This is a genomic window from Cryobacterium algoricola (genome assembly GCF_004402485.1).
Lineage (GTDB): Bacteria > Actinomycetota > Actinomycetes > Actinomycetales > Microbacteriaceae > Cryobacterium > Cryobacterium algoricola.
Window position 1 is genome coordinate 1 of record NZ_SOFG01000012.1, and the last position, 57,671, is coordinate 57,671.

Below are 57,671 nucleotides of genomic sequence, written 5' to 3' on the forward strand. Positions count from 1 at the left end.
AGCCCGCGCCCACCGTGCAGCCGGGCCCGCGGCGCCGCCCGCCGGGTGCTGTGCGCCGTGCGGCCGCCGGAGAGCAGCGCCCGCACCGGCGCGAAGGTGTCGTTGCCGACGAGGCCGGCCCAGACCAGGTCCCAGAGGGCGTCGGCGAGGAGCACGTCGTCCTGGCTGCCGACCGCGTCGGCGAGCTGGCGGAAGAAGAATCCGCCCCCGCCGCCGAGGGTCGCGAGCACCTCGCGCTGCAGCTCCGTCGTTTCGACGGGGGCCGGCGGCGGCAGGGTGAGCGCGGCGGTCTCGGCGAGGTACAGGCTGATCCAGCCGTCGTTGCCCGCGAGGGTGCCGGCCCCCGCCCAGAGCACCTCGCCCGCGTTGGTGAGTTCGTCGAGCATCGCCGGCCGGTAGTCGCTCACCCGGGCGGGCAACACGAGCGACTCCCAGGCCGACGCCGGGATGCGCGCGCCCTCGAGCTGTTCGATGACGGATGCGACGCCATCGACGCCGCGGAGCCTCCCGCCGACGTGTTGCCAGGCCGGCAGGAACCGGCCGACGGTGACCTGGTCGACGGGTTCGACCTCGTGGCGGAGCGCCGCGAGGGACCGCCTGCGCAGGCGCCGCAGCACCTCGGCGTCGCACCATTCGCTGCCGGTCCCGTGCGGCCTGTACTCGCCCTCCATGACCCGGCGGTCGCCGGCGAGGCGGCGCAGCGCTCCGAGGGCGACGACCGTTCCGAGACCGAAGCGAGCGGCGACATCCGCCGCGGTGAACGGGCCGTGGGTGCGCGCGTACCGGCTGACCAAGTCGCCGAGCGGGTCGGGCACCGCCTCGGTGAAGGCGGCGGGCACGCCGAGCGGCACCGGAACGCCGAGGGCGTCGCGGAGTCGGCTGGCGTCTTCGATCACGGCCCACCACTGGCGGTCAGCGAAGCCGGCCCGCAGCACCCGGCGCGCGGCGACGAGCTCGAGCAGGCCGGTTTCGGCGTCGGGGCCGCCCTGCGTGTCGAGCCGGGCGGCGACCTCCTCGGTGGTGAGGGGGCCGAGCTGGCGGAGGAGGTCGGCGATGCCCTCGACACCCCGCGCGTGCCGGTCGGCGGGCAGGCGCTGGAGTTCGGCATCCGTCTGTTCGATCACGGCGGGATCGAGGAGTTCCCGCAGTTCGACCCGGCCGAGCAGTTCGGCGAGGAGGCTCGAGTCGAGGGACAGCGCCGTCGCGCGGCGTTCGGCGAGCGGAGAGTCGCCCTCGTACATGAACGCGGCGACATAGCCGAAGAGCAGGGTGCTCGCGAACGGGCTCGGCGTTTCGGTGCGGGTCTCGACGAGCCGGATCGTGCGGCTGTTGATTTTGCGGGTGAGGTCGAGCAGGGCGGGCAGGTCGTAGACGTCCTGCAGGCACTCCCGCACGGTCTCGAGGATGATCGGGAAGGTCGGGTAGGTGCGGGCGACCTCGAGCAGCTGGGCGGCCTTCTGCCGCTGCTGCCAGAGCGGCGACCGGGTGCCGGGGTTGTACTTGGGGAGCAGCAGGGCGCGCGCGGCGCACTCGCGGAACCGGGCCGCGAAGAGGGCGGACCCGCCGACCTCGTCGGTCACGAGCTGCTCGATCTCCTCGGCCTCGAAGATAAAGAGCTCGGCGCCGGGCGGCTCGGCGTCGGTGTCCGGGATGCGCGCGACGATGCCGTCGTCGCTCGCGACGCATCCGCCGTCGAGTCCGTAGCGTTCCCGCACCCGGGCGGCGACCGCGAGCGCCCACGGCGCGTGCACCTGCATGCCGTATGCGGAATGCAGGATCACCCGCCAGTCGCCGAGTTCGTCGCGGAACCGTTCGACGACGAGGGTGCGGTCGGTCGGGAGCTGCCCGGTGGCCGCGCGCTGGTCGCCGAGGAAGGTGAGCAGGTTGTTGGCGGCGCGCTCGTCGAGCCCGCCGGTCGCGCAGCGGGCCCGCGCGGCGGCCTCGGGCAGGGCGGAGACCTCGCGGACGAAGGCGCCGACGGCCTCCCCGAGTTCCGCGGGCCGGCCCAGGCCGTCACCCTTCCAGAACGGCAGCCGCCCCGGCTCGCCGAAGGCCGGGAGCACGAGCACCCGGTCGTGGGTGATTTCCTGGATCCGCCAGCTCGTGGTGCCGAGGGCGAAGACGTCGCCGACCCGGGATTCGTAGACCATCTCCTCGTCGAGTTCACCGACCCGACGGCCCGTCGCCTGGTCGCCGCCGACCATGAAGACGCCGAAGAGCCCGCGGTCGGGGATGGTGCCGCCGCTCGTGACGGCGAGGCGTTGCGCGCCGGGGCGCCCGGTGAGCAGGCCGGTGTCGCGGTCCCAGACGATCCGGGGGCGCAGCTCGGCGAACTGGTCCGAGGGGTATCGCCCGGCGAGGAGGTCGAGGGTGGCCTCGTACGCCGAGCGGGGCAGACCCTGGAACGGGGCGCTGCGACGCACGATGTCAAACCAGTCCTCGGCCTGGATCGGCTCGAGTGCGACCGCGGCGACGGTCTGCTGGGCGAGGATGTCGAGCGGGTTGGAGGGCACCGCGATCGATTCGATCAGCCCGGCGACCATCCGCTCGGCGGCGACGGCGGCGTGGATGAGGTCGGCACGATGCTTGGGGTAGATCACGCCGCGGGAGATCTCGCCGACCTGGTGCCCGGCGCGGCCGACTCGCTGCAGCCCGCTCGCGACGGAGGGCGGAGACTCGACCTGCACGACGAGGTCGACCGCGCCCATGTCGATGCCGAGTTCGAGGCTCGAGGTCGCGACGACGCAGCGCAGGCGGCCGGCCTTGAGGTCCTCCTCGATCATCGACCGCTGTTCCTTGCTCACCGAGCCGTGGTGCGCGCGGGCCAGGAGGGGCTCGGCCCCCGCGCTCTGGCCGCTCGCGCCCATCAGGTCGGCGGGCGGGCGTGCCGGCGTCGGGTTCGGGTTCGCCCCGTTCCCCGCGGCGCGGCCGTGGTCGCCGAGCGCGGCGGGGCTCCCGGCGGCGTACCCGTCGTTCCCTGCAGCGGATGCGGAGACCCGCGTCGCCCCGACCGGCGCGAGCTCGCCCTCGGCCCGGTCCGCGGCATCCGCCAGACGACCGGAGTAGATCTCGTTGAAGCGCGCGGTCAGGCGTTCGGCGAGGCGGCGCGAGTTCGCGAAGACGATGGACGAGGAATGCGCGAGCACCTCGTCGACGATGGCCTCTTCGACATGCGGCCAGATCGAACCGGCCTGCGGTGCTGCCGCCGCGGTCGACCCCTCGCGTTCGGGAACGGGGCCGAGCTGGGTCATGTCGTCGACGGGGACCACGACGCGGAGGTCGAAGCGTTTGCCCGCTGCGGGATTGACGATCTGCACCGGGGCGGCGCCGCCGAGGAACCGGGCGACCTCCGCCGCCGGGCGGACCGTCGCCGAGAGGCCGATCCGCTGCGCGGGGCGCGCCAGGAGTTCGTCGAGGCGTTCGAGGGAGACGGCGAGGTGGGCGCCGCGCTTGCTCGCGGCGACGGCGTGCACCTCGTCGATGATGACGGTGTCGACGCCGCGCAGAGAGTCGCGGGCCGCGGAGGTGAGCATCAGGAAGAGTGACTCCGGCGTCGTGATCAGGATGTCGGGGGGCGTCTTCACGAGGGTGCGCCGGTCGGCGGCCGGGGTGTCCCCCGAGCGAACGCCGACGGTCACCGTGACCGGGGGGAAGCCGAGCCGGGCCGCGGCCTGCGTGATGCCGACGAGCGGGGCGCGGAGGTTCCGTTCGACGTCGACGCCGAGCGCCTTGAGCGGGGAGATGTAGAGCACCCGGGTGCGCGGGAGCGAGACACCGACGGGCCCGGCGGCACTGGCAGCGGCCCCCGGTGCGTTCGCGGCGGCATCCGTGGACGGGACGGGTGGCACAGACGGCGCCGGTGTCGCCAGCCGGTCGATGGCCCACAGGAAGGCTGCGAGGGTCTTGCCCGAGCCGGTCGGGGCGACGACGAGCGCGTGCGAGCCCCGGGAGATGGCGTCCCAGGCGCCGAGTTGGGCCTCGGTCGGCGCGGCGAAGGCCTGGGCGAACCAGGCCCGGGTGGCGGGCGAGAATCTCTGGAGGACCTCGGTCATCTCCCCATTCTCCCCGTCACCCCTGACAGTGTGCGCCGCGGACTCCTGATCAGTGCGACGCGGCGAGCTGTACCCGCAGGGAATCGACCTGGGTGGCGATCGTGTCACTCGCCGACCAGCGGGCGGCGAGCCGGGCGAGCGTCGCATCGAGTTCCACGCGGGTGAGGCCGTCGACGAGTTCGAGGCGCACCACGAGCTCGGGCCCGGCGAGCCGGCCGAACGGGTCGCCCGCGGAGAGGGCGACGCCGAGCACGCTCAGTTCGCTCGCGATCGACGCCGCGAAGGCATCCGCGACGGTACGGCTCGCGTAGCTCGGCGTCCACGGCTGGCCCTGCGCGATGGCCCAGAGGGCCGGCCGACGCACAACGTATTCGGTCGGTGCGGTCGGGTCGAGCACGACGAGGTCGGTGTTCTCCTGCGCCGCGGCGAGGGCGATCCGGATGCCGTCGGCCGGCACCGGCCGTGCCGCCCTGTTCCACGCGTTCATGGCTTCGGCCGAGGTGAACACCGGCAGAACGTTCCGCCCGTCCGGGCCGGCGACGGTGATGATCGAGAGTTCCTGGGTCTTGTCGACGAGGAGGCCGGCCTCGGTGTGGCCGACATCGCCGAGCGCCGTCACGAGCGGGATCAGCAGCCGGGACGTGCGGATCGCCTCGACGACGGCCTCCTCCCCCGACTCCCGGTCCCGGTAGCGGGCGAGGGCGGCGAGCAGTTCGACCGGGGCCGATCCGTCATCGTCGGCGTGGTCGTTGGCCTCGAAGGCCCGGCCGGCCCAGGGCTGCCCGGCGGAGTCGGCGGGCACGCCGGGGCCGCCCGGTCCCTCCGGGCCCCGGGGCAGGCCGGTCGATCCGAGATTAACGGCCGGCGACATCCAGGGCCTCACCGAGGGTGAAGGCGCCGGCGTAGAGCGCCTTGCCCACGATCGCTCCCTCGAGTCCGAGCGGGACCAGTTCGCGCAGGGCGACGAGATCGGCCAGGCTCGAGATGCCGCCGGAGGCGACGACGGGCCGGTCGGTGTGCTCGAGCACCTGACGGAGCAGGTCGAGGTTCGGACCCTGCAGGGTGCCGTCCTTGGTGACGTCGGTCACCACGTAGCGGGAGCAGCCGGCCTCTTCGAGGCGGGCGAGCACCTCCCAGAGATCGCCGCCCTCCTTCGTCCAGCCGCGGGCGGCGAGGGTCGTGCCGCGCACGTCGAGGCCGACGGCGACCTGGTCACCGTGCTCGGAGATCACGCGGGCGGCCCAGTCCGGGTTCTCCAGGGCTGCGGTGCCGAGGTTGATCCGGCTGACACCCGCGCCGAGCGCCGCCTGCAGGGAGGCATCGTCACGGATGCCGCCGGACAGTTCGATCTTGACTCCGGTGACCTCGCGGATGACCCGGCTGATCACCTCGGTGTTGGTGCCGCGCCCGAAGGCGGCGTCGAGGTCGACGAGGTGGAGCCACTCGGCGCCCTGGCGTGCCCAGTCGAGGGCGGCGTCGACGGGGTCTCCGTAGTTGGTCTCGGTGCCGGCCTCACCCTGGGTGAGACGCACGGCCTTGCCGTCTGCGACGTCGACGGCCGGGAGCAGGACGAGGCGGGTGGTGGTTTCAGTCACGGTAGTCCTCAGATCAGTGATGGTGGTGCGGCCGGGCCGCCGAACAGAAGCGAACGGGGACGGTCAGTCCCGCAGGGTGCCGATCCAGTTCTTCAGCAGGCGGATGCCGGCCTCACCGGATTTCTCCGGGTGGAACTGGGTCGCGGACAGCGGTCCGTTCTCGACAGCGGCGAGGAACGGTCCGCCGTGTTCCGCCCAGGTCAGCCGGGGGCGTGGGAACGGCGGCGTGACCTCGAGCGTCCACTCCTGGGCGGCGAAGGAGTGCACGAAGTAGAACCGCTCGTCCTCGATGCCGGCGAAGAGGCGCGAGTCCGGGTCGGGGGTGACGGTGTTCCAGCCCATGTGCGGCAGGATCTTCGCGGGCAGCTGGGTGACGGTGCCCGGCCATTCGCCGAGTCCCTCGGTGTCGGAGCCGCGTTCGACGCCGTGCTCGAACAGCACCTGCATGCCCACGCAGATGCCGAGCACCGGGCGTCCCCCGGCGATGCGGCGGTCGACGATCTCGTCGCCGCGCACGGCGGTGAGGGCGCCCATCACGGCGCTGAAGGCCCCGACGCCGGGTACGACGAGGCCGGACGCCTCGAGGGCGGTGCGGCGGTCGCTCGTCAGGGTGACGTCGGCCCCGGCGAGTTCGAGCGCCTTGACGGCCGAGTGCACGTTGCCCGTGCCGTAGTCGAACACGACGACGCTCGTCACAGGGCGCCCTTGGTCGACGGCACGCCGGAGACGAGCGGGTCGTAGGCCTTGGCCTGGCGGAACGCGCGGGCGAAGGCCTTGAACTCGGCCTCGGCGATGTGGTGCGGGTCGCGGCCTCCGAGCACGGTGACGTGCACGGTGAGGGCGGCGTTGAACGCGATCGCCTCGAAGACGTGGCGCACCATCGAGCCGGTGAAGTGACCGCCGATCAGGTGGAACTCGAAGCCGGCCGGCTCCCCGGTGTGCACGAGGTACGGGCGTCCCGAGATGTCGACGACGGCCTGGGCGAGGGCCTCGTCGAGCGGCACGAGGGCGTCGCCGTAGCGGGAGATGCCGGACTTGTCTCCGAGCGCCTGCCGGATGGCGAGGCCGAGCACGATGCCGACGTCTTCGACGGTGTGGTGCACATCGATCTCGATGTCTCCCGAGGCCCGCACGGTGAGGTCGGTCAGGGAGTGCTTGGCGAACGCGGTGAGCAGGTGGTCGTAGAACGGCACCGAGGTGTGGATGTCGGACACGCCGGTGCCGTCGAGGTTGATCGTCAGGTCGATGCTCGACTCGCTGGTCTCCCGCCGCAGGTGTGCGATGCGGGCCTGTGCGGTCGATGACTGTGCGGCCGGTGACTGTGAGCTCATGCGGCTAGTTTATTGGCCCGGACGGCTACGCGTGGCCCAGTGCCTCGAGGGCGTCGAGGAAGACAGTCGTCTCGCGCTCGGTGCCGGCGGTGACCCGCAGGTGGCCGGGGATCCCGACGTCGCGCACGAGGATGCCCTCGGCAAGTAGCGCCTCGAACGTGCCGCGCGGGTCGGAGACACCGCCGAAGAGCACGAAGTTGCTGCCGCTGCGGAGGGGCTGGTATCCGAGCCGGCGCAGTTCGGTGACGAGACGGTCGCGCTGGCCGCGGATGTCGTCGACCATGCGCAGCATTTCGGGCGTGTGCGCGAATGCGGCAACGGCCGCCGCCTGGGTCAGCGCGGAGAGGTGGTACGGCAGGCGCACGAGCCGGAGCGCATCCGTCACGGCAGGGTCGGCCGCGAGGTAGCCCACCCGGGCGCCGGCGAACGCGAAGGCCTTGCTCATCGTGCGGGAGACCAGCAGGCGCTCCCGCCCGGGCAGCAGGGTGAGAGCGGATGCCGTCCCCACCGGGGCGAATTCGGCGTAGGCCTCGTCGACGACCACGATGCCGTCGCAGGCGTCATAGACGGCGGCGATCACATCGAGCGAGAGCGGGGTGCCTGTCGGGTTGTTCGGGGAGCACAGGAAGACGAGGTCGGGATTGACGCGATTGACCCACTCGACGGCGCGCTTCGGGGTGAGTTCGAAGTCGGCGTCGCGGTCACCGGCGATCCAGCGCGTCCCGGTGCCCGAGGCGAGCAGCGGGTACATCGAATACGTGGGGGCGAAACCAAGCAGGGTGCGTCCCGGACCGCCGAAGGCCTGGAGCACCTGCTGGAGAACCTCATTGGAGCCGTTGGCGGCCCAGATGTTCTGGCGGGTGAGACCGTGTCCCAGGTAGCGGGCCATCGCCTCGCGCAGTTCGGTGAATTCCCGGTCCGGGTACCGGTTGATCCCCCGGATCGCGGCGGCCAGTGCGGCGGCGATGTCGACGGCCACGTCCTCGGGGATGCCGTGGGTGTTCTCATTCACGTTGAGAGCGACCGGCACGTGCAGCTGGGGCGCCCCGTAGGGAGTGAGCCCGCGCAGGTTGTCGCGGAGGGGCAGGTCGTTGAGACTGGTCACTCCCCCCATAATACCGGTGGGCATGTTGACGATGGTTCAGTATTCAGCCGGCCCCGTGCTCGGCTCGCCCTGTATTCAGCCCGCTCAGTAATCAGCCGACTCGGCGTTGAGCCTGCTCGGTATACAGCCGGCTCGGTGTTCAGTCAGCTCAATATTCGGCGGGAAGGGCCAGGCGCTGGCCGGGCTGCACGCTCTCGGAGGGCAGCTGGTTCAGGTTGACGATGTCGGCGATGACCTCGCGTGGGTCGGCGGAGGGCGCGATGTGCTCGGCGAGCTGCCACAAGGACTGGCCCGACTGGATCGTGACGTAGTCGAACGTCGTTGCGCTGTCGCTCGCGCCGCTGCCGCTCAGTGTGCTGCCGTCTGCGGCGGCGAGGCCGCCGTTGAGTGCGAGGGCGAGGGCGCCCACGACGAGGGGGACGGCGGCGGCGGCGGTCAGCACGGCACGACCGCGCCGCGTGATGCGCAGCCGGGTGTGCGCCCCCGGGACCAGCTCGATTGTTGTGCTCATGTCTGCCTCCTGTGTATTCGTATCCGGCTCTCGGCCGGGAGAGCCGGATACGAAGCTATGTTCCGAATATATATTCGATTGTTCGAACAATCAAGACTTTCTCCGGTTATTATTGGGGTGAAGTACACGACACACTCGAATGAATGTCTCTATTTCGCCCCACGCTGGTTACAGTTTCGATTGACTGGTGTGAACTCAACCAGCGACCACTGACATTCGGATACGGTCGCCTCACGGCATCCGCCGCGGCGACCGACCATCACCCGCCCACCGCCACCGACAGGAGCGACATCGTGACCCAGGACAGCGTGACCCCGGACAGCGTGACCCAGTTCAGCGGCGGATCCCCTGAACGAGGCGGCACGCGACGGAGGAAGAGCCTCAGCGACAAGCAGCGCGCGATCATGGACGTGATCCAGCGCTCCGTCGGGCAGAGGGGCTATCCGCCGAGCATGCGCGAGATCGGTGACGCCGTCGGCCTGTCGTCGCTGTCGAGTGTCACCCACCAGCTCAACCAGCTCCAGCTGAGCGGTTACCTGCGCCGGGACCCGAACCGGCCACGGGCGCTCGAGGTCCTGATCGAGTTGCCGCAGTCGCCGGAGGACACCGCGGCGGGAGCCGCGGAGAACTTCCAGCAGGGCACCCCGGTTGGCGATGCGGCGATGGTGCCGCTCGTCGGACGGATCGCCGCCGGTGTGCCGATCATGGCCGACCAGCAGGTCGACGAGATCTTCCCGCTCCCGCGCCAGCTCGTGGGCAAGGGCGAACTGTTCATGCTCAAGGTCGTCGGCGAGTCCATGATCGACGCCGCGATCATGGACGGCGACTGGGTCGTCGTCCGCCAGCAGAAGACCGCGGAGAACGGCGAGATCGTCGCCGCGATGCTCGACGGCGAGGCGACGGTGAAGGTGTTCCGGCAGCGTGACGGCCACACCTGGCTGCTGCCGAGGAACACCAACTTCGAGCCGATCCTCGGCGACCACGCCGAGATCCTCGGCAAGATCGTCGCCGTTCTGCGTTCCCTCTAGCTACCGCCCTCGCTGTAGAGCTTCTGGGGACGACGCTCAGGCGAGCGCGGGACGTGCGCCGGTGCGCGGGTGGTCCACCACCCGCGCACCGGCGCAACACCCGCGCTCGATCCAGGAGCCGGTCAGGCGCGGGCGGGAACCGCGGCGGCGAGGCGCGCACGCACGATCCGGGTCGCCTCGATCATGTTGGTCAGGGACTCGACCGTCTCGGCGTAACCGCGGGTCTTGAGCCCGCAGTCCGGGTTCACCCAGACCTGTCCGACCGGGATGGCCGCAACGGCACGGTCGAGCAGCTCCGTGAGTTCGGCGACGCTCGGCACCCGCGGTGAGTGGATGTCGTAAACGCCCGGCCCGATGCCGTGGTCGAAACCATTGGCCTGGATGTCCGCGACGACCTCCATCCGGGAGCGGGCCGCCTCGATGCTCGTCACGTCGGCGTCGAGGTTGCGGATGGCGTCGATCACGACCCCGAACTCGGAGTAGCAGAGGTGGGTGTGGATCTGGGTGGCATCCAGCACCCCCGCAGTCGCGAGCCGGAACGAACCGACCGACCAGTCCAGGTAGTCGGCGTGCCCGGCCTTCTTGAGCGGGAGCAGTTCGCGCAGGGCGGGTTCGTCGACCTGGACGATGCCGATTCCGGCGGCCTCGAGGTCGGCGATCTCGTCGCGGAGGGCGAGGGCGACCTGACGAGCGGTCTCGCCGAGGGGCTGGTCGTCCCGCACGAAGGACCATGCGAGGATGGTGACCGGTCCGGTCAGCATGCCCTTGACCGGCTTCGCGGTGAGGCCCTGCGTGTAGGTCGACCACTCGACGGTGATCGGCTTCGGGCGGGAGACATCGCCCCACAGGATGGACGGTCGCGTGCACCGGCTGCCGTAGGACTGGACCCAGCCGTTCTCGGTCACCGCGAAGCCGTCGAGGTTCTCGGCGAAGTACTGCACCATGTCGTTGCGCTCGGGTTCCCCGTGCACGAGCACGTCGAGGCCGATCTCCTCCTGGAGGTCGACGACCCGGACGATCTCCGCGCGCATCAGGTCGCGGTACTCGTCTGCGTCGAGCACTCCCGTGAGGAAACGGGCGCGGGCGCGGCGGATCTCCCCGGTCTGCGGGAAGGAGCCGATCGTCGTCGTCGGCAGGAAGGGCAGCGCGAGGGCGGTCTCCTGGGCGGCGAGGCGGTCGGCGTACTCCCCGCGGGTGAAGTCGTCGGCGGTGAGCGCTGCGGCGCGGGCCCTGACGGCACCGTCGCGCACTCCGGGGGCGATGCGGCGGGCGGCGAGGGCTCTGGTCGCGGCGTCGAGCTCGGCGTCGATGGCCTCCCGGCCGTCGGCCAGGCCGCGGGCCAGGGTCGCGACCTGGTCGACCTTCTCGTCGGCGAAGGCGAGCCAGCTCACGAGGTCTGCTCCGAGCGCGGACTCGTCGGTGACGGTGTGCGGGACGTGCTGCAGGCTCGTCGAGGTCGAGACGGCGACCCGCGGCGACAGGACGCTGACCTCGTCGAGGTGGGCGAAGGCATCCGCCAGGTCGCCGCGCCAGATGTTGTGCCCGTCGATGACACCGGCGACGAGCGTCTTCCCTTCGAGGCCGGGGACGGCCGCGGGCAGGGCGCCGCGGACGAGGTCGAGGCCGATGGCTTCGATCGGTGCGGCGGCGAGCACGGGCAGGGCGTCGTCGAGGCTGCCGTAGGGAGCGGCGACGAAGATCGCCGGGCGCTGGGCGAGCTGGCCGAGGGTCCCGTACGCCCACTGCACGGCGGTGAGAGTCTCGGCGCGGGGCACGGGAACGCTCTCGCTGACGAGGCCCGGTTCGTCGAGCTGCACCCAGTCGGCGCCGGCGTCCGCGAGGCGCTGCAGCAGCGTCGCGTAGACCGGAATGAGGTCGTCGAGCCGGTCGAGGGGCTCGAAGCCCGCCGGGGCTTCGTCGCTCGGCTTGCTGAGCAGCAGGAACGTCACCGGGCCGACGATGACGGGTCGGGTCAGGAAGCCGGCCGCGCGCGCTTCCTCGAATTCGCGCACGATCCGGTCGCTCGACAGGGAGAACTCCGTTTCCGGTCCGATCTCCGGCACGAGGTAGTGGTAGTTCGAGTCGAACCACTTGGTCATCTCGAGCGGGAGGCTCTCCCCTTCGCCGCGAGCGAGGGTGAAGTATCCGGCGAGGTCGATGCGTCCGTCGGCGTCGAGGAGCCCGGCGAAGCGGGCCGGTACGGCGCCGACCGTGCAGAGCGCGTCGAGCATCTGGTCGTAGAAGGAGAACGACTCGGGGATGGCCGAGTCTGTGCGGCCGAGGCCGAGGGCGGCAAGGCGGTCGCGGGTGGCCTGACGCAGTCCGGCCGCGGTGGCTTCGAGCTCTGCGGCGGTCGTGGTGCCGGCCCAGAACGATTCGACGGCCTTCTTGAGCTCACGGCGCGGGCCGATGCGCGGGTAGCCGAGGATCGTGCCTGCGGGGAACGGGGAGGTGCTGATCATGGCGTTTCCTTTGCGGTGAGGGTGCTGTGCGGTTCGGATGGGCGGATCATCGGATGATCGGGGCTTGAGGGGGGGTAGGGGCTTGGGGTCGGGCGGTGGTGCGTCGGCCCGATTTCGGGCGCGACGGAAACCCGTGGCGCAGGCGCTGCGTTCTGGTGGACGGGAGAGCTGCGGTGGCAGGGAAGGACCATCCGCCGTCGCTCTACACGATCGTGGGCAGTGCCGTCGGGGCCGGAGCCTGAGGCTGAGCAGGAGTGTCCCGAACCGGCGCCGTCGCGCCGAGCAGGCCGCAGCCGTCGAGCACCTCGAGAACGGTCTCGTGCTGGTTGAAGGCGTAGAGGTGCAGACCGGGCGCTCCCCCGGCGATCACCTGGGTGGCGAGGTCGACGGCGTGGCGGATGCCGATCTCGCGCTGGCCTTCCCTGGTCGGTTCGATCTCGAGCCGGATGGACAGGTCTGCCGGCATCTGTTCGCCGGACAGCTCGATGATCCGCCGCAGTCTGGCCGGGCTCGTCACCGGCATGATGCCGGGCAGGATCGGGAAGAGCACCCCGGCCTCCCTGGCCCGCTGGACGAAGCTCAGGAAGTGGTCGGCGTGGAAGAAGAGCTGGGTGATGCCGAGGTTCGCACCGGCCGCCTGCTTGGCAAGCAGGGTGTCGATGTCCTGCGCCGAGGAGCGTGAGCGGGGGTGGCCGTTCGGGAACGCCGCGACGGCGATCCGCACCTTCTCGTGGCCGGGCTTCACGGCGCGAGCGGCCGGGATGCCGGGGATGATCGTCTCGCGGTACGGCGACTTCTCGGCCTGGACGCGGTGGATGAGCTGCACGAGTTCGGCGGCGCTGCCGAAGTCGCCGAGGAACGCCTCGCCCTCCTTCGTTCCGGCAGGGGGGTCGCCGCGGAGGGCGAGGAAGCTGCGCACTCCCGCGTCGAGGAATTCGCGGATCAGCCGGTTCGCCTCCTCGTGGGTGGAGCCGACGCAGGTGAGGTGGGCCATCGCCTCGACGTTCGTCGTGCGCAGGATGCGGCTGAGCACGTCGAGCGAGGAGCGGCGCGAGGATCCGTTGGCTCCGTAGGTGACCGAGAGGAAGTCGGGGCCTGCCGCGGCAAGATGGTCGATCGTCGTCGCGAGGGCCGCAGCGGCGGCATCCGTTTTGGGCGGATACAGCTCGAAGGAGAACGGGATGCGCCGGGTGCGGGCGGAGTCCGATGGAGTGGACATGCATTCCTCATTCGACAGGAGCCAGTGCGTGCACTGAAATGGCCGGGCGGCCGCGGACCGCCAGGGAGCCCTGGCGGGTGTTCGCGGGCGGGTGCCGGGCTCGGCTGTCGCTCCATGCCGACGGAGGAAATCCGTCGGCAACGATTGAAGAAAACACTAGCAATCCCCGAACTGGATTGCACGAGTGTGACCGTTCGTTACCGGGGTCAGCTCGCGACGGCGGGCGCGGTGCCTGACGGTGCGAGGAGGAACGGTGCGAACAGGGACTGGATCTCGGTCGTGACGAGGGCGCGTACCCGCGTCCCGGTCTCGGCGTAGTCGGTACTCAGGATCGTGCCCTGCGCGTGCAGGATCGCGATCAGGTCGCCGCGCTCGTAGGGGATGAGCAGGTCGAGCTCGATCGAGGGGCGCGGGAGCAGGTCTGCGACCGCGGCAAGCACCTCGTCGATGCCTTCGCCGGTGCGCGCGGAGACGAAGATGCCCTTCGGCCAGAGGCCGCGCAGCACCAGGCGATCGTCGTCGCTGACCAGGTCGCTCTTGTTGAAGACGACGAGTTCGGGGATCTCCCGGGCGCCGACCTCGCTGATGACCTCGCGGACCGTCGCGAGCTGGCTCGCCGGGTCGGGGTGGGAGGCGTCGACGACGTGCACGATGACATCGGCGTCCGCGACCTCCTCGAGGGTCGACCGGAAGGCCTCGACGAGTTGGTGCGGGAGGTTGCGAACGAAGCCGACGGTGTCGGTCAGCGTGTACAGCCGGCCATCGCTCGTCGTGGACTTGCGCACGGTCGCGTCGAGCGTGGCGAAGAGCGAGTTCTCGACGAGCACGCCGGCGCGGGTAATCCGGTTGAGCAGGCTCGACTTGCCGGCGTTGGTGTAGCCGACAATGGCGACGGAGGGCACGGCGTTGCGCTTGCGGTTGGCGCGCTTGGCCTCGCGGGCGGGCTTCATGGCCAGGATCTGCTTGCGCAGGCGGGACATCCGGGTGTGGATGCGACGACGGTCGAGTTCGATCTTCGTCTCGCCGGGGCCGCGGGAACCCATTCCGGCGCCGGTGCCGCCGACCTGGCCACCGGCCTGGCGGGACATCGAATCACCCCAGCCGCGGAGGCGGGGCAGCAGGTATTCGAGCTGGGCGAGCTCGACCTGGGCCTTGCCCTCCCGGCTCTTGGCGTGCTGGCTGAAGATGTCGAGGATCGTGGCGGTGCGGTCGATGACCTTGACCTTGACGACGTCCTCGAGGGCGCGCCGCTGGCTGGGCGCGAGTTCGGTGTCGGCGATGACGGTGTCCGCGCCGAGGGCCTTGACGATGCCGGCGAGTTCCTGCGCCTTGCCCTTGCCGAGGTAGGTGCTCGTGTCCGGGGTGGCACGGCGTTGCATGAGGCCGTCGAGCACCGTAGCGCCCGCGGTCTCGGCGAGGGCGGCGAGTTCGCGCATGGAGTTCTCGGCGTCCGCGACGGTGCCCTGGGTGTACAGGCCGATCAGGATGACGTTCTCGAGGCGCAGCTGCCGGTATTCGACCTCGGTGACGTCCTCGAGCTCGGTGGAGAGGCTCGGAACGCGGCGGAGAGCGTTGCGGTCTTCGCGATCGAGCTGCGCGCCGTCGTGGCCGTCATCGTGCTCGTCGGAGCGGGGCTCCGCGTCGAGGGCCTGGGCGCTCCCGCTGCGAAACAGGGAGTAGCCGGCGGCCTTGGAATCGGCACTGGCAAGTACCCGTGCCACAACATCGTCGTCCGGGGTTTCAACTGGTTCAATCATTCCTTTAACCTTACTTCCTCGAAGAGCGGTAGGTTCCCTCTATGCCTTCCGACCATTACTTCACCCCTGCCCCCGACAGCAAGCTCAGGCTGCAGCAGGTGACCGTGCACCTGGGAGGTCAGGAGCGGGAGGTCACGACCGCCAACTCCGTGTTCAGCCCCGACCACATCGACACGGGCACCAAGGTGCTTCTGGAGAACACTCCGGCACCGCCGCCCGGGGGCGACTTCCTCGATCTCGGCTGCGGCTGGGGTCCGATCAGCTTCCATCTGGCGCTCGCTGCGCCGCGCGCCACGATCTGGGCCGTCGACGTCAACGAGCGTGCCCTCGACCTCGTGCGGCTGAACGCCGAGAAACTCGGGCTCACCAACATCACGGCCGTCACGCCGGACCAGGTCCCGCCGCACGTGCAGTTCCGCACGATCTGGTCGAACCCGCCGATCCGCGTCGGCAAGAACGAGTTACACAACCTGCTGAGCAGCTGGCTGCCGCGCCTCGAACCCGATTCGGATGCCTGGCTCGTCGTGCAGCGCAACCTCGGCTCCGATTCGCTGCAGCGCTGGCTCGACGGCGAACTACCCGACGACTTCGCGGTCTCCCGCTTCGCGATCAGCAAGGGTTTCCGCGTGCTGCGCGTCAAGCGCCACGGCGAACCCGCTCTCTAGAGGTTCGCGAAAGCGGGCGAATCGTCGATTAGGCGCGACCTAACCGACGATTCGCCCGATTTCGCGGAAGGGGGCGGGTCAGTTGAGGCGGAAGACGCCGTCGTAGACGAGCTCGGCCGGCCCGGAGAGCGCGACGTGCTCGCCGTCCTCGGCCGGGAACATCCGCACGCCGAGCGTGCCGCCGGTCACCTCGACCCGCCACTGGTTCGGGGCTCCCTGGCCCGCCCAGTACCGGGTAGCGAGGGCGGCCGCTGCGGCTCCCGTGCCGCACGAGAGCGTCTCGCCGCTACCGCGTTCGTGGACGCGCATCCGGATGTGCCCGACCCCGTCGACGATCAGGGGGTCGCCGGGCACGACGAATTCGACGTTGGCGCCGTCGGCGGGTTCGGGGTCAAGCTGCGGGATGTAGCTGAGGTCGGCGCTCTCGAGTTCGCCCTGGTCGGCGAGGGCGACCACGACGTGCGGGTTGCCGACGTTGATCCCGAGTCCGGGCCGGGCGACGGCGAGGTTCCTGGCGCGCACGAGCGGTTCGCCGCCGTCGAGCCGCCAGCGGCCCAGGTCGACCTGGTAGCCCGCTGCGTTCCGCTGCACGTCACGGACGCCCGCGCGGGTCCCAACGACGAGGGTGTCGCCGCCGGGCACGTCGGCGAGGCCCTGTTCGGCGAGGAACCGGGCATAGACACGGATGCCGTTGCCGCACATCTCGGAGAGGGTCCCGTCGGCGTTCCAGTAGTCCATGAACCACTCGGCCTGGTCGTCTTCCGCGAGGGCGGCCGCGCCGGCCTCGAGGCTGCGCGAGCGGACCGCGCGGATGATGCCGTCCGCGCCGATGCCGAAGCGGCGGTCGCAGATCGCGCGGATCTGCGCCGGGGTCAGGTCGATCCGCCCGTCGGGATCGGCGAACAACACGAAGTCATTGCCCGTGCCCTGGCCCTTGGTGAAGTTGAGATCGATGCCCATCAGACCAGTGTAGGGACGAGACCCCGGGTCGGCCGACCCCGAGCGCCGTCGCGGACGATCACGTCGCGCCGCCCCTCCCGGAGCTCGGGACGGACCGGTCCCCCATACCCGGCCCGGCCCACCCGTGCCTGCCACCGGTACCGGCCATGCCGGAAGGCTGCTCCCGCAGTCCGACGGCCCGCGCCCGGCATCCGCTGCCCGAACCGATTCGACGGAGATTCTGTCCGGAAAGCCCTTCACACGCCGCCCGACCTACGTAAATCGCAGATTCTCCGTCGGATCAGTGCGGGGTCAGAGGTGTGAGCGGGCGGCCGCGACGCGGTCGGGGGCGTCGTAGTCGATCCAGTGCGTATCCGGTGAGCGCTTGAACCAGCTGACCTGACGGCGGGCGTAACGACGGGTCAGCTGCTGGGTCTGCTCGATCGCCTCGGCCTGGCTGAGCCGGCCGCTGAGCTGGCCGAGCGCCTGCGCGTAGCCGATGGCGCGGCTCGCGGTCACCCCGGATTCGAGGCCGGCGGGGATGAGGCCGCTGACCTCGTCGAGGAGGCCGGCGGACCACATCCGGTCGACGCGGGCGTCGAGTCGCGCGGTGAGTTCCTCGCGGGGCGCCCGCAGGCCGAGGGTCACGGCCGGGCGCCAGTAGACGGGTTCTCCCGGTAGCGCCGCGAGGTGCGGCGCACCGGTGAGTTCGACGACCTCGAGCGCGCGCACGAGGCGACGGCCGTTGCTCGCGCCGATGCGGGCGGCGGCGCCGGGGTCGACGAGCTTCAAGCGCGCATAGAGCGCGCCGGGGCCCTGCTCGACGAGTTCAGCCTCGAGCCGGGCACGCAGCACCGGATCGGTGGCCGGGAACTGGAAGTCGTAGACCACGGAGGACACGTAGAGTCCCGATCCGCCGACGAGGATGGGCACGGCGCCGCGGGCCGTGATGTCCTCGATCGCGGCCCGGGCCTCGGTCTGGTACCGGGCGACGGCGGCCTCGTCGGTCACGGCGAGCACGTCGAGCAGATGGTGCGGGATGCCGCGCTGGTCGTCGGCGCCGAGCTTGGCGGTGCCGATGTCCATTCCGCGGTAGAGCTGCATGGCGTCGGCATTGACGATTTCGGCCGGGGTGCCCTCAGCACCGAGACTCTCAGCTAGGTCGAGGGAGAGCTCGCTCTTGCCGGTGCCGGTCGGTCCGACGATGACGACGAGCACCCGGTTAGCGCTCACCGTCATCGACGGCGTAGATCGGAACGGTGGAGCTCGCGTTGGCCGCAGGGATCCGTCCGGCCGGAGCCGGACTGGCGGACACGGGACCCGGGGTCGCCGCGGAGGCCGGGGTTGCCTGCGGGGTCAGGTGCGAGACGGCCTGCGAAACGGGGTGCGGGGTCGGGTGTGAGGCGGCCTGCGGGGTCGGGTGCGGGGCGGTGGGACGGAGGCCGAGGGTGGGCATCCCGAGCGAGACGGCACCGCCCGCTGAGGCTCCGGCATGGCTCGGCACACCGCAGGCATCCGCTTCTGCACGGTCCCAGGCGTCGCCGGCCGTGGTCCGGCGGATGCGCAGCGGAGCCCCGTCCCGGGAATCGGCGATCAGGTGGAACGGCGCCGCTTCGGTCACCGTCACGGTGACGAGGTCTCCGGGGCGGGGGCGCTCCGAGCCCTCGGGCACGTCGAAGTGCACGAGGCGGCTATCGGGGGCACGCCCGCTCATCCGGTGGGTGTCGGAGTCCTTGCGGCCCTCACCGTTCGCGACGAGCAGTTCGACCTCCCGGCCGATCACGGCCTGGTTCTCCTCCCAGGAGATCCGCTCCTGCAGCGCCGCGAGGCGCTCGTAGCGGTCCTGGACGATCTCCTTGGGCACCTGGTCGGCCATCTCGGCCGCCGGAGTACCCGGGCGGATCGAATACTGGAACGTGAACGCCGTCGCGAACCGTGCCCGCTCGACGACCCGGAGGGTGTCCTGGAAATCCTCCTCAGTCTCGCCGGGGAAACCGACGATGATGTCCGTGCTGATCGCGGCTTCGGGCATCCGCGCCCGGACCCGGTCGAGGATGCCGAGGAATCGCTCGGAGCGGTAGGAGCGGCGCATGGCCTTGAGCACCCGGTCGGAGCCGGACTGCAGCGGCATGTGCAGCTGCGGCATCACGGCGGGGGTGTCGGCCATAGCCTCGATGACGTCGTCGGTGAACGCGGCGGGGTGCGGGCTCGTGAAGCGGATGCGCTCGAGCCCCTCGATCTTCCCGGCGGCGCGGAGGAGTTTGCCGAAGGCGAGGCGGTCGCCGAATTCGACGCCGTAGGAGTTGACGTTCTGGCCGAGCAGGGTGACCTCGATGGCGCCGTCGTCGACGAGAGCCTGGATCTCGGCGAGGATCTCACCCGGGCGACGGTCCTTCTCCTTGCCGCGCAGGGCGGGGACGATGCAGAAGGTGCAGGTGTTGTTGCAGCCGACCGAGATGGACACCCAGCCGCTGTAGCTCGAGTCGCGCTTGGTCGGCAGGGTCGAGGGGAAGGTCTCGAGGGAATCGAGGATCTCGAGTTGGGCCTCACCGTTGTGCCGGGCGCGTTCGAGCAGGCTCGGCAGTGCACCCATGTTGTGGGTGCCGAAGACGACGTCGACCCAGGGCGCCTTGCCGAGGATGACGTCCTTGTCCTTCTGGGCGAGGCAGCCCCCGACGGCGATCTGCATGCCGGCGTGACGCCGTTTGATCGACGCGAGCTGGCCGAGGTTGCCGTAGAGCTTGTTGTCGGCGTTCTCCCGCACCGCGCAGGTGTTCAGCACGACGATGTCGGCCTCTGCTCCGTCGGCGGGAACGTACCCGGCGGCCTCGAGAGAACCGCTCAGCCGTTCGGAGTCGTGCACGTTCATCTGGCAGCCGAAGGTGCGCACCTCGTAGGTGCGCGCCCGGCCGTCGTCGTCGCGGGCCGCCGGCGACGGCGCGATCAGGGTCTGCGTGCTCAAAGTCATAGTGACTCCAGTTTACGCGACCGCGCCCGTGCACCCGGCGGTGCAGCATTCCGCGGTCGCCGGGCGGTCCGCGCCGGACGGGTTTAGCGGAACCGCACGCCCGAGGAGTCCCCGCCGCCGTTGCGCGAGTCGAGAGCGGCCTGAACCGCCTCGCGCACCACGGAGGACGGGTAGCCCTTGCGCATCAGGAAGGCGTTGAGCCGGCGATCGATGGTGCGGTCGTCGAGACGGCCCAATTGCTGCACGCGCTTGATCGCGACCTCGATGGCCCGTTCGGTCTCGTCGTCGGGCATCGCGTCGATGGTGTCCGCGATGAGTTCCTTGTCGAGGCCGCGGCGGCGCATCTCGGCCTGGACGCCGGAGCGCCCGAGACCCTTGCGCTCGTGCTGGCTGTAGACGATCTGCTCGGCGAGCTTCGCCTCGTCGAGATAGTCGAGACGGATGAACCGTTCGACGATCTCTTCGATCTCGCTCTCCGGAAGGTCGAGCCCGACGAGCACCCCACGGGCCTCCGAGATGGACAGCGAGCGGGCGCGAAGCCGCTGCAACAGGACCTGTTCGGCGTGTTCGGTCTCGGCCTCGGTCTCGGCAGCACCGCCGTCGGCAGCACCGCCGTCGGAAGCGTCACCGGTCTGGACGGCGCCATCGGCACCCTCCGCTCCGGAATCGTCGGCAGCCGGTGACTGCGCCCCCGGCAGGTAGCTCACGGTCGCGAGCTTGCCGCGACGCTTGGCCGGGGCCCCGGTCGCCCCGCCGACGGCCGGAGAGATGTCCGGAGCGATGTCCGGAGCGATGTCCGGCTCATCCTTCGGTTCGAAATGCACCATGCTCAGGCGCCCTTCCGGGCGGCGAGCCGTGCCTGGGTGGTCTTCGGCTGGCTGACGTCTGCTCCTGCGGCCGCACGGGCTGCTGTCGCGGCTTCCTTCGCGGCGAGCTCGGTCGCGGCTTCCGCGGCGGCGGCGGCCTTCTTGGCGGCTGCGCCTTCCGGTGAGATGCCGAGCTTGAAGAGGATCTTGCTCTCGATCTCGTTGGCCATGTCCGGGTTCTTCAGCAGGAAGTTACGGGAGTTCTCCTTGCCCTGCCCGAGCTGGTCGCCGTCGTAGGTGTACCAGGCGCCGGACTTCTTCACGATGCCGTGTTCGACACCGAAGTCGATCAGGCTGCCTTCGCGGGAGATGCCGATGCCGTAGATGATGTCGAACTCGGCCTGCTTGAAGGGCGGCGCCATCTTGTTCTTGACGACCTTGACCCTCGTGCGGTTACCGACGGCTTCCGTGCCGTCTTTCAGGGTCTCGATCCGGCGGATGTCGAGGCGAACCGAGGCGTAGAATTTGAGGGCCTTGCCGCCGGCGGTGGTTTCGGGGCTGCCGAAGAAGACACCGATCTTCTCGCGGAGCTGGTTGATGAAGATCATCGTGGTGTTGGTCTGGCTGAGCCCACCGGTGAGCTTGCGGAGGGCCTGGGACATCAGCCGGGCCTGGAGACCGACGTGGGAGTCACCCATCTCGCCCTCGATCTCGGCGCGGGGCACGAGGGCTGCGACGGAGTCGATGACGATGAGGTCGATCGAGCCACTGCGCACGAGCATGTCGGCGATTTCGAGCGCCTGCTCCCCCGTGTCGGGCTGGGAGACGAGGAGGGCGTCGATGTCGACTCCGAGCTTCTTCGCGTAGTCGGGGTCGAGGGCGTGCTCTGCGTCGATGAACGCGGCGATGCCGCCACCCTTCTGGGCGTTGGCGATGGCGTGCAGGGTGAGCGTGGTCTTACCGGAGGACTCCGGTCCGTAGATCTCGACGATGCGCCCGCGCGGGAGCCCGCCAATGCCGAGGGCCACGTCCAGGGCGATCGAGCCGGTGGAAATGGTTTCGACCGGTGCCCGGTCGTCGCTGCCGAGGCGCATGATCGAGCCCTTGCCGAACTGGCGGTCGATCTGGGCGAGCGCGGTGTCGAGCGCCTTCTCGCGGTCTGCTGCTGATGCCATGGTGGGTCTCCTTCGGTCGTGCGTTTCGGCGCCTATAGGCTGTCGCGACACACTCACCGGGAGGACCCCGGTGCGTGCTCTGGGACAAGGCATTCGCTGTCTGTCACTGACGAAGGCGACTGTACGCCGCACCCCCGACATTGATCGGGAAGCGCGACGACGGTGGACACTTCTGCACTGACTCCTGCTGGTGAGGAGCCTACCAAAGGTCGAACACGTATTCGAGCACCGACGCGCCGAAACGGCCGCGTCGTCGAAGTAAGGAGGGAAAGGAGGGCGGGCGCCCTAGGGGCGCGGCGCGGGCACGCCGGCGCCGAACCATCGGCTCTTGGGCACGTCGGTCTCGGCGCAGAGGGCGAGCCAGACGTCGCGCGCCGGAACACCGCCGGCCAGGGCCTGGTCGGCGGTGTTCCCGAGCGAGGTCAGCACGAGGTCGCGGGTCAGCACACGACCGTAGGACTCACCGAATTCGTCTTTCAGCGCCTGACGGAATTCACTGAGTCTCACGAAGCCACCTGGTCGGAGGGGAAGGAGGGGATGGGGAGGCCCGGGGTCAACGAACCATCATGCCGGTGTCGTACGTCGCGACGAGCTCGTCGGGAACGGTGTCGGGGAAACGATCGATTCCCTCGATGACGGCGAGGCGGTCTCCCACCTCACGCATGATGACCGAGATCGGGGTGTCCAGCGCGTCGGCGACGGACGCCAGAATCTCGGATGACGCTTCCTTCTGGCCGCGCTCCACTTCGCTCAGGTAGCCCAGGGCCACGCTGGCCTTGCTGGCAACCTGACGCAGTGTGCGCCCTTTCTGCAGTCGGAAGTCCCTGAGCACATCGCCGATTTCCTGTCGCACAAGAATCATCGGAACCTCCTTCTCGTACTTATTAGGTACAACTATTTGGGTCATACCGGTGACGGATGGACAACAGTACTACATCCAGCCGACTCCTGCAGACTACCCAGAACGACTGGGGTTTGCTTGTGAATATGTACTGTGTAACCCAGCGTTTACGCGAACTATTCCGTCGGTAACGTGGCTATCAGCGCACGCACAGCTTCGACGGCCGCCCGTACTGTTTTCGCCCGGATCGCGGCCCGGTCACCGGTGAGGTCGAGCGCCACCGCCGAGGTTTCCGTCCCGATCGACAGGCCGAGGTAGACCGTTCCCGGTTGACGGCCGCCCTGGGGGTCCGGGCCGGCGACGCCGGTCGTCGAGACGCCGATATCCGCGCTCCGACCGCCGAGGGTGAGCCGTCTGCGTGATCCCGCGGCCATCTGGCGCGCGACCTCGGGGTCGACCGGTCCGTTGGCGGCGAGGAGTGCCGGGTCGACGCCGAGGAGGGTGTGCTTGAGTTCGGTCTGGTAGGCGACGATGCCGCCGGCGACGACGACGGATGCCCCGGGAATCCTGATGAGTTCGGCCGCGAGCGCTCCCCCGGTCAGGGACTCCGCGACGGCGATGGTGAGGCCCCGGCGGGTGAGTTCGGCAATCAGGGACGCGGTGGGGTCATCCGCATCGGGCACGTCGGGCACATCGGTTGCGTCGGTCACGGCGGGTCAGTCGTCGTGCCGGGACTGGCGCGCAACGCGCCGGGCGGCGACGAGGTAGTCGATGCCGGTCGAGACGGTCAGTACGAACGCGACGGACATGGCCGCGTAGTTGACCCAGTGGATCCAGTCGCCGAGCACGAGCCAGAGCGGAACGAGGAAGAGCGAGATCGCGACAGACTGCATGATGGTCTTGAGCTTGCCGCCGCGGGAGGCCGGGATGACCCGGTCGCGGAGCATCACGAAGCGGAAGGCAGTGATGCCGAGCTCGCGGACGAGGATCACGATCGTGACCCACCACCACAGTTCGCCGAGGATCGACAGGGCGACGAGCGCTCCCCCGGTGAGGACCTTGTCGGCGATCGGGTCGAGCAGCTTGCCGAGGTCGGTGACGAGGTTGTGCTTGCGGGCGATCGCGCCGTCGATGCCGTCGGTCGCGATCGCGAGGATGAACAGCACTGCGGCGGCCCAGCGCAGCGCGCCGTCCTGGCCGGCGTCGGCGAGCAGCATCCAGATGAACAGCGGGGCGAGCAGGATCCGCACGACCGTGATCAGGTTGGGCAGGTTCCAGTTGCTCGGGCGTGCGACGGGTTCGGATGCTGTGGCCATGATCAGTCCCTGCCGGTGAGGTTCCAGGCATCCTCGTCTGCAGACGATGCCTCTTCCTCAGGGTAGCCCTCGCTCATCTTCGCGACCGGGTCGCCTGCATAGCGCGGGTCGGGCTGGGAGTCGGAGCGGGCATCCGCGTCGTGGGCGGCGTTGGCCTGCCTGGCGGCCGTCGCGGCGTGGTGCTCGTCGTCGGAGCCGCGGAGCAGGGCGAGCACGCTCGGCAGCTGTTCGACGGTGACAAGCACGTCGCGGGCCTTCGAGCCCTCCGAGGGGCCGACGATCTCGCGGGACTCGAGCAGGTCCATCAGACGGCCGGCCTTGGCGAAGCCGACCCGCAGCTTCCGCTGCAGCATCGAGGTCGAGCCGAACTGGGTGGAGACGACGAGTTCGGCCGCGGCGAGGAGCACCTCGAGGTCGTCGCCGATGTCGGAGTCGATCTCCTTGCGGGGAGCGGCCATCGAGACATCCGGCCGGTAGTCGGGGCGGGCCTGCTGGGTGACGTGCTTGACGACCCGCTCGATCTCGGCCTCGCTGACCCAGGCCCCCTGCACGCGGATGGCCTTGGATGCGCCCATCGGCAGGAAGAGCGCGTCGCCCTGGCCGATGAGCTTGTCGGCGCCCGGCTGGTCGAGAATGACCCGGGAGTCGGTGACGCTCGTCACCGCGAATGCGAGCCGGGAGGGCACGTTGGCCTTGATCAGGCCGGTGACGACGTCGACGCTCGGGCGCTGGGTGGCGAGCACGAGGTGGATGCCGGAGGCGCGGGCGAGCTGGGTGATCCGCACGATCGAGTCTTCGACGTCGCGCGGGGCGACCATCATCAGGTCCGCGAGCTCGTCGACCACGACGAGGAGGTACGGGTACGGCTTGAGGGTGCGGGCGCTCCCGGCCGGGAGCACGATCTCGTTGCCGACGACGGCCTTGTTGAAGTCGTCGATGTGGCGGAAGCCGAAGCTCGCGAGGTCGTCGTAGCGCATGTCCATCTCTTTGACGACCCATTGCAGCGCTTCGGCGGCCTTCTTCGGGCTCGTGATGATGGGGGTGATGAGGTGCGGCACGCCGGCGTATGCGGCGAGCTCGACCCGCTTCGGGTCGATCAGCACCATGCGCACGTCGCTCGGCTGGGCGCGCATCAGCAGGCTCGTGATCATCGAGTTGACGAAGCTCGACTTGCCAGAACCGGTCGAACCGGCGACGAGGAGGTGGGGCATCTTGGCGAGGTTGGCTACGACGAAGCCGCCGCCGACGTCCTTGCCGACGCCGATGGTCATCGGGTGGGTGCTGTTCGTGGCCGCCGCCGAGCGGAGCACGTCGCCGAGGGTGACGATTTCGCGGTCGGTGTTCGGGATCTCGATGCCGATCGCGCTCTTGCCGGGGATCGGCGAGAGGATCCGCACCTCGTTGGACGCGACCGCGTACGACAGGTTCTTGCTGAGGGCGGTGACCCGCTCGACCTTGACGCCGGGGCCGAGTTCGATCTCGTATTGGGTGACGGTCGGGCCGCGGGAGAACCCGGTCACCCGGGCGTCGACCTGGAACTGGGTGAGCACTTCGGTGATCGAGGTGACGATCACGTCGTTCGCCGCGGAACGTGCCTTCGCGGGAGGTCCGGCGGTCAGGGTCGTGTTCGAGGGCAGCTCGTAGGGCACGGCCGGGTGGTCGCCGGTGTCCGGGTGCAGCGGATGCCCGTCCTCGCCGGGAACAGCACCGGTCGCCCCTGCGAGGCCGTCGAGCCCGGGAAGTACTTCGGTGAGTCCTGCGGCCGCCGCGGACCCCGGGCCTCCGGTCGCCTCGTCGTCGTGCAGGCCGAAGTCCGAGCCGCGCGTCACGTCGATCTCACCGGTGAAACGCTTGATGGCGTCCTCTGCGCGGAGCAGGTCCTCGAGCACCTCGGTGCCGTAGTGGTCGCCGCCGGCACCGCCGCCGGACAGCCCGACCGAGAACGGCGTCGCCGGAGTGGGCACCGGGGAACCGTCCGCCGGGGCGATGGCGCTGTCGAAGCCGCCGCGTCCGTCGCCGCCGAGCAGGGTGCTGAGCGGATCGTCGCCGTCCCCCGACCCGCCGGCGCCCTTCTTCGGGCCGTGGGCACCGGCATCCGACACGAGGGCGCCGCCGAAGTCGGGATCTTCCTCGCGCTTGCTGTTGTTGCGGCGCCACCAGGGTAGGGCGCTGTTGCCGTCCGGCTCGCCGTCGACGCCGTCGAGTTCGACCTGGGCGGTCTTCTCGGCGCGCTCGAGTTTCGCGGTCTTCGCCGCCGCGCGCTCGTCCTCCGTGGAGAGCTCTGCGCCGAACAGCCAGGCGTAGAGCTCGCGCGACCGCTGGCCGATCCGGTTCGGCGGGGTCTTCGTGATGATGAGAAGGCTCAGGGCGAGCAACAGGATGATGATGACGGTGGCGCCGATGGCGGTCGTAAGGGCGATCAGCGGGGCCGCGACCATCCAGCCGATCACACCGCCGGAGAGTGCGAGCACGTTCATGCCCTGGGTGGGCGTCGGCTGGCCGCCGTAGACGTGGCAGAGCCCGGAGACGGAGACGAGCAGCAGGCTCAGCCCGATGCCGATCCGCCCGTTGTCGTGCACGGAACTGGGCTTACGGAACAGCCAGATCGCGAAGACGAAGAGGATCACCGGCAACGCGAACGCGACCCGGCCGAACAGCCCGCCGAAGGTCCACGCGTCGAAGTTACGGGCGACGGCGTTGTCGATCAGGAACCATTCCACGACCGCGCCGGCGACGGCGAGCAGCACGAGGAAGAACGGGAGGCCGTCGCGGCGTTCCTCTTTGGAGAGTTTTTCGGGGCCGAGCGCGCGCGCGGCGGCGCCGGCGACGTGGGCCAGGGCGAGCCAGGAACGCACGAAGAGGCCTGGTTCGGTCTCCGCGGCGGAGAACTTGACCGTCTTCTGGGCGGTGGTGCGGGCAGCCGGCTTGCGCGCGGGTGTACCGCGCGCCGGCGTGGTGCGGGCGCGCCCGGTCGACTTAGTGCTCGTGGCCATGGAGTCCACGGTACCGCCGAGCCGCCGATTCCGCGCGAGCCCACGCGGTCGTCGTCGCGGCCCGACTCACCGGGCAGGTGCGCCGGGCAGGTGCGCCGGGCTGCGTTCAGTAGCGGATGGCGTCGATCACCTTGACCCGCACGGCCACGAGCGCGGGCAGCAGGCCGGCGAGCGCGCCGACCGCGGTTGCGCAGACGAGGCCGAGCACCGCCGCTTCCACCGGGAACGGCGGGAAGTCGGTCACCTGGCCCTGGCCGATGAAGCCCTCGACGAGGGGATTCGTGACGATCAGCACGGCGGCGATCACGCCGACGACGCCTGCGACGATGGTCGCGACGACGCTCTCCATCATCACGGAGAAGAAGACCCGGCCGGCGGTTGCGCCGAAGCTGCGCCGGATGCCGATCTCCCGGATCCGCTGCTTGAGGGTGACGAGGGCGATGTTCACCAGGCCGAGCGCCCCGAGCAGGAGGACGAGCAGTGCGACTCCCCCGACCACGAGCTGGAGCGGCAGGTACGGGTTGTCTCCGCTGTACGCGGCGTAGTCCTGCCGGTAGACCTGCACGTTCGCCGTGCTTCCGAGCGCGCCCTGCACGTCCCTGGTCAGTGCGGCGCGCAGGTCCTCCGCGAGTGCCGGCGGCACCCAGAGCTCATAGCTCGGGGGCTGGCCGGATCCGCGCAGGGCGAGGGTGTCCGCCGGGCCGAGCGCCTGCACGGCGTCCGCGAGCATGTACATCGCCGGCGCGTTGTCCCAGGCCGTGGCCTGGTACACGCCCGTGATCACGGCCGTGGCGTTCTGGGTCCCGAGCAGGGTGGTCGTCGGATGGGTGCGGAGGTCCGGCCGGCCGATCCGGTCATAGAAGACCGAGTTCACGAGGACGGCCGGGGCCAGCCGGTCGGCGTCTGCGGCCGTGAACCAGTCGCCGTGCAGGAGGCGGATCCGGTGCATGGTGCCGTAAGCGGGGTCGACGCCCTGGATCTGCACTTGCGCGGCGCCGTCCCTGAACTGCACGAGCTGGCTGGTCTGCACGAGCCTGCTCGCGTGACCGACCCGGTATCGCGCGAGCTCGGTCTCCCAGAGCGCCTGCATCGCGGCGGAGTCCGGTGCCGTGCCGTCGCTCTGCGAGATCTGCATCGACAGGCTCGCCGGCCGGCCGCCCTGCCGCTCGCTCTGTTCGACGGTGGCCTGCTGCGCCACCGAACCGAGCGCGACCACGGTCGTGATCGCGCACACGGCGACGGCGACGCCGACCAGGGAAAGCAGCACCCGGGTGCGATGGATGCGCAGCTCCTGCCAGGCCTCGACGAAGGAGCCGACGAGGTTGCTCACGACCCGGTTCATGCGAGCATCGCGTCCGGCATCGTGGCCGGCGCCGTGCCGCGCACCGCGTCCAGCGCAGGGTCATGCGCACGGTCGCGCACGGGGTCGTGCACCGGGCGGAGCCCGCCGCCGTCGAGGCGGAGGTGCCGGGTGGCGGTCGCCGCGATGTTCGGGTCGTGGGTGATCGTGACGAGGGCGGCGCCGGAGTCGGTCGCGACCTCGTCGAGCAGGGTCATCACGGCAGCGCCGGTCTCGAGGTCGAGCGCCCCGGTGGGCTCGTCGGCGAGGATCAGCCGGGGGCTGCGGACCAGCGCGCGCGCGATCGCGACCCGCTGCTGCTCGCCGCCGGAGAGTTTGTCCGGCAGGGCGGTCAGCCGGTGGCCGAGGCCCACCCGGTCGAGCATCTCCGCGGCGATCCGGGAACGCTGCCAGAACGCCCGGCCCTCGGCGTAGAGCAGCGGCGTCATCACGTTCTCGAGGGCGGTGCGGCCCTGCAGGAGGTTGAACTGCTGGAAGATGAAGCCGACGTCGCGGCCGCGGACCCGGTCGCGGTGGCTGCTCGAGAACGACTGCACGGGCCGGTCGTCGAAGAGCATCACGCCGGTCGTGGGGTTGTCGAGCAGCCCGAGCAGGTTCAGCAGGGTGGACTTTCCCGAGCCGGATCGGCCGACGATGGAGACGCGGTCGCCGACAGCGACGTCGAGGTCGACCCCGCTGAGGATAGTCAACGGCGGAGCGTCGATCAGCCTCACCGTGCGGGTGACGCCCTCGAGGTGGAGGAGCGTCATCCCGCGACTCCGGCGGAGACGCCGGGGGCTGAGCAGAATTTGCTCCCGTCCGGGAGCACCTGGCACCCGTCGGTTGCCGGATCGACGGCGCCGGGCACGAACTGGTCGATCAGGTCGCCGGCCACGAGGCCGGTGCGCACCTCGACGTTGGTCCCGTCGGTCAGGCCGAGGGTGACGGGGCGTTCCTCCGTGCCGCCGTCCGGCAGCACGAACCAGACGATGCCGGTTTCGGCGGACCCCTTGACCGCGGTCGTCGGCACCACGAGCACGTTCTCCGCCTTGCCGCCTGCGAGGGTGATCTGCGCTGCGAGGCCGGGGAAGACCGTCACGCCGGCCGGAACCGCGCAGCTCACGGTCGTGGTCGTTCCGCCGCCGGCCGACCCTGCCGAGCCCGACGATCCGGTGGCCCCGTCCGTGCCGGTTCCGCCGCCCCCGCCGGCGCCGGCGAGCGGGGTCGTGATGCTGAGCCCGGTGCAGGTGAAGGGCGCGGGGCCGTTGGTGATGGCGATGGATGCCTCGGTCGGCCGGTTCACCAGCCGGTACTGCTGCTCGGGGCTGAGCGAACCGCTCACCGAGAACGTGGGAGGGGCGAGCTGTCCCGTCGTGTCGCCGATCGCGACGGACTGGCCGTGGATCACGGTGAGCGAACTGACAGTGCCCGCCGCGGTCGCGAGGACCTTGACGAACGTGACGGCCGGCTTGGGCTGGGTCACGGTGACCTGACCGGCGGCATCCGTCGACTCGACCGGGTCGCGGGGCGTCTCGACCTTGATGTCGTAGAGCTTGTCGCCGTTCGCGACCGTCTGGCCGACCGTGGCGAACACCTCGTCGACGGTGCCGAGTGCGGTGGCCCGCACCGGGACGGCCGGGTCGGCGTTGACGGTACCCGGCACGACGACGTCGTTCGTGATCGTGCCGAGGCTGACCGGCAGCTGCGGTTCGATGAGCTCTGCGCTCGGCTGGGCCGGGTCGTCGGCGACCGCGGTGTCAGGGAAGAACGCGACTTTGACGAGCGCCACGGCGATCGCGGCGATCACCAGCAATCGCAGGATCGGAAATATCCACACTCGCGCTACGTGCACCGGAGCCCCCGTTTCGGTTACGCGCCGCAGGCGACGCTGGGTCGATCCTACGGGTGAAACGGATGCCGTGCGCGGTTTGCGCGAAATGCCTCACGATCAGGCATCCCGCGCCTCGCGCCTTCGTGCCCGCGAGCGTGCGCCGGGCGTGCGCCGGGCGTGCGCCGGGCGTGCTGCTCTCGTGGGTGAAACGCAAAGTCGGAGATTTTCGCGACACGCCGGCATCCCTGCCCGCGCTCACGGCGTGTCCCAGATTTCTCCGACTTCACGTCGGATGGCGGCCGTCGCCGGCGCGGATTCCGGGCTAGGCCTCGATGACGAGCGGCACGATCATCGGGCGGCGGCGGAAGGTCACATTGACCCAGCGGCCGACCGTGCGGCGCACGATCTGCTGCAGCGCATGCGGGTCGCGCACCCCGTTCTCGGCGGCCTCGGCAAGCGCCGCCCGGATCTTGGGCAGCACCGCGTCGAAGACCGAGTCGTCCTCCGCGAAGCCCTTCGCGTGGATCTCCGGGCCGACGATGACGTTGCCGGTCTTGGCATCGACGACGATGATGATCGAGATGAAGCCCTCCTCGGCGAGGGTGCGCCGGTCCTTGAGGTCGGCCTCGGTGATCTCGCCGACCGTCGAGCCGTCGACGTAGACGTAGCCGAGGTCGAGCTGGCCGACCTTCCGCACGACGCCGTCCCTGAGGTCGAGCACGGTGCCGTCCTCGGCGAGGATGACGTTCTCCGGCGGCACGCCGGTCTCGGCGGCGAGCTTCGCGTTGGCGACGAGGTGGCGGTATTCGCCGTGCACCGGGAGCACGTTCTTCGGCTTGAGGATGTTGTAGCAGTAGGTGAGCTCGCCCGCGGCGGCGTGGCCGGAGACGTGCACCTTGGCGTTGCCCTTGTGCACGACGTTGGCGCCGAGCTTGGTCAGGCCGTCGATGATGCGGTAGACCGCGTTCTCGTTACCCGGGATGAGCGAGCTCGCGAGGATCACGGTGTCGCCGGGGCCGACCTCGACCTGGTGGTCCTGGTTGACCATCCGCGCGAGCACGGCCATCGGTTCGCCCTGGGAACCGGTCGACATGTAGACGATCTTGTCGTCCGGGATGCTGCCGGCCTTCTTGAAGTCCACGAGCACTCCCTCCGGCACGGTCAGGTAGCCGAGGTCTGCGGCGATCGTCATGTTGCGCACCATGGAGCGGCCGAGCAGGGCCACCCGGCGCCCGTTGGCGTGTGCGGCGTCGAGCACCTGCTGCACCCGATGCACGTGGCTCGAGAAGCTCGCGACGATGACGCGGCGCGGTGCCCTGGCGATGACGTCGTCGAGGACGGGACCGATCAGCCGCTCCGAGGCGGTGAAGCCGGGGACATCCGCGTTGGTGGAGTCGACGAGGAACAGGTCGACGCCCTCTGTGCCGAGCCGCGCGAACTCGCGCAGGTCGGTGAGCCGGTGGTCGAGCGGGAGCTGGTCCATCTTGAAGTCGCCGGTGTGCAGCACGGTGCCGCCCGCGGTCTTGATCGCCACGGCGAGGGCATCCGGGATGGAGTGGTTGACCGCGACGAACTCGAGGTTGAACGGGCCGAGCCGCTCGGTCTGCCCCTCGGCGACCTGCAGCGTGTACGGCACGATCCGGTGTTCCTTGAGTTTGGCCTCGATGAACGCGAGCGTGAGCCCCGAGCCGATCAGGGGGATGTCCGCCCGCAGCTTGAGCAGGTACGGCACGGCACCGATGTGGTCCTCGTGCCCGTGCGTCAGCACCACGCCGAGAATGTCGTCGAGCCGGTCCCGGATCGGGCTGAAGTCCGGCAGGATCAGGTCGACGCCGGGCTGGTGCTCCTCGGGGAACAGCACGCCGCAGTCGACGATCAGGATCTTGCCGTCGATCTCGAACGACGTCATGTTCCGGCCGATCTCGCCGAGGCCGCCGATCGGGATGATCCGGAGCGTTCCCGGTTCGAGTGTGGCCGGTTCGTAGACGTCGATGGGCATGGGCCCTCCTCGTGGTTCGGTGTGCTGGCTAGCGGGTGGTTCCGGCGATCTGGGGCAGGGCCCCGCCGGCTGCGGCATTGCGGTCCGGGCGGAAGTTGGAGAAGTCCACACCGGGGATGTTCTTGACGAGGTCGATCTCGTCCTCGATCTCGGCGGCTTCCCATTCCTCGGGGCCGACGAGGGGCAGCCGCACGCGGGGGCTCTTGATGCGCCCGAGGCCGTGCAGGATGTACTTGGCGGCGACGGTACCGGGCACGTGGGTCATCACGGCGCGCACGAGCGGCTCGAGCTGTTTGTGGGCGGCGGTGGCGGTCTTCAGGTCGCCGGCGTTGACGGCGTCGACCATCTGCCGGTACGGCGTCGCCGCGATGTTCGCCGTCACGCCGATCAGGCCGGTCGCGCCGATCGACAGGTGCGGGAGCACGTTCGGGTCGTCGCCGGAGAAATACATCAGGTCGGTCTGGTTGAGCACCCGGCTCACCTGGGCGAGGTCGCCCTTGGCGTCCTTGACCGCGAGGATGTTGGGGTGCTTCGCGGCGCGGAGCAGCGTCTCGTATGCGATCGCGACGCCGGTGCGGCCGGGGATGTCGTAGAGGATCACGGGCAGGTCGGTCGCGTCGGCGATCATCCGGAAATGGGTGAGGATGCCGGCCTGGGTGGGCTTGTTGTAGTACGGGGTGACGATCATGTTGCCGTCGGCGCCGGCCTTCTCGCTCTGCCGGGCGAGCTGCATCGCGTGCGCGGTCTCGTTCGAGCCGCCGCCGGTGATGATCTTCGCTCGGCCCGCCGCGACGTCCTTGCCGACCTCGACGAGGCGCAGCTTCTCCGCGTCGGTGAGGGTCGAGGTCTCCCCCGTGGTGCCGGTGACGACGATGCCGTCGGCTCCCGCCGTGATGACGTCATCGATGTGCTTCGCCACGCCCGCCCAGTCGACCTCGCCGTCGGCGGTGAAGGGAGTTACCAGGGCGACGAGGACCTGGCCGAACGGATTCTCAGACATAGACACGTGGACAGGCTATCGCCTTGCCGACGTCCGGCGGCAGTCCCGGCGGGGTTAACCGGCCTTCTGGGCGCAGGACTCGTCGGGATGCCCGAAGATCAGCCAGTCCGGAAGGTCGCGGAGAAACGCCGCCCGGACCGCGGTGCTCCGGGCGAGCGTCCAGTCGACGCGCGCCCCGATCTCGGTCTCGTATTTCTCCCACTCGAACCAGTTGATCATGTGCAGCCTCGGGAATCTCGTCGCCGTGTCTGCCGAGAAGACCTGGCGCCACCACGCCTGCTTGATCGCCAGTTCCAGGGCCGGGTCTCCCCCGGACACGACGAGCGCCGCTGTCTCCGGGATCGCGACGGGCTTGCCGTGACCATCGCCGTAGACGCCGTAGAAGTCGGGCGTGGCGGTCTCGTCTCCGGCGAGTCCGACGTAGGTTCCGGTGAGCTGAGCGGCGAACTTGCCGGGCTCCGGAAGCTCGTCCTCGCCCCAGGGGTACGCGGACCCCCAGTGGTACAGGGACATGCCGACCCAGTCCACCACGTCGTCGCCGGGGTAGTACGGCAGGTAGGGGTCGTCCCTGATGGTCAGCGTGCCGTCTCCGTCGGTGTCGAGGGCGGTGAAGTCGGCCGTTCCCGGCGTGGCCGCATACGCGCCGCCCGCGAAGGGATAGCCGCCGCCGTAGTTCGGCGCCCACATCATCGCGGAACCCGGGGCATCCCGCTTCACGGCGTCCGCGACCCTGCGGAAGGCCGCGACATATTCCGTGGGCTGCTGGCCCCACTCGTACCAGGACCCGTTCATCTCGTGGGCGAAGCGCACCACGACGGGCACGCCGCGGTTGTTCAGCGCGCCGAGGAGGGCGCCCAGGTCGTCGGCCACGGCAGGGGTGATGGCGGCGAGGCCCGCGCGCGGTTCGAGGGTGAGCAGGAGTTCGCCGCCGTTGGAGAGCACCTGTCCCGCTGCGGCCCCGACGTTGGCGCGGTCATCCGCACTCATCGGCAGGCCGGAGAAGGAGACGGCGACCGCGGGACGAAGGCCGGAACCGCTGAATTCGGCGAGGGTCTCGGCGCCCCAGTCCAGGTTGACCCCGAACAGAACGCCCGCGTGCGGCACCAGGTCGGCCGTCGCTGTGACCGCGCAGGAGACCGTCGGAGGCACGGAGTCCGGCGCCGCTGTGCAGCCGGCGAGGAGCGCTACGACGCTGACGACCGCGCCGAAAGCGGCGGACAGGCGGAGCGCGTGGGCGGGACGCGCCCGGGGAGTGTAAGGCACGAATACCACCCTAACGGGGGGTACCGTCCGTCATCTCTCGTCACACGAAGATTCCCCGCTGAAGTACCGCGTAACGTCGAGCCCATGAACCCGCTCGGCGCCGCACTCGTCCTGGTCGCCCTCGTCGCGGTCGCGACCGCGCTCGGCCTCGTCTATCGCTCGCGCCAGGGAGTGATCCGTGACGTGGCCGACACCGAAACGACCGTGCTGACCCCTGCGGATGTCGGCAGTCAGGTCCCCTTCGGCGCCGCGGCCACCCTCGTCCAGTTCTCCACGGAGCACTGTGCGCGCTGCCCCGGCACGAACCGGCTCCTGTCGGGCATCGCCGACGGTCGCACCGGAGTCACCCATCTCGACGTCAATCTCACCCATCGAGCCGACCTGGCCGCCCGCTTCGGAGTGCTGCAGACCCCGACCACCCTGATCCTCGACGGCGCCGGCCGGCTGCACGCCCGCGTCGGGGGTCCGCCGCACCGGACCGACGTCATCCGCCACCTCGACCAACTCGCCGGGCCCGCACCGGAGAGCCGCACCCCCTCATCGACCCTGTCAGGGAGCCCCCATGCCCAGTGATTCCCTCCCGAACTTCCCGAACCCGGCGAATCCGGCGAGCGCACCGCCCCCGCGCACACGCAGACCGATCGATCCGCGGGGTCCGCGCTTCAGCGCCGCCATCACGGCCGTGCTCCTGCTTGTCGTGGTCTTCCTCGCCCTGACCGGGGCATCCGTTGCCGCCCTCTCCCTGCTCGCCGTTCTCGCCGCGCTCTTCGCCTGGGGCGCGTTCGCCGGCGTCGGGCGGCACCCGTACGGCTGGCTGTTCAAGCGATTCGTGCGCCCACGCCTCGCCGCGCCCGCCGAACTCGAGAACCCGGCACCGCCCACCTTCGCCCAGGGCGTCGGCCTTTTCGTCACCGCGGTCGGGGTCGTGCTCGGACTCCTCGGTCTCGCGCCCGCCGTCGGCGTCGCGGCGGCCCTCGCATTCGTCGCGGCCTTCCTCAACGCGGTCTTCGACTACTGCCTCGGCTGCCAGATGTACCTGCTCCTCGTGCGCGCCGGCCTGCTCGGCCGCTCCCCCGCCGCAGCCTGAGGCTCCTGGACCGGGCTCCCTGCCAACTCCCAGACTGACCCTGTCCCCGGGGGCGGATGCCCGGTTAGGCTGGGGGTTTCACACCCAGGAGGTAACACCATGGCACTGACCAGCGAAGCGTCAACCGTCTGGACCGGAGACCTGAAGTCCGGCCATGGCACCGTCTCACTCGACTCCTCCCACGCCGGAGAATTCCCGGTCACCTGGAAGGCCCGCAGTGTCGGGAGCCCGAACACCACCAACCCCGAGGAACTGCTCGGTGCCGCGCACGCCGCGTGCTTCTCGATGGCCCTCGCGAACGGGCTCGGCGCGGCCGGGCACACGCCGGAGAACATCCAGACGACCGCTGCCGTGACGTTCGAGGCCGGCGTCGGCATCGTCGGCAGCCACCTGCTCGTCAGTGCGAGCGTGCCCGGTCTCACCGAGGAGCAGTTCGCCGCGTTCGCCGAGGACGCGAAGGCGAACTGCCCTGTCTCGAAGGCCCTCGCCGGGATCCCCATCACGATCGAAGCGGAACTGGCCTAGGCGCCGGCACCCGATGCGCGTACTGATCGCCGGAGCCTCCGGGCTGATCGGCACCGAACTCGTCCGCCAGCTCGGCGAGGCCGGGCACACCGTCGCCCGGCTCGTGCGGCACCCGGCGGCCGGGCCGGACGAAGTCACCTGGGACCCCGCCGTCTTCGACATCGACCCCACGGCCCTCGACGGGGTCGACGCGGTCGTCAACCTCTCCGGCGCCTCGCTCGCCCGGCTGCCGTGGACGAACGGCTACCGCACCGAAATCCTGGCCTCCCGGACCCACGCGACCCGCACTCTCGTCGAAGCGATCCGGAGGAGTCCCACCCCGCCGGCCGTGTTGCTGAGCGGCTCGGCCGTCGGCGTGTACGGCAACCGGCCCGGCGAGATCCTCACCGAACGTTCGGCGCCCGGCGACGACTTCCTCGCCGCGGTCGTGGAGGCCTGGGAGGCCGAGGCCCTGCGCACGCCGGCGCCGACCCGCGTCGTCCTGCTTCGCACCGGACTCGTGATCGCGCGCGGCGGAGCGCTGAAACCCTTGCTTCCCCTGGTCAAACTCGGCCTCGGCGGTCCGCTCGGCCACGGCACCCAGCACTGGCCGTGGATCAGCCTGCACGACGAGGCCGCCGCGATCGTGCACCTGCTCGGCTCCACCCTCAGCGGCCCGGTCAACCTGGCCGGTCCGACTCCGGCCTCGGCGAACGACGTGATCCGGGCCGTGACGGTCGCACTGCACCGCCCCTTCTTCCTGCCGGTGCCCGAGTTCGCGCTCACGCTCGCACTCCGCGACGCCGCCCGCCAGCTGCTCCTCGCCGACCAGCGGGTCAGCAGTGCCCTGCTACAGGGCGACGGCTTCGTGTTCCGGCACGGCACGGTCGCCGAAGCCGTCGACGCGATGCTCGCCGAGGGGTGACCCGGCTGGCGGGCCCCGCCGGGTGATGTCGCCGCCACATCACCCCCATCCGGGGGTGATTTTTTCTCGTTTTCCGCTACGCTGAGGCACGGGTCGCACCACAATCGCGGGAGGCCGTCGGGCTAGACGTCGGGGGTAGCGGGTGCAGGTCTCCAGAGCACGCGCCTCCCGATCCCCTGTGCGACGGGCGACCGCAGCGCTTGCCGTGGCTCTGGCGCTGGCACTTCCCCTGGCCCTGCCTGCCACGGCTGCACGCGCCGCCCCCACACCCTCGGCCACGGGCACGGCAACGGCGACACCGGAACCTGCGCCGACGCCCCCCGTGACGGCGACGCCTGCACCCGCGGCGGACGGCGCTCCCGTCAGCGTCGAGCCGGCCACCGGAGCGTACTTCGGTTCGATCCTCGACTGGAGCAGTGACAGCCCTGCCGAGCAGGCGTCCCGCCTCGGCTCCCCGAGCGCCTTCTACGAGCACTCCGTGTCGATGCCGATGTCGGGCGCCGACACGGGCTACAGCGCCCAATTCCTGCAGAAGACGAACGGTGCCGGTTCCCTCGCGTTACTCACCATCCGCCCGACGGTGCCGCTGCCGTCGATCGACGCGGATGCCGCAGCCCGGCTCGTCGACGGAATCGCGGCCGCGCGGGGCACCGGCACCGAACCGTTGTACCTGCGCTTCGCGCCTGACATGAACAGCACCTGGGTGCCGTGGGGGCAGCAGCCCTCCGCATACCGCCAGGCCTTCGCGGCCGTTGCAGACGCCGTGCACCGCCGTCTGCCCGGCGCCGTGATGGTGTGGTCGCCGAACTGGGGCGGCGGGTATCCCTTCACCGGGACCCGGGCCGCAGATACCGACACGCTCCGCGAGCTCGACACCAACCGGGACGGCTCCGTCGACGGCGCCGACGACCCATACGCGCCCTACTTTCCCGGCGCCGTCGCCGACTGGGTCGGGCTCTCGGTCTATCACGACGACACCGCGGGCGGCGATGCGCGCAACACCGTTCCGCGCGACGGCGAGCTGGTCGCCCGCCTCGGCTCCCCCGCCGCGGATGCCGCCGGCGCGGATTCCGCCGGCGGCGACGACTTCTTCGGCCGGTACTCGACGGCGACCGGCAAGCCCTTCCTCCTCGAGACCGCGGCGTTCTACAGCCCCTCGGCGGGCGGCCCCGGCGAACTCGCGGTCAAGCAGAACTGGTGGCGCCAGGTCTTCGCCGCCGTCGCCGACCCGCGGTACGCCACGCTCAAGGCCGTGCTCTGGCAGGACACCACGGCGACCCGTGCGGTCGTCGGCGGCACCTTCGTCGACTGGAGTGTGACGCTCGGCGACAGCACCAGGGCCGCCTTCGCTACCGACCGCGCCGCGAGCGACCTCACGCTCGGCCCGCTGTTCGCGCCGACGACGAACGAGGCCGGAGCATCCGCCACCGGCCCGGGGCTGACCATCGGCGGCTGGTGGGCCTGGCTCGTGGCCGCGCTCGTCGTCGTCGCGGTCACGGTACTGTTCGCGCTCGCGGTCGCCCGGCGTGGCCGGCCCGGCAGACCCAGCCGACCCGGCAGACCCGGCAGACCCGGCAGACCCGGCCGGTCGGCGCCGAGCTACGACGGCCCCGCGAACCGGGACCTGCGCATCGACCTGATGCGCGGCCTCGCGATCGTCTTCGTCGTGGTCAACCACATCGGCCTGGTCTCCCTGTTCCAGGAAATCACCCAGGAGGCCATCGGAATCGTCTCCGGCGCCGAGCTGTTCGTGCTGTTCGCCGGCGTCGTGCTCGGCATGGTCTACCGGCCCAGGATCGCCACGAGCGGTATCGGCGAGGTGGTCATCCGAACCGGCCGGCGCGCCTGGAAGCTGTACTACACCGCCCTCGGCGTGGTGATCCTGATCTTCGCGGTGAGCCGGCTGCCCTTCGTCAACGCCGACTACCTCACGACATTCACCGACGAGGGCACCGGGGCGCGCGGCAGTTCGGCATCAGGCCACGTCTACGATCTCTACGCCAACGCCGGGCAGCTCCTGACCTACCCGGTGAACCCGCACATCCTCCTCGATCTGGCGCTCCTCCGACTCGGGCCGTGGCAGTTCAACGTGATGGGCCTCTACGTCGTGCTGCTCCTCGTCTGCCCGCTCGTGCTGTGGGCGCTGTCGAAGCGGTGGTGGGTGCCGGTGCTCGCGCTCAGCTGGGGTGTGTACGCGTTCAACACGCTCGCGGGGGTGCGCCTGTTCCCCTCCGAGTTCGAGGACTCGTTCCCGCTGCTGACCTGGCAGGTGCTCTTCGTCACGGGAATCGTTGCCGGGTACCACCGCCTGGCCCTGCTCCGCTGGTTCGCCTCGAGGTGGGGCCTCGTGGCCGCCGCAGTGATCGTGCTGCTCGCGACCGCGCTGATGCTGTTCTCCTGGAGCAACCCGTATCTCCCGAGCGCATACTCGGTTCGGCTCGGACTCGTGCCTGACGCGTTCTTCCGGTCGGTCTACGGCGCGTACTTCGGACGCACGAACCTCGAGCCCGGTCGCCTGCTCAACGTGATGCTCGTCGTCGTCAGCCTCTACGCCCTTGTCAGCGCATACTGGCGCCCGATCCGGCGGGCCATCGGCTGGTTCCTCATCCCGCTCGGGCAGGCGACCCTCTACGTCTTCATCATGCACGTGTTCTTCGCCCTGATCGCGGCCAACATCCCGGCGCTCCAGGACGGGAACGTGTTGCTGAACACCGGCGCATACGTCGTCATCCTCGCGCTGCTCTGGGTGATGGTCAGGACGAAATTCCTGTTCCGGATCGTGCCGCGATGAGAGGGGACCACTCATGAGCCGGATGCTGACCCTGCGGATCGTGGTCGTGCTCACCCTCGCGCTCGGCATCAACTACGTGGCCTGGCGCTGGCTGTTCTCGCTCAACTGGGACGCGTGGTGGATTGCCGTGGCCCTCGTCGCCGCCGAAACGTACAGCCTGATCGACGTCACCCTCTTCGGCATGATGATGTGGCGCGCCTACACCCGGCCCGCGCCGCCTGCGCCGGCCGCGGACGCGACCGTCGACGTGCTCATCGCCACCTATAACGAGCCGATCGACCTCGTGATGACGACCGCACTCGCCGCGCGGGAGATCACCTTCCCGCACCGCACCTGGGTGCTCGACGATGGCGCCCGGCCGGAGCTCGCGGCGGCAGCGGCAGCAGCGGGCATCGACTACCTCTCCCGGGGAACCGAATGGATCGACCGGCCTCGCCACGCGAAGGCCGGAAACGTCAACAACGCGCTGATGGAGACTCAGGGCGAATTCCTGCTCATCCTCGACGCCGACCAGATCCCCCGGCCGGAGATCCTCGACCACACCCTGGGCTATTTCACCGACGACAAGGTCGCACTCGTGCAGACCCCGCAGGTCTTCAGCAACGTCACGATCGAGGACCCGCTCGGCAGCCAGGCCCCCCTGTTTTACGGCCCGATCCAGCAGGGCAAGGACGGCTGGAACGCCGCCTTCTTCTGCGGATCGAATGCCGTGCTGCGGCGCGAGGCCCTCATGCACCTCGGCATTCTCGGGTACGTGCGCGAAGTGGAGAGTTCCGTGCGCACCGCGCTCCGCGACGCGAGCCGGGTGGTGCGGGGTGCCCGCCGGCATCCGGCCGCCCGCACGCCCGCGGTCGCGCACGCTCTCACGGAAGTCGCCGCCGCGATCCGGCAGGCGCGTGCCGCGATCCGCCACGACGAGCCGCTCGCAGAGGTCACGTTCGCGTTGCACGAGCGGGTGGATGCCGCAGCCGCGGGCATTGTGGTCGGCGAGGTGACCTCGCTCGCGGACGACCTGCGCGCGATCGGCGAGTTGGGCGGCGGACCGGAATCGCCGTACCTCCTCGACGTCGACGAGACGATCGCGAGGCTGGCGACCCGCGAGCTTTCACCGTTCAAGGCCCTCGAGGCCGTGCGCGCCGCCCTCGACACGATCGCGATCGACCGCGGCCACGAGGCCCAGCCGGTGATGCCGCTCGCCACCATCTCGGTCACCGAGGACATGGCCACGTCGATGCGGCTGCACGGCCTCGGCTGGAAGAGCGTCTACCACAACGAGCTCCTCGCGGACGGGCTCGCCCCCGAGGACGTCGGTACGATGCTCACGCAGCGGCTGCGCTGGGGCCAGGGCACCATGCAGGTCTTCCTGCGGGAGAACCCATTGCTGCAGTGGAAGATGAGCGTGCCGCAGCGCCTGATGTACTTCGCCACGATGTGGAGCTACCTCTCCGGGTATGCGGCGGTCGTCTACTTCGCGGCGCCCATCGTGTTCCTCGTCTTCGGGATCCTGCCGGTGTCCACCAACGCCTGGGACTTCTTCCTGCGGTTCATCCCGTTCATGGTCGCCAACCAGCTCCTGTTCTTCGTCGCCGCGCGCGGCATCCCCACCTGGCGGGGCCAGCAGTACAGCCTCGCCCTGTTCCCGGTGTGGATCGAGGCCTGCACCACCGCCTTCAACAACGTCGTGCTCGGCATTCCGCTCAACTTCGCCGTCACGCCGAAGACCAGGCAGGCCCACACCGGACCGCAGTGGCATCTGATCAAGCCACAGCTCACGGTGATGGTGCTGCTCGTCGTCGCGATCATCGTCGGCTGTGTGCGCCTGTTCGTCAACGGCGCCGAACCGATCGGCACCGGGGTCAACATCTTCTGGGCCGTCTACGACCTTGTCGTCCTGAGCGTGTTGTTCAAGGCGGCCACCTATCGAGGCTTCACCCCTGAGGCCGCAGAAGAGGAGCACCCAGACCAATGAATTTCCGGACTGAAACGATAGCCGGCGACGTGGCGGCCATTCGCGCGGACGGCCGACTCAACATGGTCTCCGCACCGCTGTTGCGGCAGGTGGTGTCCGACGCGATCACCGCGGGGAGCGTGCGGATCGTCGTCGACCTGAGTGGGGTCGATTTCATGGATTCGTCCGGGCTCGGAGCCCTGATCGGCGGACTGAAGCTCGCCAGGCAGGCCGGTGGGGATCTCCGCATCGCCGGCGCGACGCCGCAGGTCGCGCTCGTCTTCGAACTGACCCATCTCGACCGCATCCTGCAGAACCACGCGACCGCCGAGACCGCCTACCGTGACTGACTTCGACCCGACCCTGGCGCTCAGCACCCCGCCCGACGACATCGACACCGTGCAGGACTTCGTGCAGCGCGTGCTCGAGCCCCACACCGACATCGTCGGCATCGACCGAATCTCGTTCGAAACCGCGCTCGTCGAGCTGGCGTCCAACGTCATCCAGCACGCCGCCGCGGGAACCGGCATCACGTGCGTGCTGTCGATCCACGCCGACGACCACGAGCTCAGTGCCCGGATCAGCGACTCCGGGGCGGCAGGGGCGGTCATCCTCAGCGCACCTTCGTTCCCGGACGACCTCGCGGAGTCGGGCAGGGGGCTCGCGCTCATCGAGATGCTCGTCGACTCCGTGCACTTCGAACGGGTCGCCGGCCGCAACGTCTGGACGATCTCCCGCGCCCGGCATCCGCTGCCCTGACGACTTCGACGGAGTTGTCGGGGAGGGTCAGGCGGCGGCGCGCTCGAGGGTGATCGCGGTGCGGATGGCGCCGCGGGCGCGTTTCCGGTCGCCGGCGGCGTCGTACGCGAGGCCCAGCCGGAACCAGGCCTTCCAGTCCTCCGGTGCCGCGTCGACCGCGTCCCGGTACTGCGGGAAGTCCGCGTCGGCCGCGTCCCTGACCGGGCGCCCGCTCGCGCGGATCGGCAGGGTCTCGACGGGAAGCTCGCCGCTCGCTTCGAGCAGGCGTACGAGCCGGGCCGAGCGCGTGCCGAAGGTGAGCTCGAGCACGAGCGCCCAGACCCCGATCACGGGCAGGATGAGCAGGGCGACGCCGATCGCGATGCCGACCGGCTCGCCGCTCTGCAGGAAGAGCAGCGCACGCCAGCCGACGAGCACCAGGTAGAACGCGAGCAGGATCGCCATCACGCCGGCGCCGATGCGGCCTTTCATTCGAAGACCTCGGAGTCGGCGTCGATCTCGGGGATGCTGTCGAAGTCGTTCGGCTCCGCCGCGACCGCGACGATGGCGGCCGGCGGGGTGGGGGGCGTGCCGAGGCCGAGGTCGACGACCTGGTCGAGGCCCACGGTCACGCCGACGGCGGTTCGGGTCGCGTCAAGGGCGAGCAGGATGCCGCGCTTGTACGCGTTGGCGGAGAGGGTGTTGTGGGAGATCGTGACGGTTTCCCCCGCTCCGCCGAAGATGACGTCCTGCCGGGCGAGCACGCCGTCGAGGCGCAGGCTGTGCACGGGCACGCTCGACACCTGCTGGCCGCGGGCGCGCTGGTCGTTGTGCGGTGCTGAGACCGGGCCGAGCTCCGTGCGTGCGAGACCGATGAGTTCGGCGGTGCGGACCGCCGTCCCCGAGGGAGAGTCGACTTTGGCGGCCTGGTGCGTCTCGACGATCTCGATCGAGTCGAAGAGCCGGGCGAGCATTGCCGAGACGGCGGTCGCGACCACGGAACCGATCGAGAAGTTCGGCACGATCACGACGCCGGTGTCCTCCCGGCCGCGGATCCGTCGCTCGAGCGTCGTGATGCGCGCCTGGGACCAGCCGGAGGTGCCGACGAGCACCCGGATGCCGTTGTCCACGGCGAAGTCGACCACGCTCTGGCTCACGCCGGGCAGGGTGACGTCGACGACGACATCCGCCCCGAGCATGTCGGAGAGCGGGCTGCGCGAGTCGAGGCCGGCATGCAGCCGGTATCCCTCGCTCTGGTCGACGAGCTCGCTGATCAGACGGCCCATCGTGCCCGTAACGCCGACGATGGCCACCCGTGTTGTCATACGACCAATCTAGCAACTGGCCGTCCGGCAGACCGGCAGTCCGACATTCCGGCAGTCCGGAATCCCGGCCCCGCGCGACGCGGCGGAAACTGGGCGCGGAGACCTCCCCGACGTAGCCTTGTGTCATGCCAGAGTCCCCGACAGCACCCGGTCCCGTCTTCCGCGAGGTCTCCGTGACGGATGCCGGTTCCCTCGCCCTCCTGACGGCCTACTTCAGCGATCGGCAGTCGAGCTTTCCCGTCGAGCAGGGTGCCTACCGCACGACCTTCCCGGTGGCCGGGGACTTCCTGCCGCCGCACGGTGTCTTCCTGCTCGTCGGTGAGCCGAGCGGCACCCCGGAGCAGGCCTGGGTCGGGTGCGGCGGCATCCGTCGGATCGGGGGCACCGTCGAAGGCGCCCGCTACGAGGTCAAGCACCTCTGGTTGCAGCCGGGAACCCGCGGGAGGGGCTGGGGCCGGGCGCTGCTCGCCGAACTCGAGCGGCGGGCGCGAGCGTTCGGGGCCGTCGAGCTCGTGCTCGACACGAACGCGAGCCTGCGGGCCGCCGGTGCGCTCTACCGGAGCGCGGGCTTCGAGGACTGCCCGCCGTACAACGACAACCCGAACGCGACCAACTGGTACCGGAAGAGCCTCGCTCGCGACTAATGCCGGGCCACCTTCGCTCGTGGCGGTAACGCACGCACGTGCGAGTTCACGAATGCTCGTGCCGGGCTACCTACGCTCGTGCGCGTTCTCGCTCGCTAGTACAGCAGCGGGTCCGGCAGTCCGGTGCGCATCTCGACCGGCAGGTGCCCGGTGTCGTTATGGGTGACGAGCGTCCAGGGGCGACCCGGCTTCTGCAGCATCACGGTGAGGCCGCAGTTGGCCTGGTTGATGCTGATCCAGCGCCAGTCCGGGGCCCCCAGCACCGCTCGCACGAACCAACCGATGACGAAGTTGTGCGTGATCAGCAGTTCGTGGCGTTCGCCCCTGCGGGGCTGCAGGAACTCGGCGACGGCGTCGTCCATCTGGGCGCGGCCGGCCTCGATCTCCTCCTCGGTGACCGCCCCGAAGAATGGGGCGTATGCGGCGGGCGTCTCCGGCGCCATCCCGGTCGGGATGCAGTCGAACAGCAGCGGGGAGGGGACCGGGGTGAGCGAGGGCAGCCGCCCCGCGATGATCTCCGCGGTCTCGGCCGCGCGCTGCAGGGGCGAATGCCAGGCATCGGTGAACGGTACGCCCCCGAGGCGTTCCGCGATCAGCTGCGCCTGCCGTTTGCCGCGCGCCGAGAGCGGCCCGTCGGGCAGGCCGTGTTCGGCATCCTGTTGCTCGCCGTGGCGAACCAGGTAGATGTAGTGGGGCAACGGGATCTCTTTCGGTTCGGGGCGTTCGGCCGGACGGCCGGGCGGTACAGGGCCAGGCGGCCCGTGGGGTCAGGGCCGGGAAGAGGCAGGCACGATTCCCGCGAAGACGTCGTCGTCGAGCGCACCGACGGCGGCGATGGAGAGTGGGCCGCCCGCGAGTTCAACGGCGAGGGCCTGCACGTCGTCCGCGGTGACCAGGGCGAGGCGGCGCAGCGCCTCGTCGAGGTCGACGAACTCACCGAGGGTGATCTCGGCGCGGCCGAGCCGGGACATCCGGGTGTCCGAGTCTTCGAGGGCCAGCGAGGAGGCCCCGGAGAGCTGTCCGGAGGCACGTTTCATCTCGTCAGCGGTGACGCCATGCTCGGCGAGCCGGTGCAGTTCGCTCAGGAGCAGTTCGGCGACCTGGCCGGCCTTCGCCGGGGTGCAGCCGGCGTACATGCCGAAGAGGCCCGCGTCGGAGTAGCCGGGGGCGAAGGAATAGACGGAATACGCGAGCCCGCGCTTCTCGCGCACCTCCTGGAAGAGCCTTGACGACATGCCGCCGCCGAAGATGGAGGTCAGCACGCTCATTGTGACGCGGCGCTCGTCGGTCGCGAGGAGCCCGGGGAACCCGAGCAGCAGGTTCGCCTGCTCGAGGGGGCGGCGCACGACCGTGACCGCGTTGCCCTGGTGGATCTCGGCGGGGTGCCCGTTGCGTCGTCCGACCGGGGCGGCGTGTTCGCCCAGGTCCCAGCCTGCGGCGTAGAGCGCCCGGGTCACATCGGCGACGAGTACGTCGTGGTCGACGGCGCCCGCGACGGTGACGACGAGGTCTTGCGGGCGGTAGTTGGCCCGGTAGTGCGCGAGCACGGCCTCCGGCGTGGCCGCCTTGATCGTGTCGGGGTTGCCGCCGATCGGGCGTCCGAGTGGATGCTTGCCCATTACGGCCTCGAAGAAGCGTTCGTTCGCGACATCCGCCGGATCATCGTCGGCCATCGCGAGTTCCTCGAGGATGACGCCGCGTTCGGTCTCGAATTCGACGGGGTCGATCGTGGATGAGGTGAGCATGTCGGTGAGGACCTCGACGGCCATCGGCAGGTCACGGTCGCGCACCTTGGCGTAGTAGCAGGTGTATTCCTTCGCGGTCATCGCGTTGTGCTCACCGCCGACGGAATCGAAGGCGATCGCGATGTCGAGGGCGCTGCGCGTGGCCGTGCCCTTGAAGAGCAGGTGCTCGAGGAAATGGGTGGAGCCGAAGTGCCCGGGCTTTTCGTCGCGGGAACCGACCGCGACCCAGTAGCCGATCGTGAGGCTCCGGCTGCCGGGGACGTGCTCACTGAGGATGCGGACACCGCTCGGGAGGACCGTGCGGCGCACCACGGATTCGCCGGCGGCCCGGAAGGACAACTCGGCGAGAGTGAGAGGAAATTCAACGGCGCTGTTCATGACACCACCACCCTACGTCACGGCACCGACGGGATCGGGGTGCCCCGCGGAACCGGATCCGAACGGTGGGCGGCGCCGGCGTCAGCGGGCGGCAGCGAGCCGGGACACCCGTTCGAGGTCGACCATGTCGCCGCGCGTCAGCCGGATTCCGGCCGCCGCGATGAGGGAATCGACCTGGTCCGGCTGGCTCGCCCCTGCGACGGGCGCCGCCACCCCGGCCTGGGCGAGGAGCCAGGCGAGCGCGATCGATGCGGCCCCGGTGTCGTGCTCTGCGGCGATCCGGTCGACCACGCCGAGGACCCGCAGCCCCGGCCTGCCGAGGTGCTTCGCGGCGCGGGCATCCCTCGTCGTGCTGTGCAGGTCGGCCTTGGAACGGTACCGGCCGGCCAGGAAGCCGTGCGCGAGGGAGAAGTATGGCAGCACCGCGAGGCCCTGGGCCCGGGTGACGAGGGACAGCGAGGACTCGAAGCCGGCGCGCTGCAACAGGCTGTACTCGGTCTGCAGGGCGACGAAGCGCGGCAGGCCGTTCGCGGCAAGGATGCGCGCCTCCATCAGGCGCTCCCCAGAGAAGTTCGACGCGGCAAGGTACCGCACCTGGCCGCTGCGCATCAGCACGTCGACGGCGCCGAGGCTCTCCTCGAGCGGCACGGTCGGATCGTCGAAGTGGAAGTGCAGCAGGTCGATGTAGTCGGTGCCCAGCCGGTCGAGGGACGCCTGGACGGCGCCGATGATGCTCCGGGAGGACAACCCGGGATTGTCCCGGTTCTTGCCGATCTTGGTGGCGATGACGGTGCTGTCGCGTGCCTTGCGGGAGCGCAGCCAGGACCCGATGATCACTTCGCTCCGCCCCGAGGTGTAGCTGTCCGCGGTGTCGAGGAAGTTGCCGCCGAGCGCGTGGTGCCGGTCGAGGATGCGGTGGCTCGTCTCGCCGTCCGCCGTCCAGCCGAAGACGCTCGAGCCGAGGGCGACCGGGTGCACGGAGAGGTCGGTGTCTGCGATGGTGCGCCGGGCGCCGACGAGCGGGAGGCGCCCGTCCGGCTGGACCGGGATCGACACGGAGATCGGCGGCGGCCCCTGGAGCGGGCGACCGGTGACGTGGGCAGAGGCCAGGTGTTGGGTGCGCTCGGAATCCTGAATGCCTGACTGGGTCATCCGTCACTCCCTACTGCTACCTGCTACCTGCTGGGTGTTGCCCCAAAGCTGAGAGTAACCCGCGAAACGGCAGACGGAAAGGACACGCCCGAACCGTTATCAAAACGGATGCTGGGTATTCCCCGCGAGCTCGCCGCGCCACGCCGGATAGAGTTGTACGGGAACGATTCCGGTTGCGGCCTTCTGAGGCAGGCGTGAGCCCGAACGAATCAGCCGCGAAAGAAGGATCCATGACGCAGCCCACCACCGGCGTGCCGACGACAGGTGCACCGACGACCGCACTGGTGGCCGAGGCGCGCAGGCGCCGCACCTTCGCGGTGATCAGCCACCCCGACGCGGGAAAGTCGACTCTCACCGAGGCGCTTCTCCTGCACGCCCACGCCATCACGACCGCGGGCGCGACCCACGGCAAGGCGGGCCGCCGCGGCACAGTGAGTGACTGGATGGCGATGGAGCAGGCCCGCGGCATCTCGGTGACGAGCGCCGCGATCCAGTTCGAGTATCGCGACAGCGTGATCAACCTCGTCGACACCCCCGGGCACGCCGACTTCTCCGAAGACACCTACCGGGTCCTGTCCGCCGTCGACGCCGCCGTGATGCTCGTCGACGCGAGCAAGGGCCTCGAGGTGCAGACCATGAAGCTCTTCGACGTGTGCCGGCAGCGCAACCTGCCCGTGATCACCGTGATCAACAAGTGGGACCGGCCCGGGCTCGACGCTCTCGCCCTGATGGACGAGATCCGCACTCGCACCGGACTGCTCCCGACGCCGCTGACCTGGCCGGTCGGTATCGCCGGGGACTTCCGCGGGGTCATCGACCGTTCCACCGAGGAGTTCATCCGCTTCACCCGCACGGCGGGCGGCGCGACCGCCGCCGACAGCGACCGGGTTCCGTTCGATGTGGCGGCCGCCGAGGAAGGCGAGGCCTGGGTCACTGCGACCGAGGAATCCGAGCTTCTCGGCGAGGAGGACCAGGATCACGACGAGGCCAGGTTCCTCGCCAACCAGACCACGCCGGTGCTGTTCGCCGCCGCCGTGCTCAACTTCGGCGTGCAGCACATCCTCGACACCCTCGTGGACTTCGCCCCGGCGGCGGAAGCCCGTGTCGACGCGGCCGGCGGGCACCGCCCGGTCGCCTCGCCGTTCTCCGGCTTCGTGTTCAAAGTGCAGTCGGGCATGAACGCCTCGCACCGGGACTACGTCGCGTTCGTGCGGGTCTGCTCCGGCCAGTTCCGCCGCGGAATGATCGTCACCCATGCCGCGACCGGCCGGCCCTTCGCAACCAAGTACGCCCAGCACCTCTTCGGTCGCGAACGGGAAGTGGCCGACGAGGCCTGGCCCGGCGATATTGTCGGGCTCGTCAACGCTTCGGCACTCCGCGTCGGCGACTCCATTTTCGAGAGTGAACCCGTCGAGTTCCCGCCGCTGCCGATGTTCGCACCCGAGCACTTCCGTGCCGTGCGTTCCGCAGACAGCAGCAAGCACAAGCAGTTCCGGCGCGGCATCGACCAGCTCGACCACGAGGGCGTCATCCAGGTGCTCCGGAGCGACCTGCGCGGCGACCAGGCCCCGGTGCTCGGCGCCGTCGGCCCGATGCAGTTCGAGGTCGTCGAGGAGCGCATGACGCACGACTTCGGCGCCGCGATCCGTTCCGAGGCACTCCCGTACCAGATCGCACGTCGCACCAACCGGGAGAGCGCCGAGATCCTCGGCCACGACCGGCAGGTCGAGGTACTGATGCGATCCGACGGCACCCTTCTCGCCCTCTTCAGCACACCGTGGCGGCTCCGCAACACGGTTCGCGACCACCCCGAGCTGATGCTCGAGGACCTCACGGCCGGCGCCCTGGAGCCGACACCCGCCGCCTAGCCCTCCGAAAGCACCGCAGCCCAAACGCAGTGCGAACCACAAGAAGCGTCGTCCGCACGGGCACTGGTCACAAGCAGCTTGTTTGGGCCCGACCCCATCGACGTTCGACGAGACGCTCTCTTCCTCGTGACGCTTAGAAGGGAGACTGGTTATCGGGGTCGTTGGGTTCGGGGTCGAGGTTCCAGACGTCGACGACGGGGGCCGGGGGTCTGGGTGCGGGTTTGGGATGTTTGGGTGGTCTCATGTCGGCTGAGGGTTCGACGATGTAGCGGTACCCGGCCGGGGAGGTCCACTCGATACGGCCGTCGCCGAGGTGTCGTGGTGTCCATCTCGTGTAGCTCTTGACCGCGTGGTGATACGGGCAGAGGTGGGCGAGATTCATCGCGTCGGTCTGGCCGCCGTGTTGCCATTCGACGCTGTGGTCCACGTCGGAGCGTTTGGCGGAGCGGCGGCAGCCGGGGAAGGTGCAGGTTTCATCCCGCACCTCCAGCCACCTCTTCAAAGCGGCCGGGACCTTGTAGGTGTCGCGGCCCATCGAGAGCACGACCCCGGTCTCGGGGTGGGTGAGCAGCCGGGTGAAACTCGGCGCCCCCGCCGCGAGCCGCCTCGCGGTGTCGGGGTCGATCGGCCCGTACCCGGCCAGATAGCCCGGTTCCTCACTCTTCCCGAGGAGAGTCAGCACGGGGACGGTCACATTCACCTGCGCGGCCACCCCGGCACCGGTCCCGTCCGGGGTGACCCCGCCGATCAGGACGTCGGTGAGTACGTCCGCGGCGAGCTGGGTGAGCGTGCGTTCTTCGTCCGGGCGTTGCAGGGTGAGGGCGGTGTCGAGGGTGCGGTGGTAGGCGGCCTGGATCTTTTCGGCGTCGCCGGTCACATAGAGGGATGCCATGCTGTCGTTGAGGGCCTGGAAGACTACGTGTCGGTCCTCGACGCTTTTCTGGTGCCGGGCGGTGATGGTTTCCGGGTGGGTGCGTTCCCGGACCCTGCGGGCCCGGTCGGCGAGCTTCGCCACGGTGAGGAACTCCGCGTCGGGCACGAGGACGTCTTCGAACACGGCGCGGGCCCGGGCGGCCGCAACCGGGTCGCCGTCGACGGTGATGCCCCAGGCCTGGTCCATGATCACCTGCGCGTGCCGGTAACTGATCGCCCCGGTTGCAAGGGCTTCGCGGGTTGCGGGGAGTTCCTCGGCGAGGGTGCGGCTGGCCTCGATCAGGGTCTCCGTCGTGCGCCGCGGCAGCCGGAGCAGGGCGCCGACCTCGCACGTGAACTCCTCCTTCGTGGCCTCCTCCGGCGACCACGGCGGGCGCCGCCCGCCGGCCTGCACGGCGGCCTCGGCTCGGGCCCGGCCGACGTCAATGAGCACCCGCTGCGCGGCGTAGATCGCATCAGCCCGGCGAGCGGCGGCCCGGTTCATTTCCCGGTCCGCCTCCTTGATCGCGTCATACACTTCGGCGAGGGACGGCTCCACCAGATTGAAGTGCTGGGCGTTCAGGTAAGTGTCGGGCGAGACGACAGTAGGGATGTCGGGCGGGACGTCGGGCGGGACGTCGGGCGGGACGTCGGGAGGGATATTGGCAGGGGTCCCGGAAGGGGTCCCTGGCGGTGGTTCCGCCGTGCTGTCCAGGTGAGATTCTGAGGGTTCTTCAACTGTCATGGGGGCACTCTACGGACCACCACCGACAGTCCACCGGCATCCGCACGCCCACAAATCACCTGTGGACAACCCGGTCAAACAGAGTTTCTGTGGAGAACTTCCTGGCCTGCATCCGGCGCCCCGGGGCGGGCACCCGCGGGCTGACGCCGCGGGTCGACCGCTACCGGGTCACTTTTTCGAGCTGGGGTGTTCGTCGCCGATGTGGCCCGGCGCCGTGGCGTCCAGAACCCGCTGGACGAACGCGCCGAACTCATCCATGTAGTGCCGGAGGAAGTCCCTCGTGCCCGCGTCGGTGATCTCGCCGTCACCGGTGAAAACCGTCGGATCGAACTTGATGTACGCCTCCGGAGAGTTCAACTGGGGTGCATCGAGAAAGCTCAGGACGCTGCGCATGTTCGACTGCATGACGGCAGTGCCGATGTTGCCCGTGGAGGCGCCGATGATTCCTGTGGGCTTCCGCGCGAAGGAGTTGGTCCCCCAGGGCCGCGAACCCCAGTCGATGGCGTTCTTCAGGGCACCCGGAATCGACCGGTTGTATTCCGGCGACACGATCAGGATGCCGTCGGAGCCTTCGATCGCGGCCTTGAGCGCTCGCCCCTGCGGCGGATAGTCGGCGTCGAAGTCCTGGCTGTAGAGCGGAAGATCCCGGATGGGGATCTCCGTGAAGTGCAGGTTCTCCGGGGCGAGCCGGATCAGGGCCCGGGAGAGCGTGCGATTGATGGATCCTGAGGACAGGCTTCCGACGAAATAGCCGATCTGGTGAGACGTCATTTCCGTATTCTTTCCGGAGTGCCCGAACGGCCACGTCAAACGACTGTCCCCGGCATCTCCTGTGTGATGAGCCGACTCTCTCGTTCTAGCACACAGTCGGATCACTGATACACGGCACGGATCAGCGGGTCATGCTCCGGGGCGGCACCGCGAAGCTGTCTCCGCCGTATTTCTTGTTGGCGACGCTCATGACGTCCGGCCACATCCGGTGCCGGGCGGTCGCGGCCTGGCCGCTGTCGAAGTAGGTCATCCGCTGGTCCTTACCGTCGCCGGACACGTTGACGACCCCGACGACGGTGGCGACCTTCGTGCTCGCCCCGCTCATCCAGGTGTCCTTGTTGTCGTCGGTGGTGCCGGTCTTGCCGATCATCGGCACCCGCGGAGTGGTGGCGCGATAGGAGGCCGCCGCCGTGCCGCTCGTCAGGACCCGCTGCATCGCGTAGCTCATCGCCGCTGCGACGTCCGTGCTGACCGACTGCGTGCAGTTCGACGCCGGCGCGGGAATCTCCGCGCCGTCCGGACCGATGATCTTGTCGATCACGATCGGCGTGCAGGTCACGCCGTTGTTGGCGATCCCGGCATACGCGGCCGCCATGGTGAGCGGCGCGATCTCGTTGGTTCCGAGAACGGATGCCGCACCCTGCTCGAGCGCATTTCCGTCGGCGCGGTGCACGCCGAAGGCTTCGGCCGTCTTGCGAATGGCGCAGAGGTCGAGTTCCTTGGCCATGCCGATGAAGCCCGTGTTGATGGATTGGATGGTCGACTGCAGCGCGGAGCTGTACGAACCGTCCTCGGACGAGGAGTCGTTCTTCGGGTTGAACGCCGTTCCGTAGTTCTGCGGGCCGTTGCAGCTGTCCTCGAAGGTGCCCCAGTTCGACCGGGGCCGGGAACTCACGGAGTCGGCGAGGGAATGCCCCGCGTTGAGCCACTCGGCGAGGGTGAAGACCTTGTACGTCGACCCGGTCTGGAAGCCGTTGGAGCCGCCCTGGTCGAGGTCGGTGTTGTAGTTGATGCCGCTGTAGTTGGCTCCGGTCGCCTGCACGTCCGGGTCCTGGCTGTAGTCCTTGTTCTGGGTCATGTCGAGCACGCGCCCGGTTCCGACCTGCACACTCGTGATGACCCCGCCGAGGTCCCACCCGGGGAAGGTGTCCGGCACGTTCTCCTTCATCGTGACCTCTGCCGCGTCCTGCAGGTCCAGGTCGAGCGTCGTGTGGACCTGGTAGCCGCCGAGGCGGAAATTGGCCAGCCGGGTCTCCGCGTCCTTCCCGAAGGCGGGATCGGTGCGGAGCGTGTGCACGACGAGGTCGCAGAAGTATGCGCTGCCGCCCGCGGTCTGGCACCCCGTGCTCGGTTCGGTGATGGTCGGTTCGATCGGCGTGTCGATCGCGGCGTCGTGGTCCGCCTGGCTGATTTTGCCGTGCTCGAGCATGGCGTCGAGGATGTAGTCGCGCCGGACTTTGTTGTCGGCGTAGCCGTTGGCCGCTCCGTTGGTGGGACTGTCCGGCTTGTCGAGCTGGAATTTGACCGGGTTGTTCACTATCGCGATGAGGCTTGCGGCCTGCGGCAACGTGACATTGGCCGCCGACGTGTTGAAGTAGTAGCTCGCGGCGGCCTCGATGCCGTAGACGGAGCCGCCGAAGCCCGTGATGTTCAGGTACTGGCGCAGGATCTCGTCCTTGGAGTACTTCTTCTCGAGGCCGATCGCGAGGCTCATCTCCTTGAGCTTCCGGTCGGGGCTCGCCTCCGTTGCCGTGTTGTAGCAGTCCGCGCGTTCCGTCTCGCCGGTGAGCGCTTCGCACTTCTGCACGAGCACGTTCTTCACGTACTGCTGGGTGATCGAGGAACCGCCCCTGGTGGTGCCGGTGAACACGGTCGCGACGATGCCGGTCACGGTGCCCCAGATGTCGACGCCCCCGTGTTCGTAGAACCCGGGGTCTTCTCCGGATGTCGCGGCGTCCTTCACGAACGGGCTGATCGCGTCGAACGCCACCTCGACCCGGTTCTGGTCGTAGAACGACGCGAGCAGGTGGGACGAGCCGTCGCTCGTGGTCGCGTACAGGTTGCTCTTCTGCGACAGCCGGCCGATTTCGAGGTCGTCCGGCAGGTTCACGACGATGACGGTCACCACGGTTGCGATCACGGCGACGATGACACCCATCGCGATCAGGACGATGGAACGACGACGCAGTCGACGGCCCTTTTTCCTGCTGGACGGTGAAGTTGTCATGGTACGACTATGGCTTCCGTTTCTGAACGAGTGGTACGAAGAAGGCGGATGCCGGTGGACCCGCGGGTCGACCGGCATCCGCCTTCGAGTGGTTGCTAGGCGTCGACGACGACCGAGGTGATCACCGGGATGCGGCGGTACTTGCGCTGCATCCAGCGGGTGACGCTCTGGGTGAAGAGCTCTTCGAGCTCCGGCCCGTCGACGATCTTGACCTTGTTGGCGGCGCGCAGGGCGTCGTCGATGGACTTCGTCGCGCCCTGGATCCAGGCGTTGTCCTGCACGAAGCCGCGGGCGATGAACTCGACCGGTTCGACGAGCGCTCCGGTGCGGGTGTCGAGGATGCCGAGGATGGTGACGGCCCCGTCGTTGGAGAGCTGCACGCGGTCGGCGAGGGCTTCCTCCGAGGCGACACCGCCGACGGTCATGCCGTCGACGAGGACGATCTCGGCCGGCACGCGGCCGACGATCTTGGCGACGCCGTCGACGAGGTCGACGACCACGCCGTCCTCGACGACGAGCACCTGGGCTTCGGGAACGCCGGTGCGGATGGCCAGGTCGGCGTTCGCCTTGAGGTGGCGCCATTCACCGTGGATCGGCATGACGTTCTTCGGCTTGACGAGGTTGTAGCAGTAGACGAGTTCTCCGGCGCTCGCGTGGCCGGAGACGTGCACCTTGGCGTTGCCCTTGTGCACGACGTTGGCACCCCAGCGGGTGAGGCCGTTGATGACCCGGTAGATCGAGTTCTCGTTGCCGGGGATGAGCGAGCTCGCGAGCAGGACGGTGTCGCCCTCGCCGATCTTGATCGTGTGTTCGCGGTTCGCCATGCGGGAGAGGGCCGCCATCGGCTCGCCCTGCGACCCGGTGCAGATCAGCGTGACCTGGCTGTCCTTCATCCGTTCGAGCGCCTTGACGTCGACGACGAGGCCCTTGGGCACGTGCAGGAAGCCGAGCTTCTCCGCGATGGCCATGTTGCGCACCATCGAGCGGCCGACGAAGGCGACCTTGCGGTTGTGCCTGGCCGACGCGTCGATGACCTGCTGGATGCGGTGCACGTGGCTCGCGAAGCTCGACACGATGATGCGGCGCGGCGCGGTGCGGAACACGGAGTCGATGGCCGGGCGGATGTCTTCCTCGGTCATCGTGAAGCCGGGAACCTCGGCGTTGGTCGAGTCCGTCATGAAGAGGTCGACGCCCTCTTCACCGAGACGGGCGAAGCCGGGGAGGTCGGTAAGGCGGTTGTCGAGCGGGAACTGGTCCATCTTGAAGTCGCCGGTCGCGAGCACGAGGCCGGCCTCGGTGCGGATGGCGACGGCGAGTCCGTCGGGGATCGAGTGGTTGACCGCGAGGAATTCGAGGTCGAACGGACCGAAGCTGCGACGCTGACCTTCCTTGACCTGCTGGAGCTTGGGGGTGATCCGGTGTTCTTCGAGCTTGGCGCTCACGAAGGCGAGGGTCAGCTCGCTGCCGACGACGGGAATGTCCGCACGCTCACGCAGGAGGTACGGCACGCCGCCGATGTGGTCCTCGTGGCCGTGGGTCAGGACGACGGCGACGACGTCCTGAATCCGCCCACGGATGTAGGAGAAGTCGGGCAGGATCACGTTGACGCCGGGCTGGGTCTCCTCGGGGAACAGCACCCCGCAGTCGACAATGAGCAGCTTGCCCTTGTGTTCGAAGACGGTCATGTTGCGACCGATCTCGCCGAGGCCGCCGAGGGGGACGATGCGCAGTCCCCGCTTGACGAGGGACGGCGGGCTGTTCAGGTCGAGTTCGTGCTTAGTCAATTAAATAACTCATTTCTTGGCGAAACCGCGCACAGGGCAGCCGGTCTCATAGCCGGCGCCGGGTCTATCCGGCAGCCGTGGTGACGGGGTAATGCAAATCAGAAGGTGATGCGCGCATCAGGTCGCGAGGCCGTGAGCCTCATTCGCCTTAGGCGAAGCCGTGGAAAGCCATCCGGGTATTGGAACGGCAGAGCGTGAAAGCGCAGCTGTGGATGGCCGTTGAATCGCGCTGTCAACGCACAATTCTACCGCATGCGCGCCGCCCGCTCCCCCTGCGCCCCCGAGGCCTGTCCCAGGCCGTCCTCAGCCGTCTCGGAGACTTCACCAATAGCCTGCGATTATGCCCTCATCTTCCCCCCTGTACGACGCCCCGCTCACCCTCATCGACGGCACGGAGACGACCTTCGCCGACTACCGCGGCAAGACCGTTCTCGTGGTCAATGTCGCGTCCAAGTGCGGCTTCACGCCCCAGTACGCCGGCCTCGAGGCCCTCTACGACCGGTTCAAGGACGACGGCCTCGTCGTCCTCGGCCTGCCGTGCAACCAGTTCATGGGCCAGGAGCCCGGAGAGTCCGCCGATATCGAGGCGTTCTGCCAGCTCAACTACGGTGTCACCTTCCCGATGACCGAGAAGGTGGATGTCCGGGGCAAGCACCAGCATCCGCTCTACGCCCAGCTCACCAAGTTCAAGACCGGCCTGCTGCCCGGCCTGGTCAAGTGGAACTTCGAGAAGTTCCTCGTGAACTCGGAGGGCGAGATCGTGGACCGCTTCGCCTCGACCGTCGAACCCGAGTCCGCAGAGCTCGTCGGCGCGATCGAGAAGACGCTCGCCTCCGCCGCCGCCTGACCCCGGGTTCAGCAGCTCCCGGGTTCAGCAGCTCCCGGATTCAGTAACTCCCGGGTTCAGTAACTCCCGGGTTCAATAACTCGAGGTGCAGACGCAGAGCTCGTTGCCCTCGACGTCGGCGAGCACCCACCACTCGGGGGCGTGCTCGTCGGTGAGCAGCGTGCCACCGGCCTCGACGATGGCGCGCACCCGCTCCTCGGCATCGTCGCCGGGCACGTAGACGTCGAGATGGATACGATTCCGGTCGGTCCTGGCGATGTCCATGTGCTGGAACCAGACCCGGGGACCGTGTCCCCTCGGGTCGACGAGGTCGATGTCGCCGTCAGCAGGCGACTCGACGTACCCGAGGCCGACCCGCCAGAACGGACGGATCACGTCGGCGTCCGTGCAGTCGATGGCGACGTCGTACCGGGCGGGCGTCACCGCCACGCCGTCCGCACCGAGCTCGTTCGCGAGCATCTGGATCTGCAGGGCGAGCCGGAGGTCGCGTTCCGTCACGCCGCCGAGGTCGTGCGAGCGGAGCCTGAACGACACAGTCCCGTAGCCGAGCTCGACGTCGGGGTGGTGCCCCGCGGCATCCGCTGCCTCGGCGACACGGTCGAGGAAGCGCACTGCCGAGGCGAAATCACTCGTGCGGTAACTCGCGTGCAGCGCTCCATCGAGGTGCACGAACGGGCCGCCCGCGAGCACGGGCCCGGTCTGCGCGGGACTCTGGATCGAACCGGTGGCGCTCATGCACCTCACTCTGCTCCGGCCCCCGCCGCCGGTCAAGGGAATGAGCGCTGCGAATGCCGTCGGGAAACACGGCGGTACGTCGGGAACCCCTCCCGACGCGTTCTTCACCGATGCACCATCGAGGGGCGAAATACTCATCACTGTGCCCTATTCTGCGCGCCTCTCGCATGCTAATCTCATGCGTTATGCACAGTCTGGACAGGGTCGACCTTCAACTCCTCCGCGCCCTCTGCGTGGAGCCGCGCAGCACCTTCGTCGCTCTCGCCCAGCGGCTGGGCTTGTCCAGGAATACCGTGCAGGCGCGGATGGCGCGCCTCGAGGAGTCCAACGCCTTCCTGGCCTTCGATCGC

General features: G+C 69.5%; 50 protein-coding genes (1 of these 50 running past the window's edge). 14 read left to right on the forward strand and 36 right to left on the reverse strand.

Going from position 1 to position 57,671, the window contains the following annotated elements; genetic code table 11:
• The 7 genes from E3O44_RS11460 to E3O44_RS11490 all read right to left on the reverse strand — a co-directional run.
• On the reverse strand, positions 1–4,052 hold a 4,052-nt coding region (locus E3O44_RS11460; RefSeq protein WP_134534918.1), incomplete at its 3' end, for an Lhr family ATP-dependent helicase.
• Positions 4,053–4,101: 49 nt separating this feature from the next.
• Positions 4,102–4,923, reverse strand: coding sequence for an SseB family protein (locus E3O44_RS11465; RefSeq protein ID WP_134534919.1), 822 nt, complete (start codon positions 4,921–4,923; stop codon positions 4,102–4,104).
• Complete coding sequence (gene priA / locus E3O44_RS11470) at positions 4,907–5,647, reverse strand: bifunctional 1-(5-phosphoribosyl)-5-((5-phosphoribosylamino)methylideneamino)imidazole-4-carboxamide isomerase/phosphoribosylanthranilate isomerase PriA (protein ID WP_134534920.1); 741 nt, start codon at positions 5,645–5,647, stop codon at positions 4,907–4,909. Before priA ends, E3O44_RS11465 begins: the two co-directional genes overlap by 17 nt.
• A gap of 63 nt (positions 5,648–5,710) precedes the next feature.
• A complete protein-coding gene (hisH, locus tag E3O44_RS11475) occupies positions 5,711–6,343 on the reverse strand; it encodes an imidazole glycerol phosphate synthase subunit HisH (RefSeq protein WP_134534921.1) in 633 nt (210 codons plus the stop codon).
• Positions 6,340–6,978 carry an imidazoleglycerol-phosphate dehydratase HisB gene (gene hisB, locus E3O44_RS11480; RefSeq protein ID WP_134534922.1) on the reverse strand — a complete coding sequence of 213 codons (639 nt, stop codon included), beginning with the start codon at positions 6,976–6,978 and terminating at the stop codon, positions 6,340–6,342. Before hisB ends, hisH begins: the two co-directional genes overlap by 4 nt.
• 25 nt (positions 6,979–7,003) lie before the next feature.
• Positions 7,004–8,092 (reverse strand): histidinol-phosphate transaminase, encoded by a 1,089-nt coding sequence (locus tag E3O44_RS11485; protein ID WP_134534996.1) that lies wholly within the window; start codon positions 8,090–8,092, stop codon positions 7,004–7,006.
• Positions 8,093–8,231: 139 nt separating this feature from the next.
• Positions 8,232–8,594 (reverse strand): LysM peptidoglycan-binding domain-containing protein, encoded by a 363-nt coding sequence (locus tag E3O44_RS11490; protein ID WP_134534923.1) that lies wholly within the window; start codon positions 8,592–8,594, stop codon positions 8,232–8,234.
• 404 nt (positions 8,595–8,998) lie between these two features.
• Here E3O44_RS11490 and lexA point away from each other — a divergent pair, with 404 nt between their 5' ends.
• Entirely contained in the window at positions 8,999–9,622 is a 624-nt protein-coding gene (gene lexA, locus E3O44_RS11495; RefSeq protein WP_241975417.1) for a transcriptional repressor LexA, read from the forward strand.
• Between the two features lie 122 nt (positions 9,623–9,744).
• Here lexA and metE read toward each other — a convergent pair whose 3' ends face one another.
• The 3 genes from metE to hflX all read right to left on the reverse strand — a co-directional run bounded on the left by metE (position 9,745) and on the right by hflX (position 15,060).
• Positions 9,745–12,084 (reverse strand): 5-methyltetrahydropteroyltriglutamate--homocysteine S-methyltransferase, encoded by a 2,340-nt coding sequence (metE, locus tag E3O44_RS11500; RefSeq protein WP_134534924.1) that lies wholly within the window; start codon positions 12,082–12,084, stop codon positions 9,745–9,747.
• Positions 12,085–12,286: 202 nt separating this feature from the next.
• Positions 12,287–13,303 carry a methylenetetrahydrofolate reductase gene (locus tag E3O44_RS11505; RefSeq protein WP_134534925.1) on the reverse strand — a complete coding sequence of 339 codons (1,017 nt, stop codon included), beginning with the start codon at positions 13,301–13,303 and terminating at the stop codon, positions 12,287–12,289.
• A gap of 206 nt (positions 13,304–13,509) precedes the next feature.
• Complete coding sequence (gene hflX, locus E3O44_RS11510) at positions 13,510–15,060, reverse strand: GTPase HflX (protein WP_134534926.1); 1,551 nt, start codon at positions 15,058–15,060, stop codon at positions 13,510–13,512.
• A 41-nt stretch (positions 15,061–15,101) separates the two neighbouring features.
• On the opposite strand from hflX, the gene E3O44_RS11515 reads away from it, so the two are divergent.
• Complete coding sequence (locus E3O44_RS11515) at positions 15,102–15,725, forward strand: class I SAM-dependent methyltransferase (RefSeq protein ID WP_134534927.1); 624 nt, start codon at positions 15,102–15,104, stop codon at positions 15,723–15,725.
• 78 nt (positions 15,726–15,803) lie between these two features.
• On the opposite strand, the gene dapF is transcribed toward E3O44_RS11515, so the two are convergent.
• From dapF to E3O44_RS11595, 16 genes are all read right to left on the reverse strand, one after another.
• The gene (gene dapF / locus E3O44_RS11520; RefSeq protein WP_134534928.1) at positions 15,804–16,685 is read right to left on the reverse strand and encodes a diaminopimelate epimerase; all 882 of its coding nucleotides are present in this window, start codon (positions 16,683–16,685) and stop codon (positions 15,804–15,806) included.
• Positions 16,686–16,976: 291 nt separating this feature from the next.
• Positions 16,977–17,903 (reverse strand): tRNA (adenosine(37)-N6)-dimethylallyltransferase MiaA, encoded by a 927-nt coding sequence (miaA, locus tag E3O44_RS11525; protein WP_134534929.1) that lies wholly within the window; start codon positions 17,901–17,903, stop codon positions 16,977–16,979.
• The gene (gene miaB / locus E3O44_RS11530; RefSeq protein WP_166792632.1) at positions 17,887–19,632 is read right to left on the reverse strand and encodes a tRNA (N6-isopentenyl adenosine(37)-C2)-methylthiotransferase MiaB; all 1,746 of its coding nucleotides are present in this window, start codon (positions 19,630–19,632) and stop codon (positions 17,887–17,889) included. Before miaB ends, miaA begins: the two co-directional genes overlap by 17 nt.
• 83 nt (positions 19,633–19,715) lie before the next feature.
• Positions 19,716–20,459, reverse strand: a complete 744-nt coding sequence (locus E3O44_RS11535; RefSeq protein WP_134534930.1) for a regulatory protein RecX — start codon at positions 20,457–20,459, stop codon at positions 19,716–19,718.
• Positions 20,460–20,461: 2 nt separating this feature from the next.
• Positions 20,462–21,613 (reverse strand): recombinase RecA, encoded by a 1,152-nt coding sequence (gene recA / locus E3O44_RS11540; protein ID WP_134534931.1) that lies wholly within the window; start codon positions 21,611–21,613, stop codon positions 20,462–20,464.
• A 285-nt stretch (positions 21,614–21,898) separates the two neighbouring features.
• Positions 21,899–22,120 (reverse strand): DUF3046 domain-containing protein, encoded by a 222-nt coding sequence (locus E3O44_RS11545; RefSeq protein ID WP_134446951.1) that lies wholly within the window; start codon positions 22,118–22,120, stop codon positions 21,899–21,901.
• A 46-nt stretch (positions 22,121–22,166) separates the two neighbouring features.
• Positions 22,167–22,475, reverse strand: a complete 309-nt coding sequence (locus E3O44_RS11550) for a helix-turn-helix domain-containing protein (RefSeq protein WP_134446949.1) — start codon at positions 22,473–22,475, stop codon at positions 22,167–22,169.
• A 155-nt stretch (positions 22,476–22,630) separates the two neighbouring features.
• Positions 22,631–23,164, reverse strand: coding sequence for a CinA family protein (locus tag E3O44_RS11555; protein ID WP_241976289.1), 534 nt, complete (start codon positions 23,162–23,164; stop codon positions 22,631–22,633).
• 6 nt (positions 23,165–23,170) lie between these two features.
• The gene (gene pgsA / locus E3O44_RS11560; RefSeq protein ID WP_134534932.1) at positions 23,171–23,770 is read right to left on the reverse strand and encodes a CDP-diacylglycerol--glycerol-3-phosphate 3-phosphatidyltransferase; all 600 of its coding nucleotides are present in this window, start codon (positions 23,768–23,770) and stop codon (positions 23,171–23,173) included.
• A gap of 2 nt (positions 23,771–23,772) precedes the next feature.
• A complete protein-coding gene (locus E3O44_RS11565; RefSeq protein ID WP_134534933.1) occupies positions 23,773–26,763 on the reverse strand; it encodes an FtsK/SpoIIIE family DNA translocase in 2,991 nt (996 codons plus the stop codon).
• A 106-nt stretch (positions 26,764–26,869) separates the two neighbouring features.
• On the reverse strand, positions 26,870–28,093 hold the full coding sequence (locus tag E3O44_RS11570; protein ID WP_241976290.1) for an ABC transporter permease: 1,224 nt from the start codon (positions 28,091–28,093) through the stop codon (positions 26,870–26,872).
• Between the two features lie 8 nt (positions 28,094–28,101).
• Positions 28,102–28,872 (reverse strand): ABC transporter ATP-binding protein, encoded by a 771-nt coding sequence (locus tag E3O44_RS11575; RefSeq protein WP_134534935.1) that lies wholly within the window; start codon positions 28,870–28,872, stop codon positions 28,102–28,104.
• Positions 28,869–29,939, reverse strand: coding sequence for a permuted SH3 domain-containing protein (locus E3O44_RS11580; RefSeq protein WP_174775075.1), 1,071 nt, complete (start codon positions 29,937–29,939; stop codon positions 28,869–28,871). The genes E3O44_RS11575 and E3O44_RS11580 overlap by 4 nt, the downstream gene beginning before the upstream one ends.
• A gap of 316 nt (positions 29,940–30,255) precedes the next feature.
• Positions 30,256–31,932 (reverse strand): ribonuclease J, encoded by a 1,677-nt coding sequence (locus E3O44_RS11585; RefSeq protein WP_134534936.1) that lies wholly within the window; start codon positions 31,930–31,932, stop codon positions 30,256–30,258.
• Positions 31,933–31,960: 28 nt separating this feature from the next.
• Positions 31,961–32,938: a 4-hydroxy-tetrahydrodipicolinate synthase gene (gene dapA, locus E3O44_RS11590; RefSeq protein WP_134534937.1), complete on the reverse strand. Its 978-nt coding sequence runs from the start codon at positions 32,936–32,938 to the stop codon at positions 31,961–31,963.
• A 48-nt stretch (positions 32,939–32,986) separates the two neighbouring features.
• Positions 32,987–34,195: a glycoside hydrolase family 26 protein gene (locus E3O44_RS11595; RefSeq protein ID WP_241976291.1), complete on the reverse strand. Its 1,209-nt coding sequence runs from the start codon at positions 34,193–34,195 to the stop codon at positions 32,987–32,989.
• A gap of 84 nt (positions 34,196–34,279) precedes the next feature.
• Between E3O44_RS11595 and E3O44_RS11600 the strand changes: the two genes are divergently transcribed.
• The 8 genes from E3O44_RS11600 to E3O44_RS11640 all read left to right on the forward strand — a co-directional run bounded on the left by E3O44_RS11600 (position 34,280) and on the right by E3O44_RS11640 (position 42,209).
• On the forward strand, positions 34,280–34,768 hold the full coding sequence (locus E3O44_RS11600) for a TlpA family protein disulfide reductase (protein ID WP_134534938.1): 489 nt from the start codon (positions 34,280–34,282) through the stop codon (positions 34,766–34,768).
• On the forward strand, positions 34,758–35,282 hold the full coding sequence (locus tag E3O44_RS11605; RefSeq protein WP_134534939.1) for a DUF4395 domain-containing protein: 525 nt from the start codon (positions 34,758–34,760) through the stop codon (positions 35,280–35,282). The genes E3O44_RS11600 and E3O44_RS11605 overlap by 11 nt, the downstream gene beginning before the upstream one ends.
• Positions 35,283–35,381: 99 nt before the next feature.
• Positions 35,382–35,807, forward strand: a complete 426-nt coding sequence (locus E3O44_RS11610; RefSeq protein WP_134446935.1) for an OsmC family peroxiredoxin — start codon at positions 35,382–35,384, stop codon at positions 35,805–35,807.
• 13 nt (positions 35,808–35,820) lie between these two features.
• Positions 35,821–36,711 carry a TIGR01777 family oxidoreductase gene (locus tag E3O44_RS11615; RefSeq protein ID WP_134534940.1) on the forward strand — a complete coding sequence of 297 codons (891 nt, stop codon included), beginning with the start codon at positions 35,821–35,823 and terminating at the stop codon, positions 36,709–36,711.
• Between the two features lie 322 nt (positions 36,712–37,033).
• Positions 37,034–39,502 carry an OpgC family protein gene (locus E3O44_RS11625; protein ID WP_166792633.1) on the forward strand — a complete coding sequence of 823 codons (2,469 nt, stop codon included), beginning with the start codon at positions 37,034–37,036 and terminating at the stop codon, positions 39,500–39,502.
• 13 nt (positions 39,503–39,515) lie between these two features.
• On the forward strand, positions 39,516–41,471 hold the full coding sequence (locus E3O44_RS11630) for a glycosyltransferase (protein ID WP_134534942.1): 1,956 nt from the start codon (positions 39,516–39,518) through the stop codon (positions 41,469–41,471).
• Positions 41,468–41,800: an STAS domain-containing protein gene (locus E3O44_RS11635; protein WP_134534943.1), complete on the forward strand. Its 333-nt coding sequence runs from the start codon at positions 41,468–41,470 to the stop codon at positions 41,798–41,800. Before E3O44_RS11630 ends, E3O44_RS11635 begins: the two co-directional genes overlap by 4 nt.
• Complete coding sequence (locus E3O44_RS11640) at positions 41,793–42,209, forward strand: ATP-binding protein (RefSeq protein ID WP_166792634.1); 417 nt, start codon at positions 41,793–41,795, stop codon at positions 42,207–42,209. The genes E3O44_RS11635 and E3O44_RS11640 overlap by 8 nt, the downstream gene beginning before the upstream one ends.
• A 27-nt stretch (positions 42,210–42,236) precedes the next feature.
• Here the strand turns inward: E3O44_RS11640 and E3O44_RS11645 are convergent, their stop codons facing one another.
• Positions 42,237–42,680, reverse strand: a complete 444-nt coding sequence (locus E3O44_RS11645; RefSeq protein ID WP_134534945.1) for a tetratricopeptide repeat protein — start codon at positions 42,678–42,680, stop codon at positions 42,237–42,239.
• Entirely contained in the window at positions 42,677–43,513 is an 837-nt protein-coding gene (gene dapB, locus E3O44_RS11650; protein WP_134534946.1) for a 4-hydroxy-tetrahydrodipicolinate reductase, read from the reverse strand. The genes E3O44_RS11645 and dapB overlap by 4 nt, the downstream gene beginning before the upstream one ends.
• A gap of 125 nt (positions 43,514–43,638) precedes the next feature.
• On the opposite strand from dapB, the gene E3O44_RS11655 reads away from it, so the two are divergent.
• Positions 43,639–44,157, forward strand: coding sequence for a GNAT family N-acetyltransferase (locus E3O44_RS11655; protein WP_134534947.1), 519 nt, complete (start codon positions 43,639–43,641; stop codon positions 44,155–44,157).
• A 95-nt stretch (positions 44,158–44,252) separates the two neighbouring features.
• On the opposite strand, the gene E3O44_RS11660 is transcribed toward E3O44_RS11655, so the two are convergent.
• The 3 genes from E3O44_RS11660 to E3O44_RS11670 form a co-directional block, all read right to left on the reverse strand.
• Positions 44,253–44,855, reverse strand: a complete 603-nt coding sequence (locus E3O44_RS11660) for a histidine phosphatase family protein (protein ID WP_134534948.1) — start codon at positions 44,853–44,855, stop codon at positions 44,253–44,255.
• Positions 44,856–44,924: 69 nt separating this feature from the next.
• A complete protein-coding gene (locus E3O44_RS11665; RefSeq protein WP_134534949.1) occupies positions 44,925–46,280 on the reverse strand; it encodes a M16 family metallopeptidase in 1,356 nt (451 codons plus the stop codon).
• An 81-nt stretch (positions 46,281–46,361) separates the two neighbouring features.
• Positions 46,362–47,432 carry an aldo/keto reductase gene (locus tag E3O44_RS11670; RefSeq protein ID WP_134534950.1) on the reverse strand — a complete coding sequence of 357 codons (1,071 nt, stop codon included), beginning with the start codon at positions 47,430–47,432 and terminating at the stop codon, positions 46,362–46,364.
• A 230-nt stretch (positions 47,433–47,662) separates the two neighbouring features.
• Between E3O44_RS11670 and E3O44_RS11675 the strand changes: the two genes are divergently transcribed.
• Entirely contained in the window at positions 47,663–49,300 is a 1,638-nt protein-coding gene (locus tag E3O44_RS11675) for a peptide chain release factor 3 (protein ID WP_134534951.1), read from the forward strand.
• A gap of 133 nt (positions 49,301–49,433) precedes the next feature.
• Here E3O44_RS11675 and E3O44_RS11680 read toward each other — a convergent pair whose 3' ends face one another.
• From E3O44_RS11680 to E3O44_RS11695, 4 genes are all read right to left on the reverse strand, one after another.
• Positions 49,434–50,957, reverse strand: coding sequence for an HNH endonuclease signature motif containing protein (locus E3O44_RS11680; protein WP_166792635.1), 1,524 nt, complete (start codon positions 50,955–50,957; stop codon positions 49,434–49,436).
• Positions 50,958–51,125: 168 nt separating this feature from the next.
• Positions 51,126–51,728, reverse strand: a complete 603-nt coding sequence (locus E3O44_RS11685) for an NADPH-dependent FMN reductase (protein WP_134534953.1) — start codon at positions 51,726–51,728, stop codon at positions 51,126–51,128.
• A gap of 121 nt (positions 51,729–51,849) precedes the next feature.
• Positions 51,850–53,955, reverse strand: a complete 2,106-nt coding sequence (locus E3O44_RS11690) for a transglycosylase domain-containing protein (protein WP_166792636.1) — start codon at positions 53,953–53,955, stop codon at positions 51,850–51,852.
• 95 nt (positions 53,956–54,050) lie between these two features.
• Complete coding sequence (locus E3O44_RS11695) at positions 54,051–55,640, reverse strand: ribonuclease J (RefSeq protein ID WP_134535000.1); 1,590 nt, start codon at positions 55,638–55,640, stop codon at positions 54,051–54,053.
• A gap of 439 nt (positions 55,641–56,079) precedes the next feature.
• Between E3O44_RS11695 and E3O44_RS11700 the strand changes: the two genes are divergently transcribed.
• A complete protein-coding gene (locus E3O44_RS11700) occupies positions 56,080–56,586 on the forward strand; it encodes a glutathione peroxidase (protein WP_134534955.1) in 507 nt (168 codons plus the stop codon).
• 72 nt (positions 56,587–56,658) lie between these two features.
• Here E3O44_RS11700 and E3O44_RS11705 read toward each other — a convergent pair whose 3' ends face one another.
• On the reverse strand, positions 56,659–57,321 hold the full coding sequence (locus tag E3O44_RS11705) for a VOC family protein (RefSeq protein WP_134534956.1): 663 nt from the start codon (positions 57,319–57,321) through the stop codon (positions 56,659–56,661).
• Between the two features lie 185 nt (positions 57,322–57,506).
• Here E3O44_RS11705 and E3O44_RS11710 point away from each other — a divergent pair, with 185 nt between their 5' ends.
• On the forward strand, positions 57,507–57,671 hold the start of the coding sequence (locus E3O44_RS11710) for an Lrp/AsnC family transcriptional regulator (RefSeq protein WP_134534957.1). 351 nt of this gene lie beyond the right edge of the window; the window shows 165 of its 516 coding nt (coding positions 1–165); the start codon lies at positions 57,507–57,509; the stop codon falls past the right edge of the window.

Coding starts and splice junctions, on each gene's coding strand:
- E3O44_RS11465 (WP_134534919.1), bottom strand. CDS start 4,923: ATGTCGCCGGCCGTTAATCTCGGATCGACCGGCCTGCCCCGGGGCCCG.
- hisB (WP_134534922.1), bottom strand. CDS start 6,978: ATGAGCTCACAGTCACCGGCCGCACAGTCATCGACCGCACAGGCCCGC.
- E3O44_RS11485 (WP_134534996.1), bottom strand. CDS start 8,092: ATGGGGGGAGTGACCAGTCTCAACGACCTGCCCCTCCGCGACAACCTG.
- E3O44_RS11490 (WP_134534923.1), bottom strand. CDS start 8,594: ATGAGCACAACAATCGAGCTGGTCCCGGGGGCGCACACCCGGCTGCGC.
- lexA (WP_241975417.1), top strand. CDS start 8,999: ATGGACGTGATCCAGCGCTCCGTCGGGCAGAGGGGCTATCCGCCGAGC.
- metE (WP_134534924.1), bottom strand. CDS start 12,084: ATGATCAGCACCTCCCCGTTCCCCGCAGGCACGATCCTCGGCTACCCG.
- E3O44_RS11505 (WP_134534925.1), bottom strand. CDS start 13,303: ATGTCCACTCCATCGGACTCCGCCCGCACCCGGCGCATCCCGTTCTCC.
- hflX (WP_134534926.1), bottom strand. CDS start 15,060: ATGATTGAACCAGTTGAAACCCCGGACGACGATGTTGTGGCACGGGTA.
- E3O44_RS11515 (WP_134534927.1), top strand. CDS start 15,102: ATGCCTTCCGACCATTACTTCACCCCTGCCCCCGACAGCAAGCTCAGG.
- dapF (WP_134534928.1), bottom strand. CDS start 16,685: ATGGGCATCGATCTCAACTTCACCAAGGGCCAGGGCACGGGCAATGAC.
- miaA (WP_134534929.1), bottom strand. CDS start 17,903: ATGACGGTGAGCGCTAACCGGGTGCTCGTCGTCATCGTCGGACCGACC.
- miaB (WP_166792632.1), bottom strand. CDS start 19,632: ATGACTTTGAGCACGCAGACCCTGATCGCGCCGTCGCCGGCGGCCCGC.
- E3O44_RS11535 (WP_134534930.1), bottom strand. CDS start 20,459: ATGGTGCATTTCGAACCGAAGGATGAGCCGGACATCGCTCCGGACATC.
- recA (WP_134534931.1), bottom strand. CDS start 21,613: ATGGCATCAGCAGCAGACCGCGAGAAGGCGCTCGACACCGCGCTCGCC.
- E3O44_RS11550 (WP_134446949.1), bottom strand. CDS start 22,475: ATGATTCTTGTGCGACAGGAAATCGGCGATGTGCTCAGGGACTTCCGA.
- pgsA (WP_134534932.1), bottom strand. CDS start 23,770: ATGGCCACAGCATCCGAACCCGTCGCACGCCCGAGCAACTGGAACCTG.
- E3O44_RS11565 (WP_134534933.1), bottom strand. CDS start 26,763: ATGGCCACGAGCACTAAGTCGACCGGGCGCGCCCGCACCACGCCGGCG.
- E3O44_RS11575 (WP_134534935.1), bottom strand. CDS start 28,872: ATGACGCTCCTCCACCTCGAGGGCGTCACCCGCACGGTGAGGCTGATC.
- E3O44_RS11585 (WP_134534936.1), bottom strand. CDS start 31,932: ATGCCCATCGACGTCTACGAACCGGCCACACTCGAACCGGGAACGCTC.
- E3O44_RS11600 (WP_134534938.1), top strand. CDS start 34,280: ATGAACCCGCTCGGCGCCGCACTCGTCCTGGTCGCCCTCGTCGCGGTC.
- E3O44_RS11605 (WP_134534939.1), top strand. CDS start 34,758: ATGCCCAGTGATTCCCTCCCGAACTTCCCGAACCCGGCGAATCCGGCG.
- E3O44_RS11610 (WP_134446935.1), top strand. CDS start 35,382: ATGGCACTGACCAGCGAAGCGTCAACCGTCTGGACCGGAGACCTGAAG.
- E3O44_RS11615 (WP_134534940.1), top strand. CDS start 35,821: ATGCGCGTACTGATCGCCGGAGCCTCCGGGCTGATCGGCACCGAACTC.
- E3O44_RS11630 (WP_134534942.1), top strand. CDS start 39,516: ATGAGCCGGATGCTGACCCTGCGGATCGTGGTCGTGCTCACCCTCGCG.
- E3O44_RS11635 (WP_134534943.1), top strand. CDS start 41,468: ATGAATTTCCGGACTGAAACGATAGCCGGCGACGTGGCGGCCATTCGC.
- E3O44_RS11645 (WP_134534945.1), bottom strand. CDS start 42,680: ATGAAAGGCCGCATCGGCGCCGGCGTGATGGCGATCCTGCTCGCGTTC.
- dapB (WP_134534946.1), bottom strand. CDS start 43,513: ATGACAACACGGGTGGCCATCGTCGGCGTTACGGGCACGATGGGCCGT.
- E3O44_RS11655 (WP_134534947.1), top strand. CDS start 43,639: ATGCCAGAGTCCCCGACAGCACCCGGTCCCGTCTTCCGCGAGGTCTCC.
- E3O44_RS11665 (WP_134534949.1), bottom strand. CDS start 46,280: ATGAACAGCGCCGTTGAATTTCCTCTCACTCTCGCCGAGTTGTCCTTC.
- E3O44_RS11670 (WP_134534950.1), bottom strand. CDS start 47,432: ATGACCCAGTCAGGCATTCAGGATTCCGAGCGCACCCAACACCTGGCC.
- E3O44_RS11675 (WP_134534951.1), top strand. CDS start 47,663: ATGACGCAGCCCACCACCGGCGTGCCGACGACAGGTGCACCGACGACC.
- E3O44_RS11680 (WP_166792635.1), bottom strand. CDS start 50,957: ATGACAGTTGAAGAACCCTCAGAATCTCACCTGGACAGCACGGCGGAA.
- E3O44_RS11685 (WP_134534953.1), bottom strand. CDS start 51,728: ATGACGTCTCACCAGATCGGCTATTTCGTCGGAAGCCTGTCCTCAGGA.
- E3O44_RS11690 (WP_166792636.1), bottom strand. CDS start 53,955: ATGACAACTTCACCGTCCAGCAGGAAAAAGGGCCGTCGACTGCGTCGT.
- E3O44_RS11695 (WP_134535000.1), bottom strand. CDS start 55,640: ATGACCGTCTTCGAACACAAGGGCAAGCTGCTCATTGTCGACTGCGGG.
- E3O44_RS11700 (WP_134534955.1), top strand. CDS start 56,080: ATGCCCTCATCTTCCCCCCTGTACGACGCCCCGCTCACCCTCATCGAC.
- E3O44_RS11705 (WP_134534956.1), bottom strand. CDS start 57,321: ATGAGCGCCACCGGTTCGATCCAGAGTCCCGCGCAGACCGGGCCCGTG.